This window comes from Micromonospora sp. NPDC000089, assembly GCF_042899365.1.
Taxonomy (GTDB): Bacteria; Actinomycetota; Actinomycetes; order Mycobacteriales; family Micromonosporaceae; genus Micromonospora.
Genome location: NZ_JBIAZT010000007.1, coordinates 110,853 through 165,733, shown reverse-complemented (window position 1 = coordinate 165,733; position 54,881 = coordinate 110,853). Strand labels below are relative to the sequence as shown.

The following is a 54,881-nucleotide window of genomic DNA, read 5'->3' as shown; positions in this document are numbered from 1 at the left end:
GCTCCAGCACCCGGGGGCCGGCCACCTGGCCGTCCTTGGTGACGTGGCCGACCAGCACGGTGGCGATGCCGCGCTCCTTGGCCACCGACACCAGGGCGGCGGTGACCGCGCGCACCTGGGTGACGCCGCCCGGCACCCCCTCGGTGCCGGTGGTCGAGATGGTCTGCACCGAGTCGAGCACCAGCAGGCCCGGCTTGACCGCGTCCAGGTGGCCGAGGACCGCGCCCAGGTCGCTCTCCGCGGCCAGGAAGAGCTGGTCGTGCAGGGTGCCCATCCGCTCGGCGCGCAGCCGCACCTGGCTGACCGACTCCTCGCCGCTGACCACCAGCGACGGGCTGCCGGCCCCGGCCGCCCACTGCTGGGCGACGTCGAGCAGCAGGGTGGATTTGCCGACCCCGGGCTCGCCGGCGAGCAGCACCACGGCGCCGGGGACCAGGCCGCCGCCGAGCACCCGGTCGAGCTCGCTCACCCCGGTGGGCCGGGCCCGGGCCGGGGCGGCGCTGATGGTGGCGATCGGCCGGGCCGGCTCGGCCGGCATCCGGGAGCTGACCACCCGCCCGGAGACCGTCGGGCCGGTGACCGTGCACTCGACCACCGAGCCCCACTCACCGCACTCCGGGCAGCGCCCGACCCACTTCGGTGGCTGGTGGCCGCAGGCGTCGCACTCGTACGCCGGGCGGGGCTCGCGGGCGGCCCGGCCCCGGGACGCCGCGCCGGCCCGCGCCGGGGTCGATCGGGAGGTGGTCATCCCAGGACGCTAACCCCCAGGTACGACGAAAACACCGCCGGCGTGGTGGTCACCACGCCGGCGGTGTCGGCGGTACGCGTCGGCCGGAGCGGTCAGCCGCCGTGGCCGGAGCTGCCCTCCTCGCTCGATCCCTCGCCACCCTCGCGGGTGATGATCGGGGAGACCTGCGGGGCCGGGGTGAGCGGCACGCCGACCGGGGCGGCGGTGCTGATCGTCCGACCGTTGCCGAAGTCGAAGGTGAGGTCCACCTGCTGGCCGGAGCGCAGCTCCTCGTTCAGGCCGACCAGCTGCAGGTAGCGGCCGCCCTGGACGTTGAGCTGCACGTAGCCGAGGGCCGGGATCTCGATCCGGGCCGGCTCACCGGCCGGCGCGGCGGCGCTCTCCGACGGGCTGGCCGACGCCGACCCGGTCGCCGACGGCGAGGCGCTGCCGGACGGCGTGAGGTTCGCCGTGGTGGGCGCGCTCGGGGTCGGCGAGGTGCTCTCGGAGGCGCCGGCCGACGGCGAGGCGCTCCCCGAGGGCGAGGCGCTCGCCGAGGCGGTGGCCGCCGGCGAGCCGGCCGTGCCGGTCAGCACGACCTGCCGCGCGCCCTGGGTGGTGACGGTGACCGTCACCGGGTCGGGCGAGTCGTTGTAGATCACGGTGTTCAGCGGGGCGTTGGCGCCGGCCCGGTAGTCCTGGCCGCCCGGGTACTCGACGTAGAGGCCGCGCACCTTGAAGACGTTGTCCGCGGTCTGCGCGCTCACGCCCTGGACCGACGCCTCCTTGAGGGACGTCTCGGCCACCTGCCCCGACCCGCAGCCGGAGGCCAGCAGGGCGGTCGCGGCCGCCACGCCGGACAGCAGCAGCGCCGTCCGCCGGGAACCCCTGATCGAGCGCGTCACGTCGGTCCTCCTCGTCACGATCCCCTCCCGGCCGTACCCCGGGCACGGGGTGGTCATACCCGCGCAGACCGCGCTCCAGGGTAGTGGGGGCTGATCGAGGGCCGCACGCCGACCCGAGGTTGCCACCCGGCCGGGGCCGGTCAGACCACCCGACCGCTCGTCACCAGCAGCACCACGTCGATCAGGGCCACCACCATGACCGCCCGGAAGGCCGCCACCGGCCGGCCGCCGGACCGGCCCGCGGCGCGTCCGGCGTACCAGCCGACGGCCGGCGCCGCCGCGGCGGCCGCGACCGCCGACAGGCCGGTCCAGCTCGGCGGCCCGGGGGGACCCAGGACCAGGGTGACGGTCGCCGCGAACAGCAGCGCGACGGCGGCCACCCGGCTGCCCGCCGCGCCCAGCCGGTGCGGCAGCCCGCGCACCCCGGTCCGCGCGTCGTCCGCGAGGTCGGGCAGCACGTTCGCGAAGTGCGCGCCGGCTCCCAGCAGGGCGCCGGCCGCGACCAGCCAGACCGGCGGCGCGGGCGCCCCGGGCAGCGCGAGCACCACGAAGGCGGGCAGCGCCCCGAAGGACACCGCGTACGGCAGCACCGACCAGGGCGTCGACTTCAGCGGCCAGTCGTAGAGCAGGGCGGAGACCAGGGCCACGGTGATCCAGATCGTGGCCGGGAGCGTGGTGGTCGACGCCGCCACCACCGGGCAGGCCAGCGCGGCCAGCGCCGCGGCCACCGCCACCGTGCGCCGGCCGACCGCGCCGGCGGCGACCGGCTTGTCGGTACGCCCGACCAACCGGTCCCGCCCGGCGTCCAGCGCGTCGTTGGTCCAGCCGACGGCGAGCTGGGTGGCCAGCACCGTGCCGGCGACCGCCGCCACACCGGACGATGGGTGGCCGACGCCCCAGGCCAACAGCCCGGCGACCGTGGTGACCAGCGCGACCGGTTCCGGATGGCTCGCTCTGACCAGCCCTAACACCGTGGACGACATAAGGGAAGTCTGGTCGTTACCCGCCGGTCGTGTCACGCTCGGTCCCATGCGGAACGGTCCGGTCACCACCCGTGGTCGCGTGCTGGCCCCCAACGACCCCCGACAGTACGACGACCTGGTCGGTGAGTGGTGGCGGCCCGACGGCGCGTTCGCCATGCTGCACTGGCTGGCCCGGGCCCGGGCCGCGCTGGTCCCGCCGGCCACCCGCCCGGGTGCGCTCCTGGTCGACCTGGGCTGCGGCGCCGGCCTGCTGGCCCCGCACCTGAGCGGCAAGGGCTACCGGCACGTCGGCGTCGACCTGACCCGCTCCGCGCTGGAGCAGGCCGCGGCCCACGGGGTGACCGTGGTCAACGGGGACGCCACCGCGGTCCCGTTGGCCGACGGCTGTGCCGACGTGGTGGCCGCCGGCGAGGTGCTGGAGCACGTGCCCGACTGGCGGCGCGCGGTCGCCGAGGCGTGCCGGCTGCTGCGCCCCGGCGGGCTGCTGGTGCTGGACACCCTGAACGACACCGCGCTGAGCCGGCTGGTCGCCGTCCACATCGGTGAGCGGCTGCCGACGGTGCCACGCGGCATCCACGATCCACGGTTGTTCGTGGACGACCGCGAGCTGGTCGCCGAGTGCGCCCGGCACGGCGTGACGTTGCGGGTCCGCGGGGTCCGGCCCAGCCTGCGCGGCACGGTGGCCTGGCTGGCCCGGCGGGCCCGGGGCGCCGCGCCGAGCCGGGCGGAGGCCGGGGCGATGATCCGGCCGACCGGGTCGACCGCCGTGCTCTATCAGGGACGTGGCGTCCGACGCGGGTAGTCGGAGCCGGTCGGGGTACTGGAACGCCGAGAAGGGGGCGACATGACGGTGCACGCGCTGCGGGCGAGCCGCCGGTGCCACCCCTCGCGGGCGAGGGCGGATCGGACGGCCGCGCCCCGGACGGACGCGATCGCGGAGTGCGTGGTGGACGGACGAGAGGTGGGCACATGTCGCTGCCAGTGATCGCGGGGCTGGGTACGGCCCATCCGCCGTCGGCGGAGCAGGGCGAGCTCTGGGAGGGGTTCTTCGCCCAGCGACTCTCCGGCACCACGAGGGCGCTGGGTCAGCGGATCTTCGCCAACTCGGGGGTGTCCCGCCGGCAGGCCGCGGTCAACCCGCTGCTGGAGGACGTCTCGGAGTGGCCGACCGAGCGCCGGATGCGGCGCTACCAGGTCGAGGCGCTGCCGCTGGGCAAGGAGGCGGTGAGCCGGGCGCTCACCGCGGCCGGCCTGTCCGCCGGGGACGTCGGCCTGTTCGTGGTCTGCTCCTGCACCGGGTACGCCACGCCGGGGCTGGACATCATGCTCGCCCGGGACCTGGCCATGGCCCCGGGCACCCAGCGGATGTTCGTCGGGCACATGGGCTGTTACGCCGCCCTGCCCGGGTTGGGCGCGGCGAGTGACTTCGTGGCCGCGCGGGGCCGACCGGCGCTGCTGCTCTGCGCGGAGCTGACCAGCCTGCACATCCAGCCGGAGTCGGCTCGGGAGGACACCCAGCAGATCGTCTCGCACGCGCTCTTCTCCGACGCCGCGGTGGCGCTGGCGCTGGTGCCCGGAGCGTCCCCCGGGTACGCGCTGCGCGAGGTCGCGGCGGTGACGGACACCTCGACGGCCGACCACATGACCTGGGAGGTCACCGACACCGGCTTCCGGATGGGGCTGTCGCCCAAGGTGCCGAAGGTGCTCTCCGCGCACGTGCGGGGGCTGGTCGACGACCTGCTGGCCCGGCACGGCACGACGGTCGCGCAGGTGGACGGCTGGGCCGTGCACCCGGGCGGCCCGCGCATCCTGGACGTGGTGGAGCGGGAGCTGGGCCTGCCGCCGGAGGCCATGTCGGCCTCCCGGGCGACGCTCGACGAGCACGGCAACTGCTCGTCCCCGACGGTGCTGCTGATCCTCGACCGGCTGCTGCGGTCGGCGTCGCCCCCGGAGCGGGTGGTGATGCTCGCCTTCGGCCCGGGCCTCACCCTCTACGCCGCCCTGCTGGAACGCGTCGACGGTTAGGTGGCGTCGGTGACCAGCGAGGCGGAGGACCGGCTGCACGGCGGCGTGCTGGTCGCGGCCGCCCTGCTCGTCGTGCTCGGGGGCGGCTGGTGGTGGCGGGAGGCCGCCCCGGTCACCGGTCCCGCCCCGGGCGCCACCCGGCCGGCCGACCCGGCGGAGGTGCTCCGGGACGAGTTGGTGGCGGCGCGGCCGGGCGGCACGGCCGTCCGGGTCCGGGTCGGCGCCGACGGCCGGGTGCTCGAGGCGACCGGGGTGCAGGGGGAGTTGGGCGACCCGGCGGTCGGCCTGCCCTGGTTCACCGACACGCTGTGGCGGGACCGGCTGGTGCTGGTCCCCGGCCGGCCGCCGGTGCGCCGGGAGTCGCTGGCCGACGGCGCCGCGCACCTGTTTCAGTACCGCTGCTCGGGCCCCGGGGTGTTGTCCGTGTCGATCTGGCACGGGCGGCTGCCGCAGCACCGGCGGGTCGCCTGCGACGGCGGGTTCGCCGAGCTGGAGCTGCCCGCGCAGCCGCAGCCGCTGCGGCTGGACCTGGCCGCGGCGGGGCCGGGCGCGGTCGAGGTGCAGGCGCAACTGGTCGCGGTGCCCTGACCGGCCGGGTCAGCCGGCCAGCCGGGCGAGGTCGGCGCGGTAGTCGTCCGCGGCGCCCAGGGCGGGCAGCACCCGTATCACGGTGCCGTCCCGGTCGACCAGCAGCGCGGGCGCGGTGCCGGGGCGGGGGGCCAGGCGCAGTGCGGCGCGCAGCCCGCCGGCCGGGTCGGCGAGCGGGCGGACCCGGGCGGCGGCGGTGGGGGTGTCGCCGACGGTACGGCGGCCGCTGACCGTGACCACCTGGACGCCGGCCGGCGCCGCCGCGGCCGCCGCCCCGACCTGTTCGGCGCAGGCGCACGCGTCCAGCAGAATGATCATGGTGGGCAGCAGCCCGCGCAGCGGAACCGGCGTCTGGTCGGCGTCGATCAGGTCGAGCGCGGGCAGCGGGCGCCCGGCCAGCGGGGTGGGTTCGGCCGGGTTGGGCACCACGGTGGGCCGGTCGGCGACCCGGAGTGGGCGCGGCCAGGTCACCGCGGCCAGGCCGCCCAGCGTGGTGAACAGCGCCACCAGCATGATCAGCACCGGCAGTCCGGCCGGGAGCCGACCGTCCGGGCCGGTGAGCAGCCAGGACAGCCGGCGCCGGCGGCCGGGCCGGGCGCTGCCGTGCAGCTCGCGGCGCAGCTGCTCGGCCTCCGCGGCCAGCTCCGAGGCGTCGTCCGGCACGACCACCCGGCCCCACTCCGGCGGCAGGTCGGGCAGCCCTTCTGGCGGGCCGTGGCCTTCGGCGTCAGGCATGCCCATCGGACCTCCGGAAGGCGTCGCGGCGAGCGGACGGCGGTGCGCCCCCAGCGTCCCGCACCGGCCCCTCCTCCCGCTACACCTGGGCGGGGTAGCCGACACCGGGTTACCATGGAAGGAGCGCATAGCCCGAGACATCCACGCTCCGATCACCCGTACCGGGCGGTCATCCGTTGCTCACGGAGCGTGTTCGAACCATCGGTTTGGCCGCCTGTCAAGCTGAAGAAGTACCTCTCACAGGGCCTCTGAGCTGCGCCAACGGTCAGGGTAGCGGTGAGACATCGGTGCCTGAGCGTGTTACCCTAGACACAGCGAAAGGGGTTTCGAACCTATGGTTTTCAGTGTCGGCGAGACCGTTGTTTACCCCCACCACGGGGCCGCACTCATCGAGGCAATCGAGACTCGGGTCATCAAGGGCGAGCCCAGGGAGTACCTCGTCCTGAGGGTCGCGCAGGGTGATCTGACCGTCCGGGTGCCCGCTGAGAACGCCGAGATCGTGGGCGTCCGCGAGGTGGTCGGCGAAGAGGGCCTGGGTAAGGTCTTCGACGTGCTCCGTGCACCGCACACCGAGGAGCCGACCAACTGGTCGCGGCGTTACAAGGCGAATCTGGAGAAGCTGGCCTCCGGCAACCCGCTGAAGGTCGCCGAGGTCGTCCGCGACCTGTGGCGCCGGGAGCGGGAGCGGGGCCTGTCGGCGGGTGAGAAGCGCATGCTCGCCAAGGCGCGCGACATCCTCGTCGGCGAGGTCGCGCTGGCCGAGAAGAGCACCAAGGACGAGGCGGAATCGCTGCTCGACAAGGTCCTGACCGAGGCCTGAGTTCACAGCATCGTCGTCCCAGCCGACCCGAAGAAATCACGAGGACCGCGACGTGACCGCGCAGCTCAATCCGCGCGGTGACGTCGCGGTCCTTGTTCCTGCCGCCGGCGCCGGCGTACGCCTCGGCCCCGGCGGCCCCAAGGCGCTGCGCCTGCTCGGCGGCGAGCCGCTGCTGGTGCACGCGGTACGCCGGATCGCGGCGGCGCCCTCGGTGCACACCATCGTGGTGGCCGCCCCGGCCGCCGACGTCCAGGCGGTCCGGGAACTGCTCGCCCCGGTGGCGCCGGTGCTGGTGGTGCCCGGTGGCGCCGAGCGGCAGGCCTCCGTGGCGGCCGCCCTCGCCGCCGTCCCGCCCGGGCCGGGCATCGTGCTGGTGCACGACGCCGCCCGCGCGCTCACCCCGGCCGAGCTGGTCGAGTCGGTGGCCGCCGCGGTCCGCGCCGGCTCCGACGCGGTGATCCCGGTGCTGCCGGTGGTCGACACCATCAAGGAGGTCGGCGCGGGCGAGGTCGTCCTGGGCACCGTCGACCGGTCGGCGCTGCGCGCGGTGCAGACCCCGCAGGGGTTCCGCCGCGAGGTGCTGACCGCCGCCCACGCCACAGCCGGCGACCCGTTGACCGACGACGCCGGTCTGGTCGAGAAGCTCGGCGTGCCGGTGCGCTGCGTGCCCGGCTCGGAGTACGCGCTGAAGGTCACCCGCCCGTTCGACCTCGCGCTGGCCGAGCAGCTACTGGCCGCGGGCGCCTGACGCGTACCCTCGGCTCATGATCGTTCCTCGGGTCGCGGTCGGCGTCGACGTGCACGCCTTCGAGACGGGCCGGCCCTGCCAGCTGGCCGGCCTGCACTGGCCCGACCAGGATGGGCTGGCCGGCCACTCCGACGCCGACGTGGTGGCGCACGCCGCCTGCAACGCGCTGCTCTCCGCCGCCGGGCTCGGCGATCTCGGGGCGAACTTCGGGGTGGGCCAGCCGGAGTGGGCCGGGGCCTCCGGGGTGGCGCTGCTGGCCGAGTCGGCCCGCCGGGTGCGCGCCGCCGGCTTCGCGATCGGCAACGTCTCGGTGCAGGTGGTGGGCAACCGGCCCAAGATCGGGCCGCGCCGGGAGGAGGCCCAGCGGGTGCTCTCCGCGGCGGTGGGCGCCCCGGTCACCGTCTCCGCCGCCACCACCGATGGGCTGGGCTTCCCCGGGCGCGGCGAGGGGCTGACCGGCATCGCGGTGGCCCTGGTCTACGACGCCGCGGACGAGCGGTGAGCAGCGACGCCGACCGGTCGGCCGCCGACGGCTACCTCGACCGGGCGCAGCTGCTCGCCGAGTTGGGCCGGTACGACGAGGCGGTCGAGGAGCTGGGCTTCGGGCTGGCCCTCGAACCGGGCACGGAACGGCCGCTGACCCTGCTGGCCCGGGTGCACCTCGCCGCCGGCCGGCCCAGGGAGGCGCTCGCCGCGGCCGACGCCGCCCTGGCGGTGACACCGGACGCGATGACCGCGCTGGTGCTGCGCGGGCTGGCGCTGGCCGACCTGCGGGAGTTCGCCGAGGCGGCCCGCACCGCCGAGCGGATCCTGGGCGGCGCGCCGGGTGACGCGTACGCCCAGCGGGCCGGCGCGGCGATCCTGGCCGACGCGCGCAACGGCCAGCCGGCGCTGGACGCGGCCTGGCGCGGGGTGGAGCTGGCCCCCGACGAGCCGCAGGGGCACCTGGTGCTCGCCCTGGTCGCCGGCCGGCTGGACCTGTACGACCTGGCCGAGCGCGCCTACCGGGAGGCGTTGCGGCTCGACCCGGAGGTGGGCCGGGCCGCCACCGACCCAGGGGTGCTCCGGCTGGAGCGGCGCCGCTGGGCCGAGGCGCTGGAGCAGGTGGCGGCGCTGGCCCCGGTGCTGCCCGAGCGGCCGGACCGGCCGACCGTGCCGGACGGGCTGCGCCGGCTGGTCTTCCGGGGCGGGCTCTGGACGCTGGTCGGCAGCCTGTTGAGCGCCGTGCTGGCCGGCTCGGGGACGTCCCAGCCGTTCGCCGCCGCGGCGGCGGTGGGCACCGCGGTGTATGTCTGGTGGCTCGCGCGTCGGGTGCCCGGCCTGCTCCGGGTGGTGCTGCCGGTGCTGCGCCGGGACGACCGCCCGCTGGCGGTGGCCGTCTACGCGGTCGTCGCCGGCCCGGTGTTGCTGCTGCTGCACGCGCTGGTCGGCACCCCGTGGCCGCTGGCGGCGGCGGTCGCCGGCACGGTCGGCGCGGTTTTCGTCACCCTGCGCCGGCTGGGCGTGTGACCCCGGCGGAGTGACCGAGGGTACGTATTGGGCGACGCGGTCCGGGGGTACCGAACACATCATGCTGACCGTCAACGCCTACGCGGCGACCTCCGCGACCGAGCCGCTCACCCCGACCACCATCGAGCGGCGTGACCTCGGCCCGCACGACGTGCTCATCGACATCAAGTACGCCGGCATCTGCCACTCGGACATCCACACCGCACGCAGCGAGTGGGGCCCGACCAACTACCCGATCGTCACCGGCCACGAGATCGCCGGCATCGTCACCGAGGTCGGCGCCGAGGTGACGAAGTTCGCCGTCGGCGACCGGGCCGGCGTCGGCTGCATGGTCGACTCCTGCCGGGAGTGCGACAACTGCCGCAAGGGCCTGGAGCAGTACTGCCTCAAGGGCAACGTCCAGACCTACGGCGGGGTGGGCCGGGACGGGCAGCCCACCCAGGGCGGCTACTCGCAGGCCATCGTGGTCGACGAGAACTTCACCCTGCGCATCCCGGAGGGCATCGAGCTGGACGCGGCCGCGCCGCTGCTCTGCGCCGGCATCACCACCTACTCCCCGCTGCGCCACTGGGGCGTCGGCCCGGGCAGCCGGGTCGCGGTGATCGGCCTCGGCGGGCTCGGCCACATGGGCGTCAAGATCGCGCACGCCATGGGCGCCGAGGTGACCGTCCTGTCGCAGTCGCTGAAGAAGCAGGAGGACGGGCTGCGGCTGGGCGCCGACCACTACCACGCCACCTCCGACGAGGAGACCTTCACCAAGCTGGCCGGCTCGTTCGACTTCATCCTGAACACGGTCAGCGCCAAGATCGACCTGGACGCGTACCTGTCGCTGCTGGCGGTGGACGGCACCCTGGTCAACGTGGGCGCCCCGGAGGACCCGCTGTCGGTGCACGCGTTCTCGCTGATCCCGGCCCGCCGCTCGTTCGCCGGCTCGATGATCGGCGGCATCGCCGAGACCCAGGAGATGCTCGACTTCTGCGCCGAGCACAACATCGGCGCCGAGATCGAGGTCGTCGGAGCCGACAAGATCAACGAGGCGTACGAGCGGGTGCTCGCCTCCGACGTGCGCTACCGGTTCGTGATCGACGCCTCGACGTTCTGATCCGTACCGAAAGGGGCCGCGTCCAGGTCGGGCGCGGCCCCTTCGCGTACGTCAGCCGCGGCGGGCCCAGGTCCAGGCGTAGCCGTCGTCCTCGCACTCGACCGCGGCGTCGCAGAGGTCCAGCGGACGGAACGTGTCGACCATGACGGCCAGCTCGTCGAAGAAGTCGACCCCGATGGAGCGCTCGGCCGCGCCCGGCTGCGGGCCGTGGGTGAAGCCGGACGGGTGCAGCGAGATCGAGCCCTGCTCGATGCCGGATCCGCGCCGGGCCTCGTAGTTGCCGCCGGTGTAGAAGAGCATCTCGTCGGAGTCCACGTTGTGGTGGTTGTACGGCACCGGGATCGACTGCGGGTGGTAGTCCACCTTGCGCGGCACGAACGAGCAGATCACGAAGTTCGGACCCTGGAAGGTCTGGTGCACCGGCGGCGGCTGGTGGATCCGCCCGGTGATCGGCTCGAAGTCGTGGATGGAGAACGCCCACGGGTACAGGTGCCCGTCCCAGCCGACCACGTCGAACGGGTGGTTGGCGTAGACATGACGTGTCCACGCTGAGCCGCTGCCGCCCGGGCCTGCGGCCCGGGACCGGTGCCGGACCAGCACCTCGACGTCCTCGCCGTCCACCAGCAGCGGCGCGTCCGGCCCGCGGACGTCCCGCTCGCAGTACGGCGAGTGCTCCAGGAACTGCCCGCGCACCGACAGGTAGCGCTTCGGCGGCCCGATGTGCCCGGCCGCCTCGACCGCGAGCAGCCGGGTCGGCACGTCGCCGGTCGGCACCAGCCGGTGGATGGTCGAGGTCGGGATGATCACGTAGTCGCCGGCCACCACCTCCAGCGCGCCGAAGGTGCTCTCCACCCGCAGCGTGCCGGCCTCGACGTAGAGGCACTCGTCGCCGGTGGCGTTGCGGTAGAGCGGGGACGGCCGGTCGGCCAGCACGTACGCGATCCGCACGTCGTCGTTGGCCAGCAGGTACCGCCGGCCGAGCACCGGGTCGGCGCCCGCGCCGTCCAGCTTGTGGGTACGCAGGTGGCGCGGCTTGAGCGGCAGGTTCGGCACCCGGGCGTACGCCGGCGGGGTGAACTCCTCGGCGGCCACGATCGCGGTCGGAGCGTACCGGTGGTAGAGCAGGGACGAGTCGGAGGAGAAGCCCTCCTGGCCCATCAGCTCCTCGGCGTAGAGGCTGCCGTCGGGCTGGCGGAACTGGGTGTGCCGCTTGCGGGGCAGCTCACCGACGCTGCGGTAGTACGGCATCTCGCCTCCCGGGTCTCCGGCGACAGCGGCGTCCGGTAATCGGACGCTGTTGTCCGTTCCTTGTAGCGTCCCGTAGATTCTTGTCTCGTGTCAACGCAGGTGCCCCGCCTCCTCACCGGCCTGGTCGACGACGCCGCCGTCTTCCCGCCCGGCAGCGCGTCGATGCCGGACGCGGTCGCCGCGCACCGCATCCACCGGGCCGCCTGGTACGCCGACCTGGTCGGCCCGCTGCTGCTGCCCGCCTCCCGGCTGGCCGAGCTGGCCGGCCTGCTGGCCCACGACGAGCGGATCGCCGTCGGGGTGATCGGGGACCTGCCGCTCGACGAACTGGCGAAGGCCTGCGCCGTGGCCGACGAGCGGATCCGGATCCGTCAGGTCGAGGCGGCGGTCGGCAAGCGTGGCGAGGACCCGCTGCCCGGCGTCGCCACCCTGGTCGAGCTGGCCCGCGCCGGCCTGGACCGGCCCGGCGGCCGGATCGACTGGTACGCCGAGATCCCGCTGACCTTCGGGCTGACCGCCGCGCTCGACGCGGTCGCCGCCGCCCGCGCCGCCGGTCTCCCGATCGCCGCCAAGTTCCGCACCGGCGGGCTGGCCGCCGAGCTGTTCCCCACCCCGACCGAGCTGGCCGCGGTGATCTGCGCCTGCCGGGATCGCGACCTGCCGTTCAAGCTGACCGCCGGGCTGCACCACGCCGTCCGGCACCTCGACCCGGAGACCGGCTTCACCCATCACGGCTTCGGCAACGTGCTGGCCGCCGTGCTGGCGGCCGTCCGGGACGACGACGCGGTCGAGGTGGCCGTGCCGCTGGCGGTCACCAACCCGTCGTCGCTGGCCGAGCGGGTGCGCGCCGACCGGGAGGGCGAGCGTCCGCTGTGGGTCGGGTTCGGCTCGTGCAGCATCCTGGAACCACTGACCGATCTGATCCGGCTGGGGCTGGTGAATGGAGGATTCGAAGCGTGAGCTGGGTTGACGGTGTGGACGGTTCGGCGTACGGGGTGCGCAACCTGCCGTACGGGGTGTTCCGGCACGGCGGTCGGCCGCCCCGGATCGGCGTACGCGTCGCCGACCTGGTCCTCGACCTGGCCGGCGCCGAGGCGGCCGGTCTGGTGCTGGCCGGCGGCGCGCTCGGCCGGCCCACCCTGAACGACTTCATGGCGCTCGGCCGTCCGCAGTGGACGTCGGTCCGGCAGCGGATCGTCGAGCTGCTCACCGAGGAGGAGCACCGCCCGGCGGTGGAACCGCTGCTGGTGCCGCTGGCCGAGGTCGAGCTGCTGCTGCCCTTCGAGGTGGCCGACTACGTCGACTTCTACTCCTCCGAGCACCACGCGTCGAACGTCGGGCAGATCTTCCGCCCCGGCCAGCCGCCGCTGCTGCCGAACTGGAAGCACCTGCCGATCGGGTACCACGGCCGGGCCGGCACGGTGGTCGTCTCCGGCACCCCGGTGGTCCGCCCCACCGGGCAGCGCGCCACCCCGCAGGGCCCCACCACCGGCCCCTCCGTACGCCTGGACATCGAGGCCGAGGTGGGCTTCGTGGTCGGCGTGCCCAGCCGGCTGGGCGACCGGGTCGGGGTGGACGACTTCGCCGACCACGTCTTCGGCGTGGTGCTGGTGAACGACTGGTCGGCGCGGGACATCCAGGCCTGGGAGTACCAACCGCTCGGCCCGTTCCTCGGCAAGTCCTTCGCCACCTCCGTGTCGGCCTGGGTCACCCCGCTGGACGCGCTGGCCGAGGCGTTCGTGCCCGCCCCCGACCAGGACCCGCCGGTGCAGGACTACCTGCGCGACGCCCCGCACCTGGGGCTGGACCTGCGGCTGGCGGTGGAGTGGAACGGCGAGCGGGTCGCCGAGCCGCCGTTCGCCACCATGTACTGGACGCCCGCCCAGCAGCTGGCCCACCTCACCGTCAACGGCGCCTCGCTGCGCACCGGCGACCTGTACGCCTCGGGCACCGTCTCCGGCCCGGAGCGCGGCCAGGTCGGCTCGTTCCTGGAGCTCACCTGGGGCGGCGCCGAGCCGGTCAAGGTCGGCGGCGGCCAGCTCCGCACCTTCCTGGAGGACGGCGACACGGTCACCCTCCGGGCCACCGCGCCCGGTCCGGACGGCACCACCATCGCCCTGGGCGAGGTGACCGGGCGCATCCTGCCCGCCCGGTGACGTGCCACCCCCGCCATCGCACCCGGTGTCCGATGGCGGGGCGCTGCTGCCGCGTTGATCGACGGGATTCCGTCGCAGCCCCGCTCGCACCCGTGGGCGGCGTCGGCGCGTCCGAGCGACAGGAGGCAACAGCATGAACGATCTCGCCGGCGCGGTCTGGCGTACCAGCAGCCGCTCGAACGACCAGGGGCTCTGCGTGGAGGTTGCGGACAACCTCGTACCGGCCCGGGGGGTGGTGGGGATCCGCGACTCCAAGGCGCCGGGCGGTCCGGCCCTGGTGGTGGGGCCGCCGGGCTGGGCGGCGTTCGTCTCCGCCGTCCGCCGGGGCCGGTTCCGACCCTGAGCCACCCCTGCCCCCCGCGCGGCGACCCCGGCGCGGTGGTGCTCGGGGCGGAAAATCCCGCCGGCGGGCCCCGTGAGCGGTTCACCCGCCGTACCGTGGACGACACGGGAGGTGTCATGTCGACGGTCACGGTCACCGCGTTCATCGAGGCACCGGTCGACGAGGTCTGGGCGCGCCTGGTCGACCTGCCGATCCGGGCCGGCTGGCTCTCCACCGTCGGCGGCGTCGAGCTGCTCACCCCCGGCGGCTTCGGCCCCGGCACCGCCTGGCGGGAGACCCGCACCCGGCCGGACGGCGGCGACCAGGCCGAGGAGTTCGTCGTCCTGGCGGTCGACCCCCCGCAACGGCTGCTGCTCAGCTCGCCGGGCATCGGCGTCGACTACCGGATCACCTGGACGCTGCGCACCGTGCGCCGCCGTCGCCGGGGCTGCACCGCGGTCACCGTCGAGCACCAGGCGGTGCCCACCGCGCCGTACGGGCGGGTGATGGCGCTGCTCTTCGGCGGCCTGGCGGCCCGCGCGGTGGAGGGCGCCATCCGCCGTGACCTCGCCGACCTCACCGGCGCCAGCAGCGGCGAGAACGCCGTCGCCGCCTGAGCCGACCGGCGCCCCGGAGCCTGACAGGGGCGCCCGGCGACCGTCTGGGTAGGGTGCCGGGCGGAGGTGCGGCATGGGTTTCCCGAAGGGCCGGCGACCGGTGGTGGTCGCGGTCGCGGCGCTGCTCGTCCTGGTGGCGGTCGCGGTCATCGGCTACCGGGTGCTCGCGCCCGCCGAGGTGCTCACCTCCGCGCGGACGCCACCGCCGGCGCCGGCCACCCCGCCGATCGGCACGGTCGGCCGGCTGCCGGTGGCGCCGCTGGTCGTCGAAGGCCGGCTGCGGGTGTACGCCGCGCAGCGGCAGCTCTACGCCGACCAGCCCGCCGACGCGAAGGTCCGGGTGACCCCGTTCTGGTCGTTCCGGCGCTGGCCGGCCCAGCTCAACGGGGTCATGGCGGGTGGCACCACGGTGGTCAGCCGCTGGTCCGACGGGAAGATCGTGGCGCTGGACGGGCTGACCGGCCGCGAGATGTGGCGGGCGGACGGCCCGAAGCCGGGCGACGGGTTCACCGCCCGGCGGACCGGGGCGGCGACGGTGTGGGACCCGCGCGGAATGTTCCTCGCGCCCGGCCCGGCCGGCCGGCCGGTGCTGGTGCTCTCCGGCGAGGGTCGGCTGCGCGGTTACGCGCTGGCCGACGGGCGGGAGCTGTGGCGGGTCGACGGCACGGACTGCCGGGCCGACCTGGGCACCACCGCCGACGGCCGGGTGCTCTCGGTGGACTCCTGCGCCGGACCGGCGACCGTCGAGTTCCGGAACTCCACGACCGGCACGGTGACCGGCCGCTGGCGACCGCCGGGCGCGGGCGCCGAGCTGACCGTGACGCCAGTGGGTTGTGTGACCGCGTACTCGAAGTGTCGTGGCCTGCGGACCTCCGGCCCGGGCCTGGCCATCCGGGGCTGGCTGGTGGGCCCGGGCGATCCGGTGCCCGCGCCGGCGCTGGACGCCCCGGACGCCGTCCTGCTCGGTGACCTGGCGGTGGCCAACACCGGCCCGGTGCTGACCGGCCGGGAGGCGCGTACCGGCAAGGAACGGTGGCGGCGCGGCGACCTGGGCGAGGTCCGCGTGGTCGCCGTGGAGCCCGGCCGGCTGCACGTGCTGACCAGCACGAAGGAGTTGGTCACCCTGGACCCGGTGACCGGCGCCGCGCGGTCCCGGTTCCCGTTGACGGTGGGCCGGGAGGGCACCGGCTGGCAGCCGGGGATGGCGTACGCGGTGGACGGCTACGTGGCGGTCGAGCGGCTCCGGGAGAGCGCCTCGCCGGGCGACGACGACCAGGCGTGGTTCCTCACCGCCGAGCCGGTGGTGCTCGCCGCGACCTGAGCCGGTCGCGGCGAGCCCGTGCCGGTCAGCTCAGCGCGGTCTCCGCGGCGGCCAGGAAGGCGTCGTTCTCCGCCGGGGTGCCGATGGTGACCCGGACCCCGTCGCCGGCGAACGGGCGGACGATCACGCCGCGCGCCTCGCACGCCTTGCCGAAGTCGACGGCCCGGTCGCCCAGCGGCAGCCAGACGAAGTTGGCCTGGCTGGTCGGCACGTCGGGGAGGAGCTTGCGCAGCGCCTCGGTGACCCGCTCCCGCTCCGCGACGACCAGCGCGCAGCGCCGCTGCATCTCGTCGGCCTGGGCCAGCGCGGCCAGCGCGCCGGCCTGGGCGGCCGTGCTGGTGGAGAACGGGGTGACCACCTTGCGGATCGCGGCGGCCACCTCGGGGGCGCCGACCAGCCAGCCGATCCGCAGCCCGGCCAGGCCCCACGCCTTGGACAGGGTGCGCAGCACCACCACGTTCGGCCGGTCGAGGTAGGTCAGGCCGTCCGGCACCTCGGGGTCGGTGACGAACTCCCGGTACGCCTCGTCGATCACCACCAGCACGTCCTCGCCGACCGCGTCGAGGAAGCGGTCCAGCTCCGGCTTGCGCACCGCCGTACCGGTGGGGTTGTTCGGGTTGCAGACCAGCACCATCCGGGTCCGGTCGGTCACCGCCGCGGCCATCGAGGCCAGGTCGTGCCCGTGCCCGGCGTCGTTGGGCACTCGCACGCTGGTCGCGCCGCTGGTCGCCGCGATGATCGGGTACGCCTCGAACGAGCGCCACGAGTACAGCAGCTCGTCGCCGGGCAGGCAGGTGGCCCGGACCAGGTGCTCGGCCAGCGCCACCGAACCGCAGCCGGTGGCGATCCGGTCGGCGTCCACGCCGTAGCGCTCGGCGAGCGTGCTGCGCAGCGCCACCACGCCCATGTCCGGGTACCGGTGCGAGCCGGTGACCGCCTCGGTGACGGCCTCCACCACGCCGGGCAGCGGGCCGTACGGCACCTCGTTGCTGGCCAGCTTGATCGCCTCGGTCAGGCCCAGCTCGCGGGCCAGGTCGGCGGGGCTGCGCCCGGGCACGTAGTTGGGCAGCGCGTCGAGGTCGGCGCGGGTCAGCCGCAGCGGGGGCTGGTGACGTCCGGTCATGGGGTGTCTCCCTCGGTGGGGGTGGCGGGGGTGGTCGGGTCGCCGGATCGCGGCACCCGCACCACGACGGTCAGCGCCCGCTTGTCGTGCAGCGCCTGGCGCAGCGGGTGGTCGAAGAGCGCGGAGACCGCGTCGACGAACTGCAGCACCAGGCCCAGGCCGCAGCAGTACCAGAGCAGGGTGGGCATTCCGAGGGTGCTCCACCGGCGGGTGGCCCGGCCGACGCCGAGCGGCTGGTCGGCCTCCACCGGCACCGCGCGCACCCGCATCACCCGCTTGCCGAAGGTCTGCCCGCGGGCGGCCATCGACGGCACCTCGTAGGCGAACCAGAGCGCGGTGGCGATCACCAGGATGGCGATCTGCAGTCCGGCGGCCTGCTCACCGGGGGGCGGCAGCGGGGTGCTGGTGGTGTCGCCGGTGGTGGCCCGGCGCCAGGCCTCGTCGAGCGCGGGGGAGAGCTCGCGGAAGAACCGCCAGACGAACCAGCCGTTGACCACCGCGTTGAGCAGCAGCACGATGCCCAGGTCGATCAGGCGGGCGACCAGCCGGCTGCCGTACCCGGCCAGCGGCAGCCCGTGCGGTCGCGGCTCGGGCGGCCGGCCCGGCCAGGTGGGGTACGGCCAGCCGGGCGGCGGCCCGTGGGTGGCACCGGGTGGGTACGGCGCGCCCTGGTCCGGCACGCCACTCCCGGCGGGGGCCGGCGGGCCCGAGGCCGGCACGCCGGCACCCGGTGTGCCGGAGACCGGCGCGGCGGGCGCCGGCGGCTCGGGTTCGGCGGGCGGTGGACCTTCTGGCGGGGTGACGTCCACCGGGACGGGAGCGCCGATCCAGCCCTCGCCGTCCCACCAGCGTCGGGTGGTGGGCTCCGCGGGGTCGACGTACCAGCCTGGTTGAACGCTCACCCGGCAACCTTAACGACGACGGTGTCGGCGAACTTGTCATGGAGGCACTGCTGGTGGGGCTTGTCCCAGAGCTGCCAGAGCCCGTCGACGTAGCTGAGCCCGGGAACGAGCGCGGCGCCGACGTGCTGGGCGAGCCACCGCTTGGCCAGGGCCTTCCGGTCCAGGGCGCGGGTGGGGTCGATCGGCACGATCTTCACCTTCGCCACCCGCTTGCCGATGGTCTGGCCGCGGCGCAGGGTCAGCTCGACGTAGTACAAGTAGGTCAGCCCGAGCATCACCAGGAACAGCCCGGCCTCCAGCGCCAGCAGCGGCAGCAGGAAGCCGGTGAACGGGTCGCCGGTCGGCGTGCCGTCCGGTCCCGTGCCGGCCAGCTCGGGCGTCGCCAGCGCCAAGAAGGCGAAGAACGCCGGCACCGCGAAGACCAGCGCCACCGCGCTCAGGATCAGGCTGTCCACCAGCACCGCCACCAGCCGGTCGCCGAACCCGGCCAGCGGCAGCCCACCGGGGGAGAGCGGCACGGGCGGGAAGCCCCGGTACGGCCCGCCGGGCGGGCCGGCCGGATAGCCCGGCAGCCCGGAGTACGGGCCGGGCTGCGCGGGCACCGGGTACGCGTACCCGGGCGGGCCGGCGGGCGGCGCGAAGCCGCCGGCGACGGGCGATGGCCCGCCGGCCGGCGGCGTCGGGGAGGTCGGAGGCTGGGTCACGCTGGACAGTGTTACAGGTTGCCGCGCGCTTCCTGCTCCCGCTCGATCGCCTCGAAGAGCGCCTTGAAGTTGCCCTTGCCGAAGCCGAGCGAGCCGTGCCGCTCGATCAGCTCGAAGAAGACCGTCGGGCGGTCCTGCACCGGCTTGGTGAAGATCTGCAGCAGGTAGCCGTCCTCGTCCCGGTCGACGAGGATCTTGCGGGACTTCAGCTCCTCGATCGGCACCCGGACGTTGCCGATCCGGGCGCGCAGCTCCGGGTCGTCGTAGTACGAGTCGGGCGTGTCGAGGAACTCGACGCCGGCCGCGCGCATGGCGTCGACGCTGGCCAGGATGTCGTTGGTGGCCACCGCGATGTGCTGGGCGCCCGGGCCCTGGTAGAACTCCAGGTACTCGTCGATCTGCGACTTCTTGCGGGCGATCGCCGGCTCGTTCAGCGGGAACTTCACCTTGCGGGTGCCGCTGGCCACCACCTTGCTCATCAGCGCCGAGTAGTCGGTGGCGATGTCGTCGCCGATGAACTCCGCCATGTTGGAGAAGCCCATCACCCGCTTGTAGAACTCGACCCACTCGTCCATCCGGCCCAGCTCCACGTTGCCGACCACGTGGTCGACGGCCTGGAAGAAGCGCTTCGGCTGGATGCCGGCGTCGATCATCGGCTGCCGGTCCACGATCGGGCCGCGGGCGACGAAGCCGGGCAGGAACGGGCCGGTGTAGCGGGACCGGTCGACCAGGCTGTGCCGGGTGTCGCCGTACGCGGCGATGGACGCCATCCGGACGGTGCCGTGCTCGTCACTGACCTCGTGCGGCTCGACCAGGCCGGTCGCGCCCTGCGCGACGGCGTGCGCGTACGCGGCGTCCACGTCCGGCACCTCCAGCGCGATGTCGGAGATGCCGTCGCTGTGCCGGGCCACGTGCGTCTCGCCGTCGGCCCCCGGGCGGACCACGCCGGTCACCACGAACCGGGCCGAACCGCTGGTCAGCACGTACTGGGCGTGGTCGCGGTAGCCCTGCTCCGGGCCCCGGTAGGCGACGCAGGTCATGCCGTAGGCGGTGGAGTAGTAGTGCGCCGCCTGCTTGGCGTTGCCGACCAGGAAGTGCAGGTGGTCGAGGCCCCTGACCGGGAACGGGTCGTGGCTGATGTCGTGGTCGACGGCGCCGACGAGCTGGTCGACGTCGACGTCGTCGCTCGACTGGGGTCGGTCGATCGCCTGGGTCATGGTGGCCTCCCTCGCGTACCGGCCGGCCTCGTGGGCCGCCGCGGTGGTCCGTGTCGTGCTCTGGGGGCGAGGATCGCGGTGCGCCCGGCGACTGGGCAACCCTCACATTTTCCCCTGGTCAGGTTGCGCATTCGGTAGGGTGTTCCGGCATGAACGCTGGACAGGATGTACAGCTGGACGAGCTGGACGCCCGGCTCATCCAACTGCTCGCCGACGAGCCGCGGATCGGCGTGCTGGAGTGCTCCCGCCGGCTCGGGGTGGCCCGCGGCACCGCCCAGGCCCGGCTGGACAAGCTGGTCGACCGGGGGGTGATCCGCGGGTTCGGGCCGGACGTGTCGCCGGCCGCGATCGGCTTCACGGTGACCAGCTTCGTCACCCTGGAGATCAGCCAGCGGCACGGCCACGACGCGGTCACCGCGCACCTCGCGGCCATTCCGGAGGTGCTGGAGGCGTACACCATCACCGGCGCCAGCGACCTGCTCTGCCGGATCGTGGCCCGGTCCAACACCGACCTGCAGCGGGTGATCGACCAGATCGTCTCGTACGACGGCATCCGCCGCGCGTCGACCATCATCGCGCTGGCCGAGCAGATCCCGCACCGGGTCCTTCCGCTGCTGCACTCGGCCACCGCCCGGCGGGATCCGGGCGGCCCGCCGGCGCGCACCTGAGCCGCGCCGGCGGAGGTCGGGGGCGCTCGCGCGCAGAAAGCGAGCCGACACTCCGGCGCGGGGGCCGGAGAGTTCGGTGATCGTCGCTACCGTGTGCGGTGTGAAGGGCCTCGGCGTACGTGGGTGGTTGCTGCTCGGGCTCGTCGCCGTGGTCGTGCTCGCCGCCACCGGGGTGTGGAACCCGTTCCCGAAGCTGTGGGACTGGGTGGACCGCAGCGACCCGATCGCCGAGCCGGACGTGGTCTGGCAGCAGCGGATCGGCGGCACCCCCAAGGGGGTGACCATCGCCGGCGACACCGTGATCGTCGAGCAGCGCACCCGGGTCGAGTCGCGCAGCCTGGCCACCGGTGGCCAGCTCTGGGAGCGCAAGGCCGACTGGGCCGCGGTGGCCGGCGGCGACCGTGACCCGGTCGTCGCGGTGGGCAAGCTCCTGGTCAAGGGGTACGAGGTGCTCGACCCGACCACCGGGGTGGTCCGCCGGCGCGACGGCGACGCGGTGGCCGTGTGGACGTACCGGAACCTGCTGCTGGACGCCCGCTGCTTCGAGGCGACCGACTGCACGCTGCGGGCCTGGGACCCGCGCGGCACCACGCCACTGTGGACCGCGCCGTTGCCCGGGGTCAGCACCGGGCTGTTCGCCGACAACCCGCACCTGCTCGGCAGCCGCCGGCTCACCGCACCCCGGATCGACGAGGGGGTGGCCGGGCCGGAGCCGGTGCCGCCGCTGCTCGGCTTCCCCGTCGACGGCCGGGTGCACGTTGTGGACACCGCCACCGGGCGGGTGGTGCAGAACGTCGAGCCGGGCCGGGACGAGCGGTTGGCGGTGATCGGCGGCCGGATGCTGCGGATCACCGCGGTCTCCGTCGACGGCAGCTGCCAGTTCACCGTCTCCGCCCGCGACCCGGCCACCGGCCAGGAGGTGTGGCGGCGGGCCGGGTTCAACCTGCGGACCGCGGACAGCGCCGGCTGCCCCCAGCGGGAGGACCCGCAGGGCGCCCGGAACGTGCTGATCGGGGTGGGCCCGGACGGTCGGGAGACGGTCATCGACGGGTACGACGGCCGGTTGCTGCTGGTCGACGCCGCGGGCGAGAAGCTGCTCGCCGTGGACGACCGGTACGCCCTGGTGCAGAGCGCCGACAAGGGCACGCTGACCGGGCGGGAGCTGGGCGGGGCGCGGGTGCGCTGGACCCGTCCCGTGCAGGGCAGGGTCGGCGCCTCGCTGACCCCGTACGCGGCGCTCGTCAGCCAGGACAAGCCGAACCGGCTGATCGCCCTCGACCCGCGCGACGGTGGGGAGCTGGCCGTGCTGCGGACCAGCGCCAACGCCTTGGCCGTCGGCCCGAACGGCATGATCATCGGGGAGGGGCGGGAGATCGGGTACGTCCGCTGGGGCGCCGGCGCCGACGTACCGCCGGTCCCGCCCGGCCCGGCCGACGACCGACCCGGACGGCCCGGCCCGGGCCGCACCGGCGGCGGTCCCGAGGTGGACGACAGCTGCGGGCCGAAGAACGAGCTGTGCGCGGACGGAAACGGATGAGAGCGGCGTCCCACGACTCACCCGGTGGGTGTCACCGATCGGCCCGGCTGCCCTAGGCTTTCCGCTCATGAGCAGTGCCGCCGCGTTCTCGTACGCCCCCTTGCTGCCGACCGGCCCGGACCAGACGGAGTACCGCCTGGTCACCGACGAGGGCGTCGATGTCGTCAACGGCCCGGGGGGCCGTCGGTTCCTCACCGTCGAGCCGGCCGCGCTGACCGCGCTGACCGCCGAGGCGATGCACGACATCGCCCACTACCTGCGCCCCGCGCACCTGGCCCAGCTGGGGTCGATCATCGACGACCCGCTGGCCTCGCCGAACGACCGGTTCGTCGCGCTGGACCTGCTGCGCAACGCCAACATCGCCGCCGGTGGGGTGCTGCCGATGTGCCAGGACACCGGCACCGCGATCGTGATGGGCAAGCGCGGCCGGCACGTGCTCACCGACGGCGCCGACGCCGAGGCCATCTCGCGCGGCGTCTACCAGGCGTACACGAAGCTGAACCTGCGCTACTCGCAGCTCGCCCCGCTGACCATGTGGGACGAGCGGAACACCGGCAGCAACCTGCCCGCCCAGGTGGAGCTGTACGCCGAGGACCCGGACGGCCACCCGGACGCGTACAAGTTCCTGTTCATGGCCAAGGGTGGCGGCTCGGCCAACAAGTCCTACCTCTACCAGGAGACCAAGGCGCTGCTGAACCCGACGCGGATGATGCAGTTCCTGGAGGAGAAGCTGCGGCTGATCGGCACCGCCGCCTGCCCGCCGTACCACCTGGCGATCGTCATCGGCGGCACCTCCGCCGAGTACGCCCTGAAGACCGCCAAGTACGCCTCCGCCAAGTACCTCGACTCGCTGCCCGGCGCCGGCTCGATGAGCGCGCACGGCTTCCGGGACCGGGAGCTGGAGGCGCAGGTGCTGGAGCTGACCCGCAACTTCGGCATCGGCGCGCAGTTCGGTGGCCGGTACTTCTGCCACGACGTGCGGGTGGTCCGGCTGCCCCGGCACGGCGCGTCCTGCCCCGTGGCGATCGCGGTGTCCTGCTCGGCGGACCGGCAGGCGGTCGCGAAGATCACCCCGTCGGGCGTGTGGCTGGAGCGGCTGGAGACCGACCCGGCGCGCTTCCTGCCCGACGTCACCGACGAGACGCTGGACGCCGAGCAGGTGGTCCAGGTCGACCTGAACCGGCCGATGGCCGAGATCCGGGCCGAGCTGTCGAAGTACCCGGTGAAGACCCGGCTGTCGCTGACCGGCCCGCTGGTGGTGGCCCGGGACATCGCGCACGCCAAGATCGCCGAGCGGCTGGACGCCGGCGAGCCGATGCCGCAGTACCTGCGCGACCACGCCGTCTACTACGCCGGCCCGGCCAAGACCCCCGAGGGGTACGCGTCGGGCTCGTTCGGCCCCACCACGGCCGGCCGGATGGACGCGTACGTGGAGAAGTTCCAGGCGGCCGGCGGCTCGATGGTGATGCTGGCCAAGGGCAACCGGTCCGGCCAGGTCACCCGCTCCTGCCAGCAGCACGGCGGCTTCTACCTCGGCTCGATCGGCGGCCCCGCCGCCCGGCTGGCGCAGGACTGCATCAAGCACGTCGAGGTGCTGGAGTACGCCGAGCTGGGCATGGAGGCGGTCTGGAAGATCGAGGTGGCGGACTTCCCGGCGTTCATCGTGGTCGACGACAAGGGCAACGACTTCTTCGCCGAGGTCACCAAGCCGGTCCTCACCGTCGGCCGCCGCTGACCCGCAAACTCCGAGAACTTCTCCTTCTCTCCCGGAGTGGCGCGGTCACTCCGGGTGCTCCCTGGCGTAGCTTCTGACGGTCCGGGGAGAGGGGGCGACGTGGGGCCCCATGTCTTCGTCGACGAGACCAAGGAGCGAGGTTTCCTGCTGGCGGCGGCAGCCGTCGAGCCGGAGCACCTCGTGGTGGCCCGGCAGGTTGTCGCCCGCCTGACCCTGCGGGGCCAGCGCAGTATTCATTTCTGCAAGGAGCGGGACGAGCGGCGTCGTCAGATCCTCACGACGATGCGAAGCCTCACAGCCGAGGTCGTCCTCTACGACGGCACGGCGTATCGCAGTCAGAAGGACGCGCGCGACGCGTGCCTGCGTGCTCTGGTCGAGGACGCTGCCAAGGCCGGCGCGGAACGGCTGGTGCTGGAGCTCGACGACTCTCGGCGGAGCGCGGACGCCCGGCTGCTCAATGCCCAGTTGCGACTCAACGGTCTCACCGGGGGCGTGCGGTACGACCACCTCCGGGCGTACGAGGACTGCCTACTCGCCGTGCCGGACGCGGTTGCCTGGAGCTGGGCGAAGGGAGGGGAGTGGCGGGCGACGGTGCGACCGATGGTCAGGGACATCCGAGAGGTGTGACCTGACCATGGAATGCGCGAAACCCGGCCCACCCACCGTCCGGAAGGCTGCCGGGTCCACTTCCAGAAGCTACTGCTCCTGGCGATCCACATCCTACCTTCCCCGACGCGTGGCCTACAACGCTTCCGCGCCGGTGTCAGGAGCCGGCCGAAGCGATCGTGGTCGCGCTGGACTGAGCGATCATCTGCGCGTCCGGGCCGGGGGCGGCAGGATGGTACGCGTGACGACTCCAGAGGCTGCCGGGTACCGGATCGAACGCGACTCGATGGGCGAGGTGGAGGTGCCCGCCGAGGCGCTATGGCGGGCGCAGACCCAGCGCGCGGTGCAGAACTTCCCGATCTCCGGGCGGGGCATCGAGCCGGCCCAGATCAAGGCGCTGGCCCAGATCAAGGGCGCCGCCGCCCAGGTCAACGCCGAGCTGGGGGTGATCGGCGCGGACGTGGCCGAGGCTATCGCCACCGCCGCCGCGCACGTCGCCGACGGCGGGTACGACGATCAGTTCCCGATCGACGTGTTCCAGACCGGCTCGGGCACCTCGTCCAACATGAACACCAACGAGGTGATCGCCACCCTGGCCACCCGCGAGCTGGGCCGGGACGTGCACCCGAACGACGACGTGAACGCCTCGCAGTCCAGCAACGACGTCTTCCCGTCCTCGATCCACCTGGCCGCCACCCAGTTCGTGGTGGAGGATCTGATCCCGTCGCTGCGGCACCTGGCCGAGGCGTTGGAGGCGAAGGCCGCCGAGTTCGAGACGGTGGTCAAGGCCGGCCGCACCCACCTGATGGACGCCACCCCGGTCACCCTCGGTCAGGAGTTCGGCGGGTACGCCGCCCAGGTCCGCTACGGGATCGAGCGGGTGGAGGGCACGCTGCCCCGGCTGGCCGAGCTGCCGCTGGGCGGGACCGCGGTGGGCACCGGGATCAACACCCCGCTGGGCTTCGCCGGCAAGGTGATCGAGCGCCTGCGGGCCTCGACCGGGCTGCCGCTGAGCGAGGCGCGCAACCACTTCGAGGCGCAGGGCGCCCGGGACGCGCTGGTGGAGACCTCCGGTCAGCTGCGCACCATCGCCGTCGGGCTGTACAAGGTGGCCAACGACGTCCGCTGGATGGGCTCCGGCCCCCGGGCCGGCCTGCGCGAGCTGCGCATCCCCGACCTCCAGCCCGGCTCGTCGATCATGCCGGGCAAGGTGAACCCGGTGGTCGCCGAGGCGATGCGCCAGGTCTGCGCCCAGGTGATCGGCAACGACGCGGCGGTGGCGTTCGCCGGCTCGCAGGGCGACTTCGAGCTGAACGTGATGCTCCCGGTGATGGGCCGCAACCTGCTGGAGTCGATCAAGCTGATCGCCGCGTCCAGCCGGCTCTTCGCCGACCGACTGGTGGCCGGCCTGGTCGCGGACGCCGAGGTCTGCCTGGCGTACGCGGAGGGCTCGCCGTCGATCGTCACCCCGCTCAACCGCCACCTCGGGTACGACGAGGCCGCCTCGATCGCGAAGGAGGCGCTGGCCAAGCAGGTGTCGATCCGTGAGGTGGTGATCTCCCGGGGGCACGTCGACTCGGGCAAGCTCACCGAGGTCCAGCTCGACGAGGCCCTCGACCTGCTCCGGATGACCCACCCCTGAGTCAGGGCGCCGCGCGTCGGCGCGCCCAGCCGAGGAAGCGGTCGAACAGGGCGGCCGGGTCGAGTCGGTCGTCCGGGTGGAGCCGGTGCAGGTCGGCGGTCGCCTCGTAGAGCACGCCGCACAGATAGACGCTGAGCCCCACCGGGTCGGCCGCGTACTCACCGACCAGGGTGAGGCGGGCGGTCGCGCACGGCCAGGGCGCGCCGCAGCGTCGACAGAGCCAGAGCGGGCGCAGCGGCAGGTGTGGCCGCGTCGGTACGCCCACCCTGGGACCCGGTGGGCGTGCTTCTCCGGAGGACCGGGGCATCTTCTCGCTCCCTACGAACCTGATGTCGTCTGCGTCATCGCCCCCGGAGGGTGGGACCGCCGGCCGGGGGAGCGGGCGGTCCCACCCGCGACCCCGCGCGGCCGGAGGGATGGCCGGGCGGATGTCGCACTTCACAGTCTGCTGATCCTCCCGTTACCGTCGGAAGGCTTCGCGGCCGCTGTGCGAGACGGCCTGCGTTCTCCGGGCCGTCGGTCGGCGCGGTCCTGGAGTCGATCAACGGCGAGCTGGAGGGCGGCTGGAGATGGCGGACGGTCGGATGACGGCGGCGGCGTTCCTGGTCGCCGAGCTGCGCCGGGCCCGGACCCGGCGGGGATGGAGCCAGGACGAGCTGGCCAGGGCCGTGAACTATTCGGCGTCGATGGTCAGCGCCGTCGAACTCGGCCAGCAGCAGCCGACGGTCAAGTACCTGGAACTGGTCGACAACGCCCTGGACACCGGCGGCATCTTCGGCCGCATGCTCACCGACCTGGTCGCCCTCGACAAGGCCCAGGTCTGGCTGCGCGGTTGGCATGCGATCCTCGCCGGAGCCTGGGCGCTCCGCTGGTTCGATCCGCTGCACGTTCCCGGGCTGTTGCAGACCGAGGAGTACGCCAGGGCAGTCTTCCGATCCGACCCGCTGCTCAGCCCGGACGAGATCGAGCGGCGGTTGGGCGACAGGATGGACAGTCAGGCCGTGCTGTACGCCGAGCGGCCGCTACGACTCGTCGTGGTCACGGACGAGGCGGTGCTGCGCCGACGGGTCGGTGGCCGGAAGGTCATGCACGACCAGGTCCTGCACCTCGTCCGCCTGGCCACCGAGCATCCCGAGGTTCGGCTCCACGTTGTGCCGTGCTCCGCCGAGGAGTACCCCGGCCTGAACGGCCCGTTCATTCTGGCGAGCCTGCCAGGCGAGGTGGAGCTGGCGTTCCTCGGCGGTCAGATCGGCGGTCAGGAGCTGGACCGCCCGGCCGATCTGGCACGCCTGCAACGGACCTGGGAGGCTACGCTCGGCGCGGCGCTGCCGCCGCAGGAGTCGATCGATCGGTTGAGGGAAGTAGCGGATTCATGGAGTTGACCGGCGCGGTCTGGCGCAAGAGTCGACGCAGCGGATCGAACGACCAGTGTGTCGAGGTGGCGAGCAATCTGCCGGGCGTGGTCGGGGTGCGGGACAGCAAGGACCCGGCCGGTCCGGTGCTCACCTTCGACGCGTACACCTGGCGGGTCTTCGTGGCCGCGCCGCCGCGACCGGCGTGACCGGGTCCGCCCGGCGCGGAGATCGCCCTGGTCGACCGCGCCGCCGGCGATAATCGGTCGCCGGCCTGGCGGGTGGCGGCGATGATCCCCGGCATGACCGCCGACGTGCTGCTGGAGACCGCCCGGTTGCGGCTGCGCCGCTTCACCGCCGCCGACGAGGACCGACTGGTCGAGCTGGACGGTGACCCCGAGGTGATGCGCTTCCTCACCGGCGGTGCGCCCACCCCGCGCGCGACCGTCCGGGACGAGCAGCTGCCCCGGTTGCTGGCCGGCTACGACCGGCACCCCGGGCTGGGCCGGTGGGCGGCGGAGGACCGGGCGACCGGTGGGTTCGTCGGCTGGTTCGCGTTGGACCCGTCCGAGGACGGCACGGAGGCGGAGCTGGGTTACCGGCTGCGCCGCGCGGTCTGGGGGCGGGGGCTGGCCACCGAGGGCTCCCGCGCGCTGGTCCGGCACGCCTTCGACACGGTCGGTGTGCGGCGGGTGTGGGCGCAGACGATGGCGGTGAACGCCGGCTCCCGGCGGGTGATGGAGAAGGCGGGCCTGCGGCACGTGCGCACGGTCCACCCGCACTTCGCCGACCCGATCCCGGGCACCGAGCACGGCGAGGTGGAGTACGAGCTGCTCAGGACCGACCGGCCGCCTTCCGCGCCCGGTACGCGCTGACCGCGGCCCGGTTGCCGCAGCCCGCCTCGCAGAACCGGCGGGACCGGTTCTTCGACAGGTCGACCAGCACGTTGTCGCAGTCGGGGTGCGCGCAGCGGCGCAGTCGGGCCAGCTCGTCGCCGCGGACCAGGTCGGCGATCGCCATCGCCGCCTCCACCGCCATCCGGGTGGTCAGCGGGGCGTCCCGGGGGACGGCGTGCAGGTGGTACGGCTGGTCGTCGTGCCGGATGAGCTGGGGCAGCGCCTGGGAGTCGCGTAGCAGCTCGTTCACGATCTCGACCACCTCGTCGGTGTCGGCGTGCCAGATCCGGCGCAGCCGGGGGCGCAGCCGGCGCACCGCGCGCAGCTCGGCCTCGGTCCGCTCGTGCCGGCCGGTCCAGCCGTGGGCGACCAGGAAGGCGTCGAGGGCGGCCACGTCGGGCAGCAGCTCGCCCTCGTCGCTGTCGGTGTTGACCAGGGCGGCGGCCGCGGTCAGCCCGCACTCCGTGTCATGAGCGAAGAGCAACCTGACTCCTGTCAGCCGGGGCCGATACGGTCATGACCGTAAGCATACTTTGCCAATGGCGCAGCGAGGAGTGCCCGATGCCGCAACGATCCCCCGCCGGGGCGGGCCTGGGCCTCGCCCTGCTGTCCGCGGTCACCTTCGCCACCTCCGGCACCTTCGCCCGCTCGTTGATCGGGGCCGGCTGGTCGGCCGAGGCGGTGGTGCTCGCCCGGGTCGGCGTCGCCGCCCTGGTGCTGGCGGTGCCGGCGACGCTGGCCCTGCGCGGCCGGGTCGAGGTGCTGCGCCGTAACCTCGGCCCGGTCGGCGTCTTCGGCCTGCTCGGCGTCGCCGTGGCCCAGGCGTGCTTCTTCAACGCCGTCCGCTACCTGCCGGTCGGGGTGGCGCTGCTGCTGGAATATCTCGGCATCGTCCTGGTGGTCGGCTGGCTGTGGCTGGTGCACGGGCAGCGCCCCCGCCGGCTCACCGTGGTCGGCTCGGTGACGGCGCTGGCCGGGCTCGCTCTCGTGCTGGACCTCACCGGCGCGGGCCGGCTCGACCCGGCCGGCGTGCTGTGGGGCCTCGGCGCCGCCGTCGGTCTGGCCGGCTACTTCGTGCTGGCCGCCCGGGCCGACCCGGCGCTGCCGTCGGTCACCCTGGCCAGCTTCGGCATGGGCGTGGGCGCCGTCGTGCTGGCCGTGCTCGGGCTGGTCGGGGTGCTGCCGCTGCGGGCCACCTTCGGCGCCGTCGAGTTCGCGGGCCGGCACACCAGCTGGCTGGTGCCGATCGCCGGGCTGTCGCTGATCGCCGCGGTGGTCGCGTACCTCACCGGGATCGCGGCCGCACGCGTGCTCGGCGCCCGGCTCTCCTCGTTCGTCGGGCTGACCGAGGTGATGTTCGCCGTCCTCATCGCCTGGCTGTTCCTCGGCGAGTTGCCGAGCGTGGTGCAGCTGCTCGGCGGGGCACTGATCGTCGCCGGGGTGGCCCTGGTCCGGCTGGACGAGCTGCGCGGGGCCCGCGCCGACCGGGCCGCCGAGCGGGCGGAGGAGCCGGCCCTGGCATGACGGTCACCGTCCGGTGTGGCCGCGCTCCCAGCGCACCGGTCGAGGCCGTTTAACTCATCAATTCGGACACACGTCTGGCGAAACATCCATCAGTGCTGTGTGATGGCTGCCACGTCCCTCAACGAGAGGATCTGATGTGGTGAGCAAGCGCTTCACCGTCGGGGCCGTCGCGACCGCGGCGACCCTGGCACTCACGGTGACCGGATTGATGGCTCCGGCCAACGCCCAGCCGACCAGCAGCCGGACCTTCACCGTGGTCGCGGAGGACGGCGTGTCGGCGGAGACGGCGATCGCCGCGATCCGGGCCGCCGGCGGCACCGTGGTGTCCCGCACCGACGACGTCGGCATGTTCCAGGTGCGCAGTGGCCGGGCGGACTTCGCCGCCAGGGCGACCGCCGCCGGCGCCCTGCTCGGGGCCACTGAGCAGAAGGCCATCGGCCGCAAGCCCAAGCTCGACCGGGTCGAGCAGGAGCACCTGCTCGCCCAGGCGAAGGCCGCCGCCAAGGGCAAGGGCAACGCCAAGGGCAAGAAGCTCGACCCGTTGGACGACAAGCTCTGGGGCCTGGAGATGATCCGCGCCGACAAGGCGCGCAAGGTCGAGCCGGGCGACAAGCGGGTCACCGTCGGCATCCTGGACACCGGCGTCGACGCCAGCCAGCCCGACCTCGCGCCGAACTTCAACTGGGCGCTGTCGCGCAACTTCGCCCCGGACCTGACCGACATCGACGGCGCGTGCGAGGTGCCCAGCTGCCTCGACCCGGTCGGCACCGACGACGGCGGTCACGGCACCCACGTCGCCGGCACCATCGGCGCGGCCGCCAACGGCTTCGGCCTCTCCGGCGTCGCCCCGAACGTCTCCCTGGTCGAGCTCAAGGGTGGCCAGGACTCCGGCTACTTCTTCCTCGACCCGGTGGTCAACGCCCTGGTGTACGCGGGCCGGAACGGCCTCGACGTGGTGAACATGTCGTTCTACGTCGACCCGTGGCTCTACAACTGCACCGCCAACCCGGCCGACTCGCCGGAGGCGCAGGCCGAGCAGCGGGCCATCATCAAGGCGATGAAGCGGGCCCTGGAGTTCGCCCACCGTAAGGGCGTCACCCTGGTCGGCGCGCTGGGCAACAACCACGAGGACCTGGGCGCGCCGCGCACCGACGTCTCCAGCCCGGACTACGGCTCCGACCCGTACCCGCGGCCGATCGACAACGAGAGCTGCTGGGACCTGCCCACCGAGGGCCCGCACGTGATCGGCGTGTCGTCGGTCGGCCCGTCCGGCAAGAAGGCCGACTACTCGAACTACGGCACCGAGCAGATCTCGGTCGCCGCGCCGGGTGGCTGGTTCCGGGACGGCTTCGGCACCGACACCTACCGGACCAACGGCAACGAGATCCTCTCCACGTACCCGAAGAAGGTGCTGCAGGAGGAGGGCACCGTCGACGAGGACGGCAACATCGTTCCCGGCAACGAGGACCTGGTCTTCAAGCAGTGCACCAAGAAGGGTGAGTGCGGGTACTACACGTACCTGCAGGGCACCTCGATGGCGTCGCCGCACGCCGCCGGCGTGACCGCCCTGATCGTCAGCCGGTACGGCAAGCAGCAGGGCCGCAACGGGTTCGGCATGAGCCCGGACCTGGTCGAGCAGCACCTCTACCGGACGGCCGCCGAGCACGCCTGCCCGGAGCCGCGCCTGCAGAGCTACACCAACGAGGGCCGTTCCGCCGAGTTCGACGCGTACTGCGCCGGCTCGCTGAACTTCAACGGCTTCTACGGGTACGGCATCGTCGACGCGTACGCCGCGGTGACCACCCCGCTGCGGCCGCACGCCCAGCCGTAACGCACGCACCGCCCCACGGGGCCCGGTCGACTCGGTCGACCGGGCCCCGTGCCATTTCCCGCGAGGCCGGCTTCCCCCGCCGGCAACCATCGCGATGGGTAATCCCACCGGCCCACTGTCCGCTTCGGGACCAATGACGTTTCTGCTGCTCAGGGCGCATGTGCCGGCCGAAAGTCCCTGTCGTTCTTGAACGGCGCGCTGTTGGCTGAATACGAAGAGTTACAGCTAGCGCGAGCCGGTGGCCCGGGGAGGGTGCGACGGTCGGCGGTCCGCGCGGGGAGGAACCAGCATGTCGGACGAGACCACCACCAGGGGGACCGCGATTCCGAGACAGGCCGGCACCGACGCCGCGCCCGCCATCGGCCCCGGCGACCCGCCGGACTACTTCGGACTCGTACCCAACTACGCCAACAGCCCGCTGCCGGTCGTGGTCGGCGGAGTCGTGCAGCCGAACACCGGCATCCGGAAGTTCGTCGACGGGCTGCCCGGGATCGGCCCCACCAACGCCAACGGCCTGGGCAACTACATTCCGCGGGCGGTGCCGGACACCATCACCTACCCCGGGTCCGACTACTACGAGATCGGCATCCAGCAGTACACCCAGCGGCTGAGCTCGAGCCTGCCGGCGACCCGGCTGCGCGGCTACAAGCAGCTCAACAACGGCACCGACCTGTCCGGCCACAACACGGTCGCGCCGCCGGCCCGGCCGTTCTACTGCGGCCCGGTGATCTTCGCGAAGCGGAACCGTCCGATCCGGATCAAGCTGGTCAACCAGCTGCCCACCGGCCCGGCCGGCAACCTCTTCCTGCCGGTCGACACCACCATCGGCGGCGCCGGCACCGGGCCGCTGAGCCCCACCGAGCTCTACACCCAGAACCGGGCGGTGATGCACCTGCATGGCTCGGAAACCCCTTGGATCAGCGACGGCACGCCGCTGCAGTGGTTCACCCCCGCCGGCGAGGTCACCTCGTACCCGAAGGGCGCCAGCTTCGCCAACGTGCCGGACATGCCCGACCCGGGCCCCGGCGCGGTCACGCTCTACTTCCCGATGCAGCAGAGCGCGCGGATGATGTGGTTCCACGACCACACCGAGGGCACCACCCACCTGACCGTCTACAGCGGTCAGCTCGGCTTCCTCCTTCTGGAGGACCCGGTCGAGCAGCAGCTGGTCATCGACGGGGTGATCCCCGCCGAGCAGATCCCGATGATCATCCAGGACAAGACGTTCGTCCCCGACCCGGCGCAGCTGGCGGCCGAGGACCCCACCTGGGACACCGTCAACTGGGGCGGCAAGGGCAGCCTCTGGGCACCGCACGTCTACATGCCCAACCAGAACCCGTTCAACGACGCGGGTGCCAACCCGATGGGTCGCTGGGACTACGGCCCCTGGTTCTGGCCGCCGTTCACCGGCATCGAGTTCGGCCCGGAACCCAACCCGTACTACGACCCGGTGCTGCGGCCCTGGGAGCCGCCGGTGCAGCCGGCCACGCCGACCCCGTCCATCACGCCCGAGGCGTTCCAGGACACCCCGCTCATCAACGGGTACACCTATCCGATCATCCCGGTCCAGCCGAAGGCCTACCGGTTCCGCATCCTCAACGCCTGCAACGACCGGACGCTCAACCTGCAGCTCTACTACGCGGCGGCGAACGGGGCGATGTGGTCGCCGACCAGTGAGCTGCTCAACGGCGACGCCGGTGAGGTGGACATGGTGGAGGCCTGCCCCACCCCGGGCTTCCCACCCACCTGGCCCACCGACGGCCGGGAGGGCGGGGTGCCCAACCCCGACGCCCGCGGCCCGGACTGGATCCAGATCGGCAACGAGGGCGGCCTGCTGCCGCACGTCGCGATCATCCCGCCGCAGCCGATCAACTACGAGTACGACCGCCGCTCGATCACCGTGCTCAACGTCTCCGACCACTCGCTGCTGCTCGGGCCGGCCGAGCGGGCCGACGTGATCGTCGACTTCTCCTCGGTGCCCAGCGGCACCAACATCATCCTCTACAACGACGCCCCGGCGCCGATGCCGGCGTACGACACCCGCTACGACTACTACACCGACGACCCGGACCAGACCGACACCGGTGGCGCACCGACCACGCTGCCCGGCTACGGCCCGAACACCCGGACCATCGCCCAGTTCCAGGTCGGTGGCGCCCAGGCCGCGCCGTTCGACCTGGCCCGGCTGGAGACCCGGCTGCCGCAGGCGTACGGGCAGAGCCAGCCCAAGCCGATCGTGCCGGAGAAGGCGTACGACGCGGCCTTCGGCACCGTCACGCCGAACAACACCTACGTGGCGATCCAGGACACCGAGATCACCTTCGAACCGATCGGCGGCACCGGCCCGGTCACCCTGCCGCTCGGGCCCAAGGCGATCGTCGAGGACTTCGACCCGACGTACGGCCGGATCCTCACCAACCTGGGCGTGGAGCTGCCCAAGACCAGCGCCTTCATCCAGACCACCATCCCGCTGCCCTACATCAACCCGCCCACCGAGATCCTCACCATGTCGAACCTGGCCACCCCGGTCGGCTCGCCGGGTGACGGCACCCAGCTGTGGAAGGTCACCCACAACGGGGTGGACACCCACTTCATCCACTGGCACTACTTCAACGTCCAACTCATCAACCGGGTCGGCTGGGACGGCGTCTACAAGCCGCCGGACGCCAACGAGGTGGGGTGGAAGGAGACCGTGCGGATGAACCCGCTGGAGGACTGCATCATCGCGATGCGGCCGGCCATCCCGAACCCGCTGCCCTTCAAGATCGGCAACAGCGTCCGGCTGCTGGACCCCACCCAGGTGCCCGGCACCACCAACGGCTTCGCCCAGATCGACCCGCAGACCGGCAACCCCGCGGTGGTGGCCAACGTGCCCTACGACTTCGGCTGGGAGTACGTCTGGCACTGCCACATGGTCGACCACGAGGACTTCGACATGATGCGCCCGATGGTGATCAACGTGGCCCCGAAGGCGCCCACCAACCTGCGGGCCACGCCACGGCCCGGGTCGGCGACCGAGCGGCCCTCGATCATCCTGGACTGGGACAACCCGGGAGGGCTGCCGGCGGCCACCCAGGTCACCCTGCAACGGGCCACCGACCCCGCCTTCACCACCGGCCTGACCGTCTTCACCTTCGCCGGCTTCGCCAACGGGTTCGGCGACACCACGGTGGTCCCGGGGGTCACCTACTACTACCGGGTGCGGACGGAGAACACCGTCGCGTACTCGGCCTGGTCGAACACCGCCTCGGCGGTGGTCAACCTGACCGCGCCCACCAACCTGACCGCCGTCCAGGCCTCGGGCAGCCCGCTGCGAGTCAACCTGACCTGGGTCAACACGTCCTTCGCCACCAGCGTCGAGCTGCAACGGGCGACCAACCCGACCTTCACCGCCGGGCTGGTCACCACCACCCTGCCGGCGGGCACCTCGTACACCGACACCACCGTGGCGGCGAATACCACCTACTACTACCGGGTGCGGACCATCTACAACGGCGTCCCCTCGCCGTGGTCCAACACCGCCACGGTCACCACCACCAGCAGCGCGCCGGCCACGCCGACGAACTTCCAGGGCACGGCGGTCGCCGCCGGCGCCACCGCCACGGTGAACCTGAGCTGGCAGGAGAGCGCCGCCAGCGTGGTCGACACGTTCACCATCCAGCGGGCCACCAACATCACCTTCACCGCGAACCTGACCACCATCACGGTGCCGGGGACCAGTCGGGCCTACGCCGACACCGGCCGGGCCCGGGGCACCTCGTACTTCTACCGGATCCAGGCGGTCAACGTGGTGGGCGCCTCGGCGTTCACCACCCCGATCAACGTGATCACCCCCGCCTGACCACCGACCGAACCCGGGGTGGCCGTCCGTGTGACGGCCACCCCGGCCGGCGTCCTACGACAGCGCGACGGCGATCGCCTCGGCGGCGGCGGCCACCTGGGGGCCGACCGTGGCCAGCTCCAGCGGGGCCAGGGCGACCACCCCGACGCTCGCCTCCAGCCCCGGCACCCCGAGCACCGGGGCCGCCACCCCGTACGCCCCGGACTGCAGCTCACCGGCGGTGCTCACCGGCCCCGGGTCACCCGCCCGGCCGGCCAGGATGGCCCGCCCGGCGGCACCGCGCTCCAGCGGATGCCGGGCCCCGGTCCGGTACGCCACGTGGAACGACGTCCAGCTCGGCTCCACCACGGCCAGTGCCATCCCCTCGCCGGCGTCCACCACGGTCAGGTGCGCGGTGGCGCCCGCCTGCTCGGCGAGCCGGCGCAGCGCGGGCAGCGCCCCCTCGGCCAGCAGCGGCTGCGCCCGCCGGGCCAGGTGCAGCACGCCCGCGCCCAGCCGCAGCCGGCCGTCGGCGTCCCGCCGCAGCATGTCGTGCCCGGCGAGGGCGCCGACCAGCCGGTAGACCGCCGCCCGACCCACCCCGAGCCGGTTCGCCGCCTCGGTCACGGTCAGCCCGGCCGGCGCGTCGGCGACCAGGTGCAGCAGGCGCAGGCCGCGGTCGAGGGTCTGGGACGTCTCGCCGGCCGGGCCCCGCCCGCCCGGGCCGTCCGTCCGCGCGGGCGTGTCCACAGCACGCAGCGTACGGCCCGGCTCCGGCGGACCCCGGAAAGCATGGACGGCTACCCTTGTACGGTGACGCTACGCCTGTATGACACCGCCACCCGATCGGTGCGGGGCTTCGTCCCGCGGGAAGCCGGCAAGGTGGGGGTCTACCTGTGTGGTCTCACCCTGCAGGCTCCGCCGCACATCGGTCACCTTCGCTCCGGCGTGAACTACGACGTGTTGCGCCGCTGGCTGCTCGCCGCCGGTCTCGAGGTCACCTTCATCCGCAACGTCACCGACATCGACGACAAGATCCTGGTCAAGGCGCAGGAGCAGGGTCGGCCGTTCTGGTCCATCGCGTACGCCAACGAGCAGATCCTCGCCGGGTCGTACCGCGCGCTGAACGTGCTGCCGCCGACGTACGAGCCGCGGGCCACCGGGCACGTGCCGGAGATGCACCAGCTGATCGCCCGGCTGATCGAGACCGGGTACGCCTATCCCGCCACCGACGGCTCCGGTGACGTCTACTTCGACGTGGCGTCCTGGCCGGCGTACGGGTCGCTGTCCGGCCAGTCGCCGGCCGACATGCAGTCCGCCGGGGACGCGCCCGACCGGGGCAAGCGCGACCCGCGGGACTTCGCGCTGTGGAAGGGCGTCAAACCGGACGAGCCGGCCGACGCCTACTGGCCCTCGCCCTGGGGGCGGGGCCGGCCGGGCTGGCACATCGAGTGCTCGGCCATGTGCTGGCGCTACCTGGGCGCCGAGTTCGACATCCACGGCGGCGGGCTCGACCTGACCTTCCCGCACCACGAGAACGAGATCGCCCAGTCCCAGGCGGCCGACCTGCCGTTCGCCCGCTACTGGGTGCACCACGGCCTGCTCAGTATCGGCGGCGCCAAGATGGGCAAGTCGCTGGGGAACGCGCTGGGCCTCGACTACGTCGCCTCGCTCGGGGTGCGCCCGGTCGAGCTGCGCTACTACTACGCGGCCGCCCACTACCGCTCCCGGATCGACTACTCGGAGGACGCGCTGCGCGAGGCGGCGGTGGCCTACCGGCGGATCGAGGGCTTCGTGCAGCGGGCCGTCGAGCGGGTCGGCGCCGGGCAGCTCGGTGAGCTGCCGGCCGGCTTCGTCGCCGCGATGGACGACGACCTGAACACCTCCGCCGCGCTGGCCGTGCTGCACGAGGCGGTCCGGGACGGCAACACCGCGCTGACCGCGGGCGACGATGTGACCGTCCGCACGACTCTGGCCGCCACCCGGGCGATGCTGGATATCCTCGGCGTCGACCCCCTGGACCCGGCCTGGACCGGCGGCGACCGCTCCGGCGACCTGCGCGGTGTGGTGGACTCCCTGATCGCGCTCGCCCTCCAGCAGCGCGCCCAGGCCCGCAGCCGCAAGGACTGGGCCGCCGCGGACGCCGTACGTGACCAGCTCAAGCAGGCCGGCGTGGTGGTCGAGGACACCCCCCAGGGCCCCCGTTGGACTATTGGAGAGCAGGACTGATGGCCGGCAACTCGCAGCGCCGTGGCCGGCGACTGACCCCGAAGCAGGGCGCCCCCAAGGGCTCCGGCGGCAAGAACAAGGACTCCCTCGCCGGCCGGGGCCGCACCCTGCCGGCCGACGAGCGGCCCTGGCACAAGGCGTACTCGGGCACCGAGAAGCTGCCCCAGCGCACCGCCTGGAAGCAGGACAAGGAGCGCCGCGCGGCGGCCGAGGAGGGGCGCGCCCCCAAGATCGGTCAGCCCGGCAGCAAGGACACCACCTGGGGCAAGGGCACCAAGGGCGTCGCCCCGACCCGGGGTGGCGCCGGTGGCCGGGGTGGCAAGCCCGCCGGCCCCCGCGGCCCGCGGGTGGCCCCCGGCCGCAAGTCCAACCCGTCGAAGGACGGCCCCGAGCTGCTGGTCGGGCGCAACCCGGTGCTGGAGGCGCTGCGCGCCGCGGTGCCGGCGACCGCGCTCTACACCGCCCAGGGCATCGACATGGACGATCGGGTCAAGGAGATCATCCGGACCGCCGCCGACCGGGGCGTGGCCAACCTGGAGATCAGCCGGAACGAGCTGGACCGGATGACCGGCGGGGTGCTGCACCAGGGCGTCGGCCTCCAGGTGCCGCCCTTCGCCTACGAGCCCTTCGAGGACCTGGTCGCCGCCGCGCTCGAGCAGAGCGCCCCGCTGCTGGTCGCGCTGGACGGCGTCACCGACCCGCGCAACCTCGGCGCGGTGATCCGCTCCGCCGCCGCGTTCGGCGCGCAGGGTGTCTTCGTACCCGAGCGGCGGGCCGCCGGGATCACCGCGACCGCCTGGCGGACCAGCGCCGGCGCGGCCGCGCGGGTCCCGGTCGCGCAGGTCACCAACCTCACCCGGTCGCTGAAGGCCTGCCAGGACGCCGGCTTCATGGTGGTCGGCCTGGACGCCGACGGTGAGACCGACCTGTACGACCTGGAGGCCGCCGTCGGCCCGCTGGTCGTGGTGGTCGGCTCGGAGGGTCGCGGGCTGTCCCGGCTGGTCGGCGAGACCTGCGACCTGACCGTCAGCATCCCGATGGTGTCCGACGTGGAGTCGCTCAACGCCAGCGTCGCCGCCGCGGTGACCCTGGCCGAGGTGGCCCGGCGCCGCGCCGCCGAGGCCTGAGCCACACCGCAGACACGAAAAGGGGCGGCCCGCTTCGGCGGGCCGCCCCTTCGTCGTCGTACGTCAGATCCGCAGGCCGGTGGCCGAGTTGAAGATGTGGGTGTTGGTCCGCGGCTTGACGAACACGGTGTCACCCATGTTCGGCATGGTGCGCCTGTCGGTGCGGACCACGAACCGCTCGTCGTGGCCCTCCAGCGCGGCGTGGCCGTAGACGTTGGCGTCGGAGCCCAGGTCCTCGACCAGCTCGACCACGACCGGCATGCCGCCCTCGTTCGGGCTGACCAGGTCGCAGTCCTCCGGACGGAAGCCGACGGTCACCTTGCCGTCGCCACCCTCGCTGCGGGCCGCCGCGACCTGCTCCCGGGTCAGCGGGATGTACATCTCGGCGAAGGCGGCGCCCTGCTCGGTCAGCGGCACGGTCTTGATGTTCATGGCGGGGGAGCCCATGAAGCCGGCGACGAAGACGTTGGCCGGGGTGTCGTAGAGCGCGCGCGGGGTGTCCACCTGCTGGAGCACGCCGTCGAGCATGACCGCCACCCGGTGACCCATGGTCATGGCCTCGACCTGGTCGTGGGTGACGTAGACCGTGGTGATGCCCAGCTTGGCCTGCAGCGAGGCGATCTGGGTACGGGTCTGCACGCGGAGCTTGGCGTCGAGGTTCGACAGCGGCTCGTCCATGAGGAAGACCTGCGGCTCGCGGACGATCGCCCGGCCCATCGCGACCCGCTGGCGCTGACCACCGGAGAGCGCCTTCGGCTTGCGGGAGAGGTAATCCTCCAGCTGGAGGAGGTTCGCCGCCTCCTTGACCCGACGGTCGATCTCGTCCTTGGAGGTCTTGCGCAGCTTCAGCGCGAACGCCATGTTCTCGTACACCGACATGTGCGGGTAGAGGGCGTAGTTCTGGAAGACCATCGCGATGTCGCGGGCCTTCGGCGGCAGGTGGGTGACGTCCCGGTCGTCGATGTAGATCGCGCCGTCGTCGACGTCCTCCAGGCCGGCGAGCATGCGCAGGCTGGTGGACTTACCACAACCGGACGGGCCGACCAGGACGAGGAACTCCCCGTCGCCGATCTGGAGGTCGAGCTGGTTCACCGCGGGGCGCTCGGTGCCCGGGTAGACCCGGGAGGCCTTCGCGTACGTGACCGTAGCCATGAGGGTGCGCTTCCTTTCACCGGCAGGAACGTGCCGGACGATCCGAGTGAAGGAGCCGCCGGCACCGCGTCGGTGCCGGCCCACGGGCGATCAAGGTGTCGTCCGTGTCACTGCACGGTAAACGGCTTTTCCACCCGTGCCAAGACGGAAGACGAGGGGTGGGACGGGCGGCATACTCATATCGGTCAGTCGGGCACGCGCGGGCATCAATTGCCCCGGCTGCCCGCGGCGACCCCCGGCGGGCCGGTCAGGAAGGCGACGTTTTCCATGCTCGGGACCCCTGCCCGGCGGGAAAACCGGACGCCTGTCGCTATGCTGACGTCGACACACGCGCCCCTGTAGCTCAGCTGGCCAGAGCACTCGCCTTGTAAGCGAGATGTCGCCGGTTCGATCCCGGCCGGGGGCTCCAATTTCAAGCGGAGGTCTCGCGGCGGTCACTGCCGCGAGCCGCCCGGCCGACAGCAACGGGCCACGACAGCCGGCCGCCGATGTTCCCGAGCGCTTGACGCATCACGTCGAGGTTCGCGTGAGCGTGACCTTGACCGGCCGGCAGACTCACTGCGGGTGAAGCACCGGCTGAGGCGGGTTGGCTCCATCGGGCGCTTCGCTCCGAGACCAAGGGACATGTTCGTTATAACCCAGGAGTATTACGGGGTCTATAGTGGCTGCGGCCGTTGACCTCCTCGCCGAGGAAGGCCCGGCGCTCGGGCGACCCCTCGTCGACCAGGTAAAGGGCTCCGACTACAAGAACATGAAGGAGCTCCGGCCGGGCTCGGCGGGCAGTACGGAGATACGGATCCTGTTCGCCTTCGACCCTCAGCGGGAGGCCATCCTCTTGGTCGCGGGCGACAAGGCCGGCAACTGGAAGGGCTGGTACGAGACCAGCATCCTCGAAGCGGACCAGAGGTTCGCCCAACACCTGCGAGAGCTGAAGGGACAACGCTGATGGCACGTAGCTGGCGGGACGTTCGCTCCCGCGCCGACCTGAACGAGACCACCGTCGAGCAGCATAAGGAGCGGATGCGTGGCGAGGTCCGCGCCGCTCGCCTGCGCGAGATGCGGGAGCGCCGGGGCCTGACCCAGCAGCAGCTTGCTGACCGTATGAAGGTGTCGCAGCCGCGCATCGCCGCGATCGAGAACGGCGAGTTGCCCAAGGCTGAGGTCGGCACTGTTGTGCGCTACATCGAGGCTCTCGGGGGCAACGTGGAGATCATTGCTGACTTCGAGGGCGAGCGGGTTGCCCTCAGCTGATTGAGCAAAGGAACGGACAAGTTGGGGCGTCGCCTGCGGCGCCCCTTCGTCGTTCTCCAAAGCCCAGGCGTGTCTCGGCCAGCTGCGCCGCGTACTCCTTGTCCAGCCCCACGCGTCGACTCTCTCTCACCCATGGATGCCGGGCGGCGACCGTAACGAGCCGGGAGACCCGCCGTGAGCTCCCGGCGACCGAATACTGGTCGAGTGACGGAAGAGAAGGGTGTCGGGCTGACGCGATGGACGATCCACGGCGAGCGGGTCCTGGACGGGAGCCGGCGCGCGCGGCTGAGCATCGCCGATGTGGAACTACCGGACGGCGTCCGCTTCGAGCAGTACGTGATCCGAGCACCCAGGTCGGCCTTGGTCGCCGTGCTGGACGCTCAAGAGCGGCTGCTGCTGATGCGGAGGCACCGGTTCGTGTTCGACCGGTGGGTGTGGGAGTTGCCCGGTGGTTACGTCGACGGCGATGAGCAGCCCGCGGTGTGCGCCGTCCGCGAGGTCGAGGAGGAAACCGGCTGGCGCCCGGGACCGGTGGAGCCGCTGCTGTCGTTCCAGCCGTGGGTGGCGACGGCGGATGCGGAGAATCTGCTGTTCCTGGCGCGGGAGGCCGAGTACATCGGCGCTCCAACGGATGTGAACGAGGCGGAGCGGGTGGCGTGGATTCCGCTGGAAGAAGCGCGAGAGCTTGTCTCCCGGGGTGAGATCGTGGGCGCCGGCACGGTTATCGCGGTGTCGGAGCTGGTTGCGCGCAAGGCGCGGGGTGAGCTGTAGTCAACGCCGAAGAAGTCGAAGCTGCGCATGCTACGGACGGCCGTCGGCGGCGACGGTCTCGGCGATGCGGGTGAGCCAGTGCAGGTCGTTGCGGCTGGCCTCCGGGCCGGCCTCGGGGTCGAGGATGCTGTCGAGGAACGCGGCCACGTCGTCGAGGCGCCGCTCGTCGCGGTAGTAGCGCAGCAGGATCTGGTCCGGTTCGCGCGGCCCGTAGCCCCGGCGGAAGAGCGCGGCGCGTCGGGCGTCGATCGGGTGGTCGCCGAAGTCTCCGCTGTGGACGAACATCAGGTCCCGCTCGCGTGGCGCGAGGATCGGCGCGTCCCAGTCCACGGCGTGCAGCGGGCCGTCGCCGTCGGCGATCAGGTTGCCGGGGTGGATGTCGGCGTGGCAGATGACGTGCTCGACGGGCGTCACGCGGGAGGCCAGCTCGTCCACGGTGTCCGACAACTGATGCAGGACGGCGCCGTACCGGTTCCAGAAATCGCCGAGGGCCTCGCTCGCCGCGGCCTGCCCACCGAGGGTCCGCAGCCGGTCGCCGGCGGTCGACCGGTACGTCTCGACGGGCAGGACGGCGGCGACGTCGGCGCTCGGCAGCACCGCGTGCAGGCGACCCAGGAACTCGCCGTACTCGATCCATTGGCGGTCGGTCAGGCCGCCGCTCCACCGGCTGCCGCCGTCGTGGAACGGGTAGAGCAGCAGCTCGTGCTCCCCCCACCGGTGGGCGGCGCCGCCGTCCGGCAGGTCGATCGGCGCCACCACCTGCCGGACGCCGCGCGCACGGAGGAAGCCGGGCAGCAGGACGGCCGCCCGGGTGAACCGGCCGCGGCGCAGCTTCAGGAAGAAGCGCCCGCCGTCGGCCGTGTCCACCCGGTACGCCCAGGCCTGCCCGTCGAGCCCGACCGGCAGGAAAACCAGGTCGGCGATGTCCACGGCCCAGGCGGCGGCCACCTCGGCGGCCAGCAACCGCTCGTCGATCCGCGGCTTGTCGATCACCGGCGGAGCGTCGCAGTCCGCGCGCCGGCCGCGCAACCGGATTGCCGCCGGAGCGGCGCCGACGGTACGGGGATCCACCCGCGCCGCCCCCGAGCGGGAACCCGGCGGGCTGCGGGCGGCGGGCGGGCGGGACAGCGCCGCCGACCGGTGGCTGCCATGCTGTCCGGGATGGCGGCTCGGGAGCGCCGGTCGGCGCGGTGAGGAGTTCCGATGGGCGGCAGCGAGGTCCCGACCCGCACGGCGTACGCCCGACCGGGCCGGCTGACCGCCGCCGGGGCGCCGCGCCGAGGGCCGGTCGTCCGGGGCGCGGATATGCTGGACCGGGCGGCCGATCGTGGGTCGTTCACCTCCGGGGGCTAGGCTCCGCCTCCACCCGCCGCTGTGCCGAGGGACGGTTCCTGCTGCCGTGCACCACGCCAACCACTACTACGGTCACTCGCACGTCCTGGCCCGCTACTGCGGCCTCGACGATCGCGAGCCGCCCCGCATCCACGGTTACCTGCAGCACGGCTGGAACATCGGCGACGGCATGGCCGCGGACCACGAGTTCGTCGCGGGCACCCCGCTCTTCCTCTGGTCCGAGCGGACCCGCAGGCGGGCCTGGTCGCTGGGCCGCCGGCAGACGTACGTGGTGGGCGCGCCGTGGGCGTACCTGGTGGCCTCGGAGCCCGAACCGGAGCCGGCGCGGCCCCGGGAGGGCACCATCTACTACCCCTTCCACGGCTGGGAGGGCCAGCACGTGGTGGGCGACCACGAGCGGCTGATCGCCGAGATCCGGGCCACCGAGCCCGGCCCGGTCACGGTCTGCCTCTACTGGCAGGAGTTCGGCGAGAAGCGAGTCCGGCAGCGCTACGAGAACGCCGGGTTCCGGGTGATCTGTCACGGTTTCCGAGGTGGCCGCTGGGAGAACCTCGACCCGGACTTCCTCCGCCGCCAGCTCGCCGAGCAGCGCAAGTACCGGCGGGTGGCGTCGAACCGGCTGTGCAGCGCGGTCTTCTACGGCATCCTCGCCGGCTGCGAGCCGGCCGTCTACGGCGACCCGATGCAGCTCGAGGGCGAGAAGCCGATCTGGGGTGGCGCCCCCCGGATCCGCCGGCAGTGGGCGCAGCTGCACGGCCCGGACGTCGACCCGGTGCTCGCCCGCGAGGTGGCGGTGGCCGAGCTGGGCGCCGACCGGCTGCTCACCCCGGCGGAGCTGCGTCTGCTGTTCCGCTGGCCCGACCCGTCGCCGCCGGCCGCCACCGCCCAGCCCGACCCGTCGCCGCCGGCCGCCACCGCCCAGCCCGACCCGCGGCCGCCGGCCGCCACCGCCCAGCCCGACCCGCGGCCCTCGGCCGTCGGCGCTCTGCCCGATCCGCGGCCCTCGGCCGCCGTCCTGCCCGAGGAGATCCGGTGAACCTGCGACTGACCGGCGGGGCGATGCAGGTCTGGTCGGACCTCGACGGCGCACACGGGCCCGGCCCGGTACGCGGCGCGGTGCTCGTCCCCCTGCTGGCCACCGCCACCGGGCGGACGCTGGTCGTCGGCCCGCTGGACCCGGCCCTGGTGGACGCGGTGCCGGTCGACGACCTGACCGTGCTGGTCCGCGGGGTGCCCGACGCGGAGGCGCTGGCCGCCGCCCGGCCGAAGGTGACCGTGTGGTGCGGCGGCCCGGAGGAGCTGACCGGCGAGCCCCCCTTCGACACCGTGATCGCGCTGGACGGGCTCGGCCGGCTCTGCTCCACCGAGGGCGCCGAGCTGCCCTGGGGCGAGACGTTCGCGCTGCTGGCGGCGGCGGTACGCCCCGGGGGCCGGCTGCTGCTGGCGGTGGAGAACCACCTCGGCCTGCACCGGCTGGTCGCGCTGCCGCCGGAGCCGACGGACTCGGACTGGGCCGACCCGGGCGAGTACGACCCCACCCGGCCGGCCGGGCTCCCCCGGGTGCTCGCCACGCTGACCCGGGCCGGTTTCACCCCGGTGCGGGCGTACACCGGCTGGCCGTCCCCGGTCGCGCCGGCCGCGCTGCTCGGCCCGGACCTGCTGGCCGACGAGTCGGTGCTCGGCTACCTCCAGGCCACCCTGGGGCCGGTCTGCGCCCCGACCGACACCGTGTTGACCGACCCGGACCGGCTGCTGAGCGGCGCGCTGCGGCACGGCGCCGCGACCGACCTCGCCCCCGCCTGGATCCTGGTCGCCGACTCGCTCGACGCCGACCGTACCGGCGGCAGCGCCGCCGACCGTGCCGGCGGCAGCGGCACCGACCGTGCCGGCGTGGCCGCCCCCGGGGTGGGACGACCGGCCGACGAGCTGCCCGAGGCGCTGCTCGCCGCCGGCGCCGGGCACGTCGAGGTCAGCGCCGACCCGGCCGGCGGCTGGGTGCGGCACGAGGTGGACCGGGTCACCCCGGTGCCGTCCGGGCGTACCCTCGAGGACCTGCTGCTGGCCGCCGCACTGCGCCGGGACCTGCCGGTGGTGCGCGAGCTGCTCGGCGGTTGGCAGGCCGGCCCGCACGCCGGCGTGCCGGCGGACCGGGTGGTGGTCGGGCCGGCCGGCACGCCGGAGGCGGTCGCCCCTGCCGGCGAGCCGATGGCGGCGTTGCGCCGGCTCGCCGGGCGCATGATCGACGGCGGCCTGGCCCACCTGTGGCCCTCCCCGGCGCTGCCGGGCGAGCTCGCGCAGACCCTGGCCGTCGTGGCCGGGCGGGGCGCCGAGCCGGTGCCGCCGGCCGCCGCCGACGAGCCGGACCGGCCGGCCGCGCGGGCCTACCGGGAGCTGCTGGTCGAGCGGGACGTGCTGACCCGCGAGCTGGCCGAGGCCCGGGCCAAGCAGCAGTGGTACGAGCGGACCCTCACCGAGCGGGAGGAGGCGCTGAAGCGGGCCCGGCGGATCGTCGCGCTGCTCAGTGGCACCCCGACCGCCCGGGCCGGCAAGGTGCTGCTGGCCGGGGCCCGCACCGCCCGCCGGACGGCCCGAGCCGCCGTCCGCCGGATGCGCTCCGACGACTGACGCCTCGCGGCGTCGCCCGGCTCGGGTGACGCCGCGGAGGGCCTGACCCGGCGCGCCGTAACGCCGGCGCGCCGCCGTCGGGGTCAGGCGCCGGTAGGGGCGTCCTTCGCCGGCTCGCGGTCGCCGGCGGCCAGGCTCTCGTAGAGCTCCTCCAGCAGGCGGGTCTGGGTACGCAGGTCGAAGTGGGTCTCGACGTGCCGGCGGGCCTGGCCGCCCAGCCGCTCGCGCAGCGCGTCGTCGGTCAGCAGCCGCCGCAGGTTCCCGGCCAGCGCGGCGCGGTCGCCCTCCGCGCAGAGCAGCCCGGTGACCTCGTGCTCGACCGCCTCGGGGATGCCGCTGTGGCGGGTGGCCAGCACCGGCAGGCCGAGGCTGGCGCCCTCCAGGATGGTGGTCGGCAACCCCTCGGTGTCGCCGTCCGAGGCGGTCTTCGAGGGCGCGGCGAGCACCCTCGACCCGGCCATGTGGCGTAGCACCGCCGCCGGCTCCTGGGCGCCGAGGAAGGTCGCGTCCACGCCCAGCCGGTCGGCGAGGTCCCGCATGGCCGGCTCCAGCGGGCCGGTGCCGATCAGCAGGATGCGCGGGCGGACGTCGGGCAGCAGCGCCGCCGCCTCGATCAGGTCGTCGACGCCCTTCTTCTCCACGAACCGGCCGACGAAGACGACGTCCCAGCGCTTCTCCACCGCCTCGGGCGGCGGCGGGATCGGCACCCCGGTGTGGTGGACCCGTACCTTGGCCGGGTCGGCGCCGAGGGCGAGGGCCCGGTCCCGGATGAACTCGGAGACCGCGATGATCACCGAGGCCCGGTCGAAGGCGGTCCGCAGGTTGCGCCGGTGCCGGGCGCCGCGCAGGCCGGGCGCGGCGGCCTGCCGGGTCACGTCCAGGCCGTGCAGGGTGATCACCAGCGGTACGCCGAGCTGCGCCGCCGCCCGGCTGACCAGCCACCCGTCCCCGCCGAAGTGGGCGTGCACCACGGCCGGCCGGAGCCGGGCCAGCAGCCGCCGCAGTCGGGGGGAACCGCCGGTTAGCCGCAGCAGGCGCCAGTCCTGCCGGCCGCGCGGAGTGGCCGGGCAGACGATGACGTCGGTGTCCCGGGCGAGTGGCGAGGCGACCTTGACCGCGCCGAGGTAGACCGGCCGCCAGGACGGCAGCGCGTCGCCCTGATTGCGCACGAAGGTCTCGGACCCGGGCAGCAGCGTGCTGCGCCAGATCACCGCGACCCTACCGCCGGACATCGGTCCCGGAGTTCGTCGCGGTGGTGGGCGTATCGGTAGTGGGCTGTTCCACCCGGACGACCGGCTGGGCCGGCGCGGGTGCGGGCGCGGCCGGCGCGGTCTCGGCTGGTGCTGCGGCGCCGCTGCGGCGGCCGAGGATCTTGTCGCGCAGGCTGTGCCGCAGCCCCGGCGGGATCAGCCAGATCTGCAGGTAGGTCAGGTAGTCCACGGCGCTCGGCCGGCCGTGCCGGCGCGCCTCGTCGAGCAGCTGCCGGAACACCCGGGGGCTGCGGGTGGGCGCCGCCATCGAGCTGATGATGCTCATCGTGATCGCCGCGTACGCCTTCGGGGTGACCAGCCGGCGGCTGGCCTGGAGCCACTCCAGCTGCGCCTCCCAGGGCGAGTTGAGGCTGATCCGGGGGCGGTCCTCGTCCTGCCACCAGAGCACCAGCGGCTCGTCGGCGAAGAGCAGCTCGACGTCGTCGTGGTCCAGCGCCCGCAGCGTCCAGTCCAGCTCCTGCTGCCGGCGCAGCCCGACGGTGAACGGCACCCGGCGCATCAGCTCGGTCGGCGCCATGATCGTCGAGGTCTGGATGAACCCGTCACCGTGGAACAGGCCGCGTCGGACCGTGAGGTACTCGGAGATCGGCTCGCCCGGCTCGGGCAGCCGGCGGGGCATCACGAACTCGGCCCGGGGGGTCTTGTTGAACAGCCGGCTGGCCACGATCGGCAGCCGGGCCCCGGCGCCCCGGGCCACCTCCAGCTGAACGGCCAGCTTGTGCGGCAGCCACTCGTCGTCGTCGTCGAGGAAGGCCACCCACGGCGCCCGGGCCTCGAGCACTCCCGCGTTGCGGGCGTTCGGCGCGCCGCCCTGCTCCGGCAGCTCCACCACCCGCAGTCGCGCGTCGTCGACCTGCGCCAACGCCTCCCGGGTCGCCGGATCCGGGCCGTCGATCACCACGACGACCTCGAGATCGGTCATCGTCTGCGCGAGCGCACTGCGGACGGCGCGCGTCACCAGCGGCGGTCGGGCGAAGGTCGGGATGACCACGCTGACGTCGGGAGTGGGAGACATAAGACCTGCTCATCCGGGCTGGGGGACGAATCGGTGCGGAACGGGCCCACGTTAGGTGCCCCTGGCGGCCCGCCGGTTAATCACAGTAGGCGGCCAGGCGTACAAACCCGCGCAGGGGGTGGCGGCGTGCCCCCTCCGGCGGCGGAACTGGCCTACGCTACTGGCCGGACGACGGGGGTCGGAGGGCGCGATGAGCCGTGCGGTGGAGGAGTCGAACCGGGCGATGCTGCGCGCCCGGGACGCGATGGACCGGGCGTACGCCGATCCGCTGGACATTCCGGCGCTGGCCCGGATCGCCCTCGTCTCCGAGGCGCACTTCATCCGGACGTTCCGGGCCACCTTCGGCGAGACGCCGCACCGCTACCTGCAGCGGCGGCGGGTGGAGCGGGCGATGTCGATGCTGATCGAGAGCGAGCGGGACGTCACCGACATCTGCTTCGCGGTCGGCTTCTCCAGCCTGGGGTCGTTCAGCAGGACCTTCCGGCAGATCGTCGGCGAGTCGCCCAGCGACTTCCGCAAGCGGCGCTCCCCGTCGGCCGCGCCGGTGCCGAGCTGCTTCGTCAAGAGCTGGACCAGGCCCAGCAGTTTTGGATAAGCAGCAGGTCAGGGGTGGCCCGTACCGTTTCTGGCATGACGATGAACACGATCAGCCGCTCCCAGATCTACGTGCTCGACCAGGACGAGGCCCTCGACTTCTATGTCGGCAAGCTCGGCATGCAGGTCGCCACCGATCAGGATCTCGGCTTCATGCGCTGGCTCACGGTGCACCTGCCCGGCGACCCGGGACGGGAGATCCTGCTGGAGAAGCCCGGCCCGCCGGCGCTGGACCCGGCCACCGCCGAGCAGGTCCGGGAGCTGCTCACCAAGGGCGCGCTCAGTGGCCACCTCTTCATGACCACCGACGACGCCCGGAAGGCCTACGACGACCTGATCGCGAAGGGTGTGGAGGCCTACGACGAGCCGACCGAACGCCCGTACGGGATCGACTTCGGCATCCGTGACCCGTTCGGCAACAAGATCCGGATCGGCCAGATGTTCGGCTGAACCGGGGGCGGGAGCGGGGCGGACGGATCGGGGGGCGCGCGGTTACGATCGCGCCTCCCGACCCGCGAGGTGATCGATGGCGAGCCGCCTGCTCTACCTGGTCCGGCACGGCGAACAGGACCGCGCCGAGGAGGAGTCGCCGTCGGTCGGCCTCTCCGCGCGGGGTCGCCAGCAGGCCACGCTGCTCGGGCAGCGGCTGCGCGGGATGCCGTTCCGGGCCGTCCACCACGGGCCGCTGCGCCGGGCCGCGGAGACCGCCGAGCTGGTCACCGCCGCCCTGCCGGGCATCCCGGTGTACGCCACCGAGCTGGCCGGCGACCACCTGCCGCACGACACCGACCCGGCCGGCCTGCCCCAGCCGTACGCCGATCTGCTGGCCGGCTACTCGGCAGCCGAGCGGGTGGACGGGCCGCGACGGACGGCGGACGCGGTGGCCCGGTTCGCCGGGCCACCGGCCGAGGGTGACGTCCGGGAGCTGGTGATCACCCACACCTTCCTGATCGGGTGGCTGGTGCGGCACGCGCTCGACGCGCCGGAGCGGCGGTGGCTGGGGCTCAACCAGCACAACGCCGGCCTGACGGTGATCCGGTACAGCTCGGCCGGGCCGCCCAGCCTGATCGCCTTCAACGACGTCGCCCACCTGCCGGCGGAGCTGCGCGGGACCGGCCTGCCCGCGGACTACCGGGTGTGACCAAGACGCGCACACCCGCCGCGCGGACGGCCGCGACGGCGGGTGTGCGGTGGAACGGCGGCGCCGGCAGGCCTGGACGGCCTTGACGATGCCTCGGGTCAGGCCTGGACGGCCTTGACGATGGCCTCGGCCATGGCCCGGGCCGACTGCGGGTTCTGCCCGGTGACCAGGCGACCGTCGACGACGACCTGCTCGGTGAAGTCCGGGGCGGGCACGTGGGTCGCGCCGGCCGCGGTGAGCTTGTCGGCGAGCAGGAACGGCACCTCGTCGGAGAGGCCGACCGCGTTCTCCTCGGCGTTGGTGAAGCCGGCCACCCGCTTGCCCGCCACCAGGTGCGAACCGTCGGTGAGCTTCAGGTTCACCAGGGCCGCGGGGCCGTGGCAGACGGCGGAGACCACGCCGCCGCGCTCGTAGATCGAGGCGGCGATCCGGGCCAGGTCCGGGTTGTCCGGGAAGTCCCACATGGCACCGTGGCCGCCGGCGAAGACGATCACGTCGTACCCGGCCGGGTCGACGTCCGCGGCCTTCGGGGTGCGCTCGACGCCGGCGGTCGCCAGGAAGTCGTTCTGGGTCTTGTCGTTCTCGTCCCGGCCGTCCTGCGGCGGCTGACCGCCGGCCACCGACACCAGGTCCACGTCCCATCCGGCGGCGCGGAACGTCTCCCACGGCTCGGCGGCCTCGCCGACGTAGAAGCCGGTCTCCTTGCCGGTGTTGCCGAGCTCACGATGGCTGGTCAGAGCGATGAGTGCACGAGTCATGCCCCCATGCTGGCGCGGGAACCGATAGTCGGCCAATAGGCGAACGCCACACCGGCGATAGGTTTGCTGATGTGAAGGTGTCCCTCGACCTGCTCCGCAGCTTCCTGGCCGTGCACCGCTCGGGGTCGATCACGGCGGCCGCCGAGCTGCTCGGGCTGGCCCAGCCGACCGTCACCGCCCAACTGCGCAGCCTGGAGGAGGCGGTCGGCCGGCCGCTGTTCGACCGGGTGCCCCGCGGGGTGCTGGCCACCCCGGCCGGGGACGAGCTGGCCCGCCGGGTGGCCGAGCCGCTGGATCGGCTGGACGCCGTGCTCGCCGACGACTCGGCCACCCCGTACCCCCGGACGGTCTTCCTCGGCGGGCCCGCCGAGTTCCTCGCCGAGCTGGCCCTGCCCGCCCTGGCCGGGCCGGTCGCCGATGGGCTGGAGCTGCGCGTCTCGGCCGGCCTGCCCGACCAGCTGCTCGACGACGTCGCGGCGGGCCGGCTCGACCTGGCGATCAGCAGCGTCCGGCCCCGGCGCCGGGGGCTCACCGTGGACCCGCTCTACGACGAGGAGTTCGCCCTGGTCGCCGCGCCCGCCTGGGCGGATCGGCTGGACCGGCCGGTCACCGCCCAGGCGCTGCGGGACGTGCCGCTGGTGGCGTACGCGGAGGAGGCGCCGATCGTGCGGCGCTGGTGGCGGACGGTGTTCGAGGCCCGGCTCACCCGCGCCCCGAGCCTGGTGGTGGCCGACCTGCGGGCGGTGAAGGCGGCGGTGCTGGCCGGCGCCGGGGCCAGCGTGCTGCCCACGTACCTCTGCCGGGGTGAGCTGGCCTCCGGCGCGCTGCGCACGCTGCTCGCGCCGGCCGTGCCCCCGCTCAACACCCTCTTCCTGGCCACCCGGGCCGGTGCGGCCGGGCGGCGCGAGGTGCGCGCGGTACGCCGGGCGCTGCTGGCCGCCGCGCCCGGCTGGTGACCGCGGGCCTCAGCCGGTGGCGGTGGCCTTGAGCAGCAGCTGCGCCGCGGCCGTCGCGGCCGCCGGTGGCTTCGGGCCGGTCGGGCAGTCGGTCCAGATCGCGGTGCCGGTCGGCGCGGTCAGCCGGTACGTGTAGGTGTCCGCGCAGCGCGGGCTCGGGGCCGGGCCGGCCTGCCCGGCGGTACGCGCCAGCGCCCGCAGCCGGTCGAGGTCGGCGGGGGAGAGCTGCCCGGTACGCGGCTTGCCGCCCTTGGTGGCCACCGTCCAGCGCCCGTTCGGCTCGACGGTCACCATGTCGGTGCGACCGGCGAAGCCGCCGGTGCGGACCAGCACCACCTGACCGGCCGCCGGGTCGTTGGCGCCGGTGGCCGGCCCACTCGGGGTGGCGGCGCCCGGCGCGGTGGCGGTGGGCGCGGACGCCGACGGCGGGGCGGTCGCGGGGGCGGACGGAGACGCGCCGGCCACCGGGACGGAGGACGACGGCGCGGGGGTGCCCGGGTCGGTCGCGGTGCAACCGGTCAACAGGGCGGCAACGGCCATGATCTTGACAACGGCGGGGGCGGATGATCTCATGCCGTTCGGACGTGCATCGACGCCGTTGGGTTCCCTCCGCGGGCTCATCCTCCCGCCGACCGACGTCGCGGGCCGGACGCGCTTCCACCCTCCGCTCCTCCTCCGTGCGTCGCACCCCCTTCGTCACTCCCCCTTGTCAGGAGGGCTCGTGAAAAGACCCTTGGCCGCCGTCGGCGCCGCCTTGCTCGCCGGCGGCATGCTGACCGGCGTCGCCGCCACGGCACAGGCCAGGCCCGGGGCCACCGCCGCGGCCCCGTCCCCGGCGGCGCGGGCCGCGACCGTTCTGCGCGACCACCCCGGCCTCGTGCAGGGTGCCGGCGGGGAGACGTACCAGCCGGTCCGCACCAAGGTGGACGGCGACGGGGCGGCGCACACCCGCTACCGCCGCAGCTACCACGGCCTGCGGGTGTACGGCGGTGACTTCGTCATCCACACCGCGCCCGGCGGTGACTACGCCGGCGCCTCGGTGGGGCTGGCCGCCCCGCTGACCCTGGGCACCACGCCCAGGGTCTCCGCGACCACGGCCCGGTCGACCGCCCGCCGGGCGTTCACCGGCCGGCTGACCGGCGTGCGCGCGCCGGAGCTCTTCGTCGACGCCAGCTCCGGGCGGGGCCGGCTCGCCTGGGAGACCGTCGCCACCGGCTGGAAGGCCGACCGGCAGACGCCGTCCCGGCTGCACGTCATCGTCGACGCCGCCACCGGCCGGGTGATCGGCTCGTACGACGAGATCGAGTCGGTCGCCGGCACCGGCACCGGGGTGTACTCCGGCACCGTTCCGGTCGACACCACGCTGGCCGCCACCACGTACCAGCTGATCGACCCGTCGCACGGCGACAACTCGACCTGCGACATGAAGAACACCACCACGACCTGCACCACGGTCAGCAACGCCGACAACAGCTGGGGCGACACCGACACCCGGCAGCGTGCCGCGGTCGACGCCCACTTCGGCGCGGCCACCACGTTCGACTACTACAAGAACGTGCACGGCCGTAACGGCATCTTCGGCGACGGTCGCGGCGTGCCCAGCCGGGTCCACTACGGGCAGAGCTACGACAACGCCTACTGGGACGGCTCCCGGATGACGTACGGCGACGGGGTCAACAACTCCCGCCCGCTGGTGTCGCTCGACGTGGCCGGGCACGAGATGAGCCACGGCGTCACCGACAACCTGGTGCCCGGCGGCCTCACCTACGACGGCGAGTCCGGCGGCCTGAACGAGGCCACCAGCGACATCTTCGGCACCGCCGTCGAGTTCTACGCGAACAACGCCGCCGACCCGGGCGACTACCAGATCGGCGAGAAGATCAACATCAACGGGAACAACACCCCGTTGCGCTACATGTACAACCCCTCGCTGGACGGCGGCTCGGACAGCTGCTGGTCGACCGCCACGAAGAACAAGGACGTGCACTACTCGTCCGGGGTCGGCAACCACTTCTTCTTCAACCTGGCCGAGGGCACCGGCGATCACGGCCTGGGCAACTCGCCGGTGTGCGCCGGGCGGGCCGGGATGACCGGCATCGGCCGGGCCAAGGCTGAGCAGATCTGGTACCGGGCGCTCGACGTGTACTTCACCTCGAACACCTCGTACGTCAACACCGCCAACCCGTCGAACACCGCCCGGGCGTACACCCTGCGCGCGGCCGCCGACCTGTACGGCGCCTGCTCGGGCGAGTACAAGGCCGTGCAGGCGGCGTGGACCGCGGTGAACGTGACCGGCAACGACGCGACCTGCACGGCGACCGGCAACGACTTCTCGGTCACCCTGTCGCCGGCCTCCGCCTCGCTCTTCCGGGGCAGCTCGACCACCATCGGTGTCGTCACCGCCGTCACCGCCGGCAGCATCCAGACGGTGACCCTCTCCGCCACCGGCCTGCCGGCCGACACCCGGGTCACCTTCAACCCGGGCTCCGTGCAGGCGGGCCACGTGGCGCTGCTGAGCATCGCCACCGCGATCACCACCCCGGCCGGGACCTACCCGATCACCGTCAGCGGCACCGGTTCGGTCGGGCACGTGGCGACCTTCACGCTGACCGTCAAGGACCCGAGCATGGGCTGCCCCAGCCCGGGCCAGAAGCTCGGCAACGCCGGCTTCGAAGCCGGCACCACGCCGTGGGCCACCACCACCGGCGTGATCGGGACGTTCGGTGGCCAGCCGGCCCGCACCGGCACCCGCAACGCCTGGCTGAACGGCTACGGCAGCGCGCACACCGACACGCTCAGCCAGTCGGTGACCCTGCCGACCGGCTGCGAGGCGTACGACTTCAGCTTCTGGCTGCACGTCGACTCGGCGGAGAGCGGCACCACCACGGCGCACGACACGCTGCGGGTGCAGGTGCTCAGCCCGTCCGGCACCGTGCTGGGCACCCTGGGCACCTGGTCGAACCTCGACAAGGCCCCCGGGTACGCGGTGAAGTCGTTCTCGCTGGCCGCGTACGCCGGCCAGACCGTCACCCTGAAGTTCGCCGGCACCGAGGACTCCTCGCTGCAGACGTCCTTCGTGATCGACGACACCGCGGTCACCGTCAGCTGACGTTCGCGTGAATTCGGGCCCGGCGGCCAGCCCTCGCGGGTGGCCGCCGGGCCCGCGCCGTTATGGTCGCCGGGACGGCACCGGCACGCGCCGGCCGGCCGCGAAAGGGGTGGTGGCGGTGTCGGACGCGGAGCTGACCGTGGGCGTGACCGGCGCGGTGGCGACG

55 protein-coding genes, 1 tRNA gene and 1 pseudogene (2 of these 57 cut by a window edge) are annotated in these 54,881 nt (G+C 73.5%); 39 read left to right on the top strand and 18 right to left on the bottom strand.

The window, feature by feature from the left end; all coding sequences use genetic code 11:
* The 3 genes from radA to ACFY3U_RS15580 all read right to left on the bottom strand — a co-directional run.
* Positions 1-748: the 5' portion of a DNA repair protein RadA gene (gene radA / locus ACFY3U_RS15590; protein ID WP_387201130.1), read on the bottom strand. The gene continues 701 nt to the left of window position 1, outside the view; only the first 748 of its 1,449 coding nucleotides appear in the window; its start codon is at positions 746-748; the stop codon falls past the left edge of the window.
* Between the two features lie 92 nt (positions 749-840).
* Positions 841-1,632, bottom strand: coding sequence for a hypothetical protein (locus ACFY3U_RS15585; protein ID WP_387201127.1), 792 nt, complete (start codon positions 1,630-1,632; stop codon positions 841-843).
* Between the two features lie 140 nt (positions 1,633-1,772).
* The gene (locus ACFY3U_RS15580) at positions 1,773-2,663 is read right to left on the bottom strand and encodes a UbiA family prenyltransferase (protein WP_387201125.1); all 891 of its coding nucleotides are present in this window, start codon (positions 2,661-2,663) and stop codon (positions 1,773-1,775) included.
* Here ACFY3U_RS15580 and ACFY3U_RS15575 point away from each other — a divergent pair.
* From ACFY3U_RS15575 to ACFY3U_RS15565, 3 genes are all read left to right on the top strand, one after another.
* The gene (locus ACFY3U_RS15575) at positions 2,662-3,417 is read left to right on the top strand and encodes a methyltransferase domain-containing protein (protein WP_387201122.1); all 756 of its coding nucleotides are present in this window, start codon (positions 2,662-2,664) and stop codon (positions 3,415-3,417) included. The two genes, ACFY3U_RS15580 and ACFY3U_RS15575, sit on opposite strands and share 2 nt — an antisense overlap.
* A 167-nt stretch (positions 3,418-3,584) precedes the next feature.
* On the top strand, positions 3,585-4,640 hold the full coding sequence (locus ACFY3U_RS15570; protein WP_387201119.1) for a type III polyketide synthase: 1,056 nt from the start codon (positions 3,585-3,587) through the stop codon (positions 4,638-4,640).
* A gap of 9 nt (positions 4,641-4,649) precedes the next feature.
* Positions 4,650-5,228 carry a hypothetical protein gene (locus tag ACFY3U_RS15565; RefSeq protein WP_387201116.1) on the top strand — a complete coding sequence of 193 codons (579 nt, stop codon included), beginning with the start codon at positions 4,650-4,652 and terminating at the stop codon, positions 5,226-5,228.
* A gap of 9 nt (positions 5,229-5,237) precedes the next feature.
* Here the strand turns inward: ACFY3U_RS15565 and ACFY3U_RS15560 are convergent, their stop codons facing one another.
* On the bottom strand, positions 5,238-5,969 hold the full coding sequence (locus tag ACFY3U_RS15560; RefSeq protein ID WP_387201114.1) for a hypothetical protein: 732 nt from the start codon (positions 5,967-5,969) through the stop codon (positions 5,238-5,240).
* 328 nt (positions 5,970-6,297) lie between these two features.
* Here ACFY3U_RS15560 and ACFY3U_RS15555 point away from each other — a divergent pair, with 328 nt between their 5' ends.
* The 5 genes from ACFY3U_RS15555 to ACFY3U_RS15535 all read left to right on the top strand — a co-directional run bounded on the left by ACFY3U_RS15555 (position 6,298) and on the right by ACFY3U_RS15535 (position 10,142).
* Entirely contained in the window at positions 6,298-6,783 is a 486-nt protein-coding gene (locus ACFY3U_RS15555) for a CarD family transcriptional regulator (RefSeq protein ID WP_091610855.1), read from the top strand.
* 52 nt (positions 6,784-6,835) lie between these two features.
* A complete protein-coding gene (ispD, locus tag ACFY3U_RS15550) occupies positions 6,836-7,531 on the top strand; it encodes a 2-C-methyl-D-erythritol 4-phosphate cytidylyltransferase (protein WP_387201111.1) in 696 nt (231 codons plus the stop codon).
* 16 nt (positions 7,532-7,547) lie between these two features.
* Entirely contained in the window at positions 7,548-8,033 is a 486-nt protein-coding gene (gene ispF, locus ACFY3U_RS15545) for a 2-C-methyl-D-erythritol 2,4-cyclodiphosphate synthase (RefSeq protein WP_387201108.1), read from the top strand.
* Positions 8,030-9,040, top strand: a complete 1,011-nt coding sequence (locus ACFY3U_RS15540) for a tetratricopeptide repeat protein (RefSeq protein WP_387201105.1) — start codon at positions 8,030-8,032, stop codon at positions 9,038-9,040. Before ispF ends, ACFY3U_RS15540 begins: the two co-directional genes overlap by 4 nt.
* A 61-nt stretch (positions 9,041-9,101) precedes the next feature.
* A complete protein-coding gene (locus ACFY3U_RS15535) occupies positions 9,102-10,142 on the top strand; it encodes an NAD(P)-dependent alcohol dehydrogenase (protein WP_387201102.1) in 1,041 nt (346 codons plus the stop codon).
* A 51-nt stretch (positions 10,143-10,193) separates the two neighbouring features.
* On the opposite strand, the gene ACFY3U_RS15530 is transcribed toward ACFY3U_RS15535, so the two are convergent.
* Positions 10,194-11,390: a homogentisate 1,2-dioxygenase gene (locus ACFY3U_RS15530; protein WP_387201099.1), complete on the bottom strand. Its 1,197-nt coding sequence runs from the start codon at positions 11,388-11,390 to the stop codon at positions 10,194-10,196.
* An 87-nt stretch (positions 11,391-11,477) separates the two neighbouring features.
* On the opposite strand from ACFY3U_RS15530, the gene ACFY3U_RS15525 reads away from it, so the two are divergent.
* From ACFY3U_RS15525 to ACFY3U_RS15505, 5 genes are all read left to right on the top strand, one after another.
* Entirely contained in the window at positions 11,478-12,350 is an 873-nt protein-coding gene (locus tag ACFY3U_RS15525; RefSeq protein ID WP_387201096.1) for a hypothetical protein, read from the top strand.
* Positions 12,347-13,546: a fumarylacetoacetase gene (gene fahA, locus ACFY3U_RS15520; protein ID WP_387201094.1), complete on the top strand. Its 1,200-nt coding sequence runs from the start codon at positions 12,347-12,349 to the stop codon at positions 13,544-13,546. Before ACFY3U_RS15525 ends, fahA begins: the two co-directional genes overlap by 4 nt.
* Positions 13,547-13,679: 133 nt before the next feature.
* Positions 13,680-13,889, top strand: a complete 210-nt coding sequence (locus ACFY3U_RS15515) for a DUF397 domain-containing protein (protein ID WP_387201092.1) — start codon at positions 13,680-13,682, stop codon at positions 13,887-13,889.
* Positions 13,890-14,005: 116 nt separating this feature from the next.
* The gene (locus ACFY3U_RS15510; RefSeq protein WP_387201090.1) at positions 14,006-14,485 is read left to right on the top strand and encodes an SRPBCC family protein; all 480 of its coding nucleotides are present in this window, start codon (positions 14,006-14,008) and stop codon (positions 14,483-14,485) included.
* A 73-nt stretch (positions 14,486-14,558) separates the two neighbouring features.
* On the top strand, positions 14,559-15,806 hold the full coding sequence (locus ACFY3U_RS15505; RefSeq protein WP_387201088.1) for a PQQ-binding-like beta-propeller repeat protein: 1,248 nt from the start codon (positions 14,559-14,561) through the stop codon (positions 15,804-15,806).
* A 25-nt stretch (positions 15,807-15,831) separates the two neighbouring features.
* Here the strand turns inward: ACFY3U_RS15505 and hisC are convergent, their stop codons facing one another.
* Genes hisC through hppD form a run of 4 tightly spaced genes read right to left on the bottom strand, consistent with a single transcriptional unit; the run spans position 15,832 to position 19,752 of the window.
* Complete coding sequence (gene hisC / locus ACFY3U_RS15500; RefSeq protein WP_387201086.1) at positions 15,832-16,929, bottom strand: histidinol-phosphate transaminase; 1,098 nt, start codon at positions 16,927-16,929, stop codon at positions 15,832-15,834.
* On the bottom strand, positions 16,926-17,831 hold the full coding sequence (locus tag ACFY3U_RS15495) for an RDD family protein (RefSeq protein WP_387201083.1): 906 nt from the start codon (positions 17,829-17,831) through the stop codon (positions 16,926-16,928). Before ACFY3U_RS15495 ends, hisC begins: the two co-directional genes overlap by 4 nt.
* Positions 17,828-18,535: an RDD family protein gene (locus ACFY3U_RS15490; protein WP_387201080.1), complete on the bottom strand. Its 708-nt coding sequence runs from the start codon at positions 18,533-18,535 to the stop codon at positions 17,828-17,830. The genes ACFY3U_RS15495 and ACFY3U_RS15490 overlap by 4 nt, the downstream gene beginning before the upstream one ends.
* A gap of 11 nt (positions 18,536-18,546) precedes the next feature.
* The gene (gene hppD, locus ACFY3U_RS15485) at positions 18,547-19,752 is read right to left on the bottom strand and encodes a 4-hydroxyphenylpyruvate dioxygenase (RefSeq protein WP_387201077.1); all 1,206 of its coding nucleotides are present in this window, start codon (positions 19,750-19,752) and stop codon (positions 18,547-18,549) included.
* Between the two features lie 149 nt (positions 19,753-19,901).
* Between hppD and ACFY3U_RS15480 the strand changes: the two genes are divergently transcribed.
* From ACFY3U_RS15480 to ACFY3U_RS15460, 5 genes are all read left to right on the top strand, one after another.
* Complete coding sequence (locus ACFY3U_RS15480) at positions 19,902-20,420, top strand: Lrp/AsnC family transcriptional regulator (RefSeq protein ID WP_387201074.1); 519 nt, start codon at positions 19,902-19,904, stop codon at positions 20,418-20,420.
* A 127-nt stretch (positions 20,421-20,547) separates the two neighbouring features.
* Positions 20,548-21,957, top strand: coding sequence for a PQQ-binding-like beta-propeller repeat protein (locus tag ACFY3U_RS15475; RefSeq protein ID WP_387201527.1), 1,410 nt, complete (start codon positions 20,548-20,550; stop codon positions 21,955-21,957).
* 67 nt (positions 21,958-22,024) lie between these two features.
* A complete protein-coding gene (locus tag ACFY3U_RS15470; protein WP_387201071.1) occupies positions 22,025-23,692 on the top strand; it encodes a fumarate hydratase in 1,668 nt (555 codons plus the stop codon).
* A gap of 99 nt (positions 23,693-23,791) precedes the next feature.
* On the top strand, positions 23,792-24,319 hold the full coding sequence (locus ACFY3U_RS15465) for a hypothetical protein (protein ID WP_387201068.1): 528 nt from the start codon (positions 23,792-23,794) through the stop codon (positions 24,317-24,319).
* A gap of 211 nt (positions 24,320-24,530) precedes the next feature.
* Positions 24,531-25,940 carry a class II fumarate hydratase gene (locus ACFY3U_RS15460; protein WP_387201065.1) on the top strand — a complete coding sequence of 470 codons (1,410 nt, stop codon included), beginning with the start codon at positions 24,531-24,533 and terminating at the stop codon, positions 25,938-25,940.
* A gap of 1 nt (position 25,941) precedes the next feature.
* On the opposite strand, the gene ACFY3U_RS15455 is transcribed toward ACFY3U_RS15460, so the two are convergent.
* Complete coding sequence (locus ACFY3U_RS15455; RefSeq protein WP_387201062.1) at positions 25,942-26,247, bottom strand: hypothetical protein; 306 nt, start codon at positions 26,245-26,247, stop codon at positions 25,942-25,944.
* A 262-nt stretch (positions 26,248-26,509) separates the two neighbouring features.
* Here ACFY3U_RS15455 and ACFY3U_RS15450 point away from each other — a divergent pair, with 262 nt between their 5' ends.
* The 3 genes from ACFY3U_RS15450 to ACFY3U_RS15440 all read left to right on the top strand — a co-directional run bounded on the left by ACFY3U_RS15450 (position 26,510) and on the right by ACFY3U_RS15440 (position 28,167).
* A complete protein-coding gene (locus ACFY3U_RS15450) occupies positions 26,510-27,322 on the top strand; it encodes a Scr1 family TA system antitoxin-like transcriptional regulator (RefSeq protein ID WP_387201059.1) in 813 nt (270 codons plus the stop codon).
* Complete coding sequence (locus ACFY3U_RS15445) at positions 27,313-27,501, top strand: DUF397 domain-containing protein (RefSeq protein WP_387201056.1); 189 nt, start codon at positions 27,313-27,315, stop codon at positions 27,499-27,501. Before ACFY3U_RS15450 ends, ACFY3U_RS15445 begins: the two co-directional genes overlap by 10 nt.
* A gap of 93 nt (positions 27,502-27,594) precedes the next feature.
* Positions 27,595-28,167, top strand: coding sequence for a GNAT family N-acetyltransferase (locus ACFY3U_RS15440; protein WP_387201053.1), 573 nt, complete (start codon positions 27,595-27,597; stop codon positions 28,165-28,167).
* Here ACFY3U_RS15440 and ACFY3U_RS15435 read toward each other — a convergent pair.
* Positions 28,127-28,672: a CGNR zinc finger domain-containing protein gene (locus tag ACFY3U_RS15435; protein ID WP_387201050.1), complete on the bottom strand. Its 546-nt coding sequence runs from the start codon at positions 28,670-28,672 to the stop codon at positions 28,127-28,129. The genes ACFY3U_RS15440 and ACFY3U_RS15435 overlap by 41 nt on opposite strands.
* 77 nt (positions 28,673-28,749) lie before the next feature.
* Between ACFY3U_RS15435 and ACFY3U_RS15430 the strand changes: the two genes are divergently transcribed.
* The 3 genes from ACFY3U_RS15430 (at position 28,750) to ACFY3U_RS15420 (ending at position 35,384) form a co-directional block, all read left to right on the top strand.
* Positions 28,750-29,712, top strand: coding sequence for a DMT family transporter (locus ACFY3U_RS15430; protein ID WP_387201047.1), 963 nt, complete (start codon positions 28,750-28,752; stop codon positions 29,710-29,712).
* Between the two features lie 139 nt (positions 29,713-29,851).
* Entirely contained in the window at positions 29,852-31,543 is a 1,692-nt protein-coding gene (locus tag ACFY3U_RS15425; RefSeq protein WP_387201044.1) for a S8 family serine peptidase, read from the top strand.
* A 289-nt stretch (positions 31,544-31,832) separates the two neighbouring features.
* On the top strand, positions 31,833-35,384 hold the full coding sequence (locus tag ACFY3U_RS15420) for a hypothetical protein (RefSeq protein WP_387201041.1): 3,552 nt from the start codon (positions 31,833-31,835) through the stop codon (positions 35,382-35,384).
* A 54-nt stretch (positions 35,385-35,438) separates the two neighbouring features.
* Here ACFY3U_RS15420 and ACFY3U_RS15415 read toward each other — a convergent pair whose 3' ends face one another.
* Complete coding sequence (locus ACFY3U_RS15415) at positions 35,439-36,113, bottom strand: IclR family transcriptional regulator (RefSeq protein WP_387201038.1); 675 nt, start codon at positions 36,111-36,113, stop codon at positions 35,439-35,441.
* 63 nt (positions 36,114-36,176) lie between these two features.
* On the opposite strand from ACFY3U_RS15415, the gene cysS reads away from it, so the two are divergent.
* Together cysS and rlmB are read left to right on the top strand one after the other, a co-directional pair.
* Positions 36,177-37,592 carry a cysteine--tRNA ligase gene (cysS, locus tag ACFY3U_RS15410; protein ID WP_387201034.1) on the top strand — a complete coding sequence of 472 codons (1,416 nt, stop codon included), beginning with the start codon at positions 36,177-36,179 and terminating at the stop codon, positions 37,590-37,592.
* A complete protein-coding gene (gene rlmB, locus ACFY3U_RS15405; protein WP_387201031.1) occupies positions 37,592-38,719 on the top strand; it encodes a 23S rRNA (guanosine(2251)-2'-O)-methyltransferase RlmB in 1,128 nt (375 codons plus the stop codon). Before cysS ends, rlmB begins: the two co-directional genes overlap by 1 nt.
* A gap of 63 nt (positions 38,720-38,782) precedes the next feature.
* Here rlmB and ACFY3U_RS15400 read toward each other — a convergent pair whose 3' ends face one another.
* Positions 38,783-39,871, bottom strand: a complete 1,089-nt coding sequence (locus tag ACFY3U_RS15400; RefSeq protein WP_387201029.1) for an ABC transporter ATP-binding protein — start codon at positions 39,869-39,871, stop codon at positions 38,783-38,785.
* A gap of 332 nt (positions 39,872-40,203) precedes the next feature.
* Here ACFY3U_RS15400 and ACFY3U_RS15395 point away from each other — a divergent pair.
* From ACFY3U_RS15395 to ACFY3U_RS15380, 4 genes are all read left to right on the top strand, one after another.
* Positions 40,204-40,280: transfer RNA gene (locus tag ACFY3U_RS15395), tRNA-Thr, on the top strand.
* Positions 40,281-40,532: 252 nt separating this feature from the next.
* Positions 40,533-40,817, top strand: coding sequence for a type II toxin-antitoxin system RelE/ParE family toxin (locus tag ACFY3U_RS15390; protein WP_387201026.1), 285 nt, complete (start codon positions 40,533-40,535; stop codon positions 40,815-40,817).
* Positions 40,817-41,122 carry a helix-turn-helix domain-containing protein gene (locus ACFY3U_RS15385; protein ID WP_387201023.1) on the top strand — a complete coding sequence of 102 codons (306 nt, stop codon included), beginning with the start codon at positions 40,817-40,819 and terminating at the stop codon, positions 41,120-41,122. Before ACFY3U_RS15390 ends, ACFY3U_RS15385 begins: the two co-directional genes overlap by 1 nt.
* A 204-nt stretch (positions 41,123-41,326) precedes the next feature.
* Positions 41,327-41,893 (top strand): NUDIX hydrolase, encoded by a 567-nt coding sequence (locus tag ACFY3U_RS15380; protein ID WP_387201020.1) that lies wholly within the window; start codon positions 41,327-41,329, stop codon positions 41,891-41,893.
* A gap of 30 nt (positions 41,894-41,923) precedes the next feature.
* Here the strand turns inward: ACFY3U_RS15380 and ACFY3U_RS15375 are convergent, their stop codons facing one another.
* A complete protein-coding gene (locus tag ACFY3U_RS15375) occupies positions 41,924-42,886 on the bottom strand; it encodes a phosphotransferase enzyme family protein (protein WP_387201017.1) in 963 nt (320 codons plus the stop codon).
* A 210-nt stretch (positions 42,887-43,096) separates the two neighbouring features.
* Between ACFY3U_RS15375 and ACFY3U_RS15370 the strand changes: the two genes are divergently transcribed.
* The 3 genes and pseudogenes from ACFY3U_RS15370 (at position 43,097) to ACFY3U_RS15360 (ending at position 45,871) form a co-directional block, all read left to right on the top strand.
* The gene (locus ACFY3U_RS15370; protein ID WP_387201014.1) at positions 43,097-43,246 is read left to right on the top strand and encodes a hypothetical protein; all 150 of its coding nucleotides are present in this window, start codon (positions 43,097-43,099) and stop codon (positions 43,244-43,246) included.
* A gap of 46 nt (positions 43,247-43,292) precedes the next feature.
* A pseudogene (locus ACFY3U_RS15365) lies at positions 43,293-44,102 on the top strand (hypothetical protein); the annotation flags it as partial.
* Positions 44,103-44,278: 176 nt separating this feature from the next.
* On the top strand, positions 44,279-45,871 hold the full coding sequence (locus ACFY3U_RS15360) for a hypothetical protein (RefSeq protein ID WP_387201011.1): 1,593 nt from the start codon (positions 44,279-44,281) through the stop codon (positions 45,869-45,871).
* A gap of 83 nt (positions 45,872-45,954) precedes the next feature.
* Here the strand turns inward: ACFY3U_RS15360 and ACFY3U_RS15355 are convergent, their stop codons facing one another.
* The gene (locus tag ACFY3U_RS15355; protein ID WP_387201009.1) at positions 45,955-47,103 is read right to left on the bottom strand and encodes a glycosyltransferase; all 1,149 of its coding nucleotides are present in this window, start codon (positions 47,101-47,103) and stop codon (positions 45,955-45,957) included.
* Positions 47,090-48,157: a glycosyltransferase family 2 protein gene (locus tag ACFY3U_RS15350; protein ID WP_387201005.1), complete on the bottom strand. Its 1,068-nt coding sequence runs from the start codon at positions 48,155-48,157 to the stop codon at positions 47,090-47,092. The genes ACFY3U_RS15355 and ACFY3U_RS15350 overlap by 14 nt, the downstream gene beginning before the upstream one ends.
* Before the next feature lie 190 nt (positions 48,158-48,347).
* Here ACFY3U_RS15350 and ACFY3U_RS15345 point away from each other — a divergent pair, with 190 nt between their 5' ends.
* The 3 genes from ACFY3U_RS15345 (at position 48,348) to ACFY3U_RS15335 (ending at position 49,892) form a co-directional block, all read left to right on the top strand.
* Positions 48,348-48,752, top strand: a complete 405-nt coding sequence (locus ACFY3U_RS15345; RefSeq protein ID WP_387201003.1) for a helix-turn-helix domain-containing protein — start codon at positions 48,348-48,350, stop codon at positions 48,750-48,752.
* A gap of 35 nt (positions 48,753-48,787) precedes the next feature.
* Positions 48,788-49,201, top strand: a complete 414-nt coding sequence (locus ACFY3U_RS15340; RefSeq protein WP_387201000.1) for a VOC family protein — start codon at positions 48,788-48,790, stop codon at positions 49,199-49,201.
* Between the two features lie 76 nt (positions 49,202-49,277).
* Complete coding sequence (locus ACFY3U_RS15335; protein WP_387200996.1) at positions 49,278-49,892, top strand: histidine phosphatase family protein; 615 nt, start codon at positions 49,278-49,280, stop codon at positions 49,890-49,892.
* Positions 49,893-49,990: 98 nt separating this feature from the next.
* Here the strand turns inward: ACFY3U_RS15335 and ACFY3U_RS15330 are convergent, their stop codons facing one another.
* Positions 49,991-50,650 (bottom strand): type 1 glutamine amidotransferase domain-containing protein, encoded by a 660-nt coding sequence (locus ACFY3U_RS15330; RefSeq protein WP_387200993.1) that lies wholly within the window; start codon positions 50,648-50,650, stop codon positions 49,991-49,993.
* Positions 50,651-50,721: 71 nt separating this feature from the next.
* Between ACFY3U_RS15330 and ACFY3U_RS15325 the strand changes: the two genes are divergently transcribed.
* Positions 50,722-51,606, top strand: coding sequence for a LysR family transcriptional regulator (locus ACFY3U_RS15325; RefSeq protein WP_387200990.1), 885 nt, complete (start codon positions 50,722-50,724; stop codon positions 51,604-51,606).
* Positions 51,607-51,615: 9 nt separating this feature from the next.
* On the opposite strand, the gene ACFY3U_RS15320 is transcribed toward ACFY3U_RS15325, so the two are convergent.
* On the bottom strand, positions 51,616-52,146 hold the full coding sequence (locus tag ACFY3U_RS15320; RefSeq protein ID WP_387200987.1) for a hypothetical protein: 531 nt from the start codon (positions 52,144-52,146) through the stop codon (positions 51,616-51,618).
* A gap of 181 nt (positions 52,147-52,327) precedes the next feature.
* On the opposite strand from ACFY3U_RS15320, the gene ACFY3U_RS15315 reads away from it, so the two are divergent.
* Both ACFY3U_RS15315 and ACFY3U_RS15310 read left to right on the top strand, forming a co-directional pair.
* Positions 52,328-54,715 carry a M4 family metallopeptidase gene (locus ACFY3U_RS15315; protein ID WP_387200985.1) on the top strand — a complete coding sequence of 796 codons (2,388 nt, stop codon included), beginning with the start codon at positions 52,328-52,330 and terminating at the stop codon, positions 54,713-54,715.
* 112 nt (positions 54,716-54,827) lie between these two features.
* Positions 54,828-54,881 carry the 5' end (the start) of an enoyl-CoA hydratase/isomerase family protein gene (locus ACFY3U_RS15310; RefSeq protein ID WP_387200982.1) on the top strand. Its footprint extends 714 nt past the window's final position, so only the first 54 of its 768 coding nucleotides appear in the window; it begins with the start codon at positions 54,828-54,830; its stop codon lies off the right edge, out of view.

What these genes read in the sequence shown, in the direction of transcription:
- ACFY3U_RS15575 (WP_387201122.1), top strand. Translation starts at nt 2,662, where the DNA reads ATGCGGAACGGTCCGGTCACCACCCGTGGTCGCGTGCTGGCCCCCAAC.
- ACFY3U_RS15510 (WP_387201090.1), top strand. Translation starts at nt 14,006, where the DNA reads ATGTCGACGGTCACGGTCACCGCGTTCATCGAGGCACCGGTCGACGAG.
- ACFY3U_RS15460 (WP_387201065.1), top strand. Translation starts at nt 24,531, where the DNA reads ATGGTACGCGTGACGACTCCAGAGGCTGCCGGGTACCGGATCGAACGC.
- ispF (WP_387201108.1), top strand. Translation starts at nt 7,548, where the DNA reads ATGATCGTTCCTCGGGTCGCGGTCGGCGTCGACGTGCACGCCTTCGAG.
- hppD (WP_387201077.1), bottom strand. Translation starts at nt 19,752, where the DNA reads ATGACCCAGGCGATCGACCGACCCCAGTCGAGCGACGACGTCGACGTC.
- ACFY3U_RS15330 (WP_387200993.1), bottom strand. Translation starts at nt 50,650, where the DNA reads ATGACTCGTGCACTCATCGCTCTGACCAGCCATCGTGAGCTCGGCAAC.
- ACFY3U_RS15320 (WP_387200987.1), bottom strand. Translation starts at nt 52,146, where the DNA reads ATGGCCGTTGCCGCCCTGTTGACCGGTTGCACCGCGACCGACCCGGGC.
- ACFY3U_RS15535 (WP_387201102.1), top strand. Translation starts at nt 9,102, where the DNA reads ATGCTGACCGTCAACGCCTACGCGGCGACCTCCGCGACCGAGCCGCTC.
- ACFY3U_RS15470 (WP_387201071.1), top strand. Translation starts at nt 22,025, where the DNA reads ATGAGCAGTGCCGCCGCGTTCTCGTACGCCCCCTTGCTGCCGACCGGC.
- ACFY3U_RS15335 (WP_387200996.1), top strand. Translation starts at nt 49,278, where the DNA reads ATGGCGAGCCGCCTGCTCTACCTGGTCCGGCACGGCGAACAGGACCGC.
- ACFY3U_RS15515 (WP_387201092.1), top strand. Translation starts at nt 13,680, where the DNA reads ATGAACGATCTCGCCGGCGCGGTCTGGCGTACCAGCAGCCGCTCGAAC.
- ACFY3U_RS15555 (WP_091610855.1), top strand. Translation starts at nt 6,298, where the DNA reads ATGGTTTTCAGTGTCGGCGAGACCGTTGTTTACCCCCACCACGGGGCC.
- rlmB (WP_387201031.1), top strand. Translation starts at nt 37,592, where the DNA reads ATGGCCGGCAACTCGCAGCGCCGTGGCCGGCGACTGACCCCGAAGCAG.
- ACFY3U_RS15385 (WP_387201023.1), top strand. Translation starts at nt 40,817, where the DNA reads ATGGCACGTAGCTGGCGGGACGTTCGCTCCCGCGCCGACCTGAACGAG.
- ACFY3U_RS15370 (WP_387201014.1), top strand. Translation starts at nt 43,097, where the DNA reads ATGGGCGGCAGCGAGGTCCCGACCCGCACGGCGTACGCCCGACCGGGC.
- ACFY3U_RS15420 (WP_387201041.1), top strand. Translation starts at nt 31,833, where the DNA reads ATGTCGGACGAGACCACCACCAGGGGGACCGCGATTCCGAGACAGGCC.
- ACFY3U_RS15450 (WP_387201059.1), top strand. Translation starts at nt 26,510, where the DNA reads ATGGCGGACGGTCGGATGACGGCGGCGGCGTTCCTGGTCGCCGAGCTG.
- ACFY3U_RS15440 (WP_387201053.1), top strand. Translation starts at nt 27,595, where the DNA reads ATGACCGCCGACGTGCTGCTGGAGACCGCCCGGTTGCGGCTGCGCCGC.
- ACFY3U_RS15570 (WP_387201119.1), top strand. Translation starts at nt 3,585, where the DNA reads ATGTCGCTGCCAGTGATCGCGGGGCTGGGTACGGCCCATCCGCCGTCG.
- ACFY3U_RS15505 (WP_387201088.1), top strand. Translation starts at nt 14,559, where the DNA reads ATGGGTTTCCCGAAGGGCCGGCGACCGGTGGTGGTCGCGGTCGCGGCG.
- ACFY3U_RS15350 (WP_387201005.1), bottom strand. Translation starts at nt 48,157, where the DNA reads ATGTCTCCCACTCCCGACGTCAGCGTGGTCATCCCGACCTTCGCCCGA.
- ACFY3U_RS15455 (WP_387201062.1), bottom strand. Translation starts at nt 26,247, where the DNA reads ATGCCCCGGTCCTCCGGAGAAGCACGCCCACCGGGTCCCAGGGTGGGC.
- ACFY3U_RS15530 (WP_387201099.1), bottom strand. Translation starts at nt 11,390, where the DNA reads ATGCCGTACTACCGCAGCGTCGGTGAGCTGCCCCGCAAGCGGCACACC.
- ACFY3U_RS15345 (WP_387201003.1), top strand. Translation starts at nt 48,348, where the DNA reads ATGAGCCGTGCGGTGGAGGAGTCGAACCGGGCGATGCTGCGCGCCCGG.
- ACFY3U_RS15340 (WP_387201000.1), top strand. Translation starts at nt 48,788, where the DNA reads ATGACGATGAACACGATCAGCCGCTCCCAGATCTACGTGCTCGACCAG.
- ACFY3U_RS15430 (WP_387201047.1), top strand. Translation starts at nt 28,750, where the DNA reads ATGCCGCAACGATCCCCCGCCGGGGCGGGCCTGGGCCTCGCCCTGCTG.
- ACFY3U_RS15400 (WP_387201029.1), bottom strand. Translation starts at nt 39,871, where the DNA reads ATGGCTACGGTCACGTACGCGAAGGCCTCCCGGGTCTACCCGGGCACC.
- ACFY3U_RS15445 (WP_387201056.1), top strand. Translation starts at nt 27,313, where the DNA reads ATGGAGTTGACCGGCGCGGTCTGGCGCAAGAGTCGACGCAGCGGATCG.
- ACFY3U_RS15580 (WP_387201125.1), bottom strand. Translation starts at nt 2,663, where the DNA reads ATGGGACCGAGCGTGACACGACCGGCGGGTAACGACCAGACTTCCCTT.
- ACFY3U_RS15480 (WP_387201074.1), top strand. Translation starts at nt 19,902, where the DNA reads ATGAACGCTGGACAGGATGTACAGCTGGACGAGCTGGACGCCCGGCTC.
- ACFY3U_RS15560 (WP_387201114.1), bottom strand. Translation starts at nt 5,969, where the DNA reads ATGGGCATGCCTGACGCCGAAGGCCACGGCCCGCCAGAAGGGCTGCCC.
- ACFY3U_RS15355 (WP_387201009.1), bottom strand. Translation starts at nt 47,103, where the DNA reads ATGTCCGGCGGTAGGGTCGCGGTGATCTGGCGCAGCACGCTGCTGCCC.
- hisC (WP_387201086.1), bottom strand. Translation starts at nt 16,929, where the DNA reads ATGACCGGACGTCACCAGCCCCCGCTGCGGCTGACCCGCGCCGACCTC.